At 70.6% G+C, this 57,671-nt stretch carries 52 protein-coding genes and 1 pseudogene (2 of these 53 running past the window's edge); 17 read left to right on the top strand and 36 right to left on the bottom strand.

The genetic code is table 11. The features are described 5' to 3' along the window. Positions 1–147, top strand: the final stretch of a protein-coding gene (locus JNB62_RS10040) for an NUDIX hydrolase (RefSeq protein WP_220300735.1). 327 nt of this gene lie to the left of the window's left edge; only the last 147 of its 474 coding nucleotides appear in the window; the start codon falls outside the window, past its left edge; the stop codon is at positions 145–147. A gap of 13 nt (positions 148–160) precedes the next feature. Here JNB62_RS10040 and JNB62_RS10045 read toward each other — a convergent pair whose 3' ends face one another. The 9 genes and pseudogenes from JNB62_RS10045 to murC form a co-directional block, all read right to left on the bottom strand. Beyond that, entirely contained in the window at positions 161–1,081 is a 921-nt protein-coding gene (locus JNB62_RS10045) for an RluA family pseudouridine synthase (protein WP_220300736.1), read from the bottom strand. Positions 1,082–1,319: 238 nt separating this feature from the next. Then, a pseudogene (gene lspA, locus JNB62_RS10050) lies at positions 1,320–1,889 on the bottom strand (signal peptidase II); the annotation flags it as partial. A 3-nt stretch (positions 1,890–1,892) separates the two neighbouring features. Then, a complete protein-coding gene (locus tag JNB62_RS10055) occupies positions 1,893–2,465 on the bottom strand; it encodes a DivIVA domain-containing protein (RefSeq protein ID WP_220300737.1) in 573 nt (190 codons plus the stop codon). Between the two features lie 141 nt (positions 2,466–2,606). Continuing rightward, positions 2,607–2,906, bottom strand: a complete 300-nt coding sequence (locus JNB62_RS10060; RefSeq protein WP_220300738.1) for a YggT family protein — start codon at positions 2,904–2,906, stop codon at positions 2,607–2,609. Between the two features lie 9 nt (positions 2,907–2,915). Further along, complete coding sequence (locus JNB62_RS10065) at positions 2,916–3,380, bottom strand: cell division protein SepF (protein ID WP_220300845.1); 465 nt, start codon at positions 3,378–3,380, stop codon at positions 2,916–2,918. A gap of 32 nt (positions 3,381–3,412) precedes the next feature. Further along, the gene (locus tag JNB62_RS10070; protein ID WP_220300739.1) at positions 3,413–4,096 is read right to left on the bottom strand and encodes a YggS family pyridoxal phosphate-dependent enzyme; all 684 of its coding nucleotides are present in this window, start codon (positions 4,094–4,096) and stop codon (positions 3,413–3,415) included. Continuing rightward, complete coding sequence (ftsZ, locus tag JNB62_RS10075) at positions 4,097–5,248, bottom strand: cell division protein FtsZ (protein WP_220300740.1); 1,152 nt, start codon at positions 5,246–5,248, stop codon at positions 4,097–4,099. A 160-nt stretch (positions 5,249–5,408) separates the two neighbouring features. After that, positions 5,409–6,488, bottom strand: a complete 1,080-nt coding sequence (locus JNB62_RS10080; protein ID WP_220300741.1) for an FtsQ-type POTRA domain-containing protein — start codon at positions 6,486–6,488, stop codon at positions 5,409–5,411. Between the two features lie 7 nt (positions 6,489–6,495). Continuing rightward, positions 6,496–7,902, bottom strand: a complete 1,407-nt coding sequence (gene murC / locus JNB62_RS10085) for a UDP-N-acetylmuramate--L-alanine ligase (RefSeq protein ID WP_220300742.1) — start codon at positions 7,900–7,902, stop codon at positions 6,496–6,498. Positions 7,903–8,020: 118 nt separating this feature from the next. On the opposite strand from murC, the gene JNB62_RS10090 reads away from it, so the two are divergent. Together JNB62_RS10090 and JNB62_RS10095 are read left to right on the top strand one after the other, a co-directional pair. After that, positions 8,021–8,938, top strand: coding sequence for a hypothetical protein (locus JNB62_RS10090; RefSeq protein ID WP_220300743.1), 918 nt, complete (start codon positions 8,021–8,023; stop codon positions 8,936–8,938). Continuing rightward, positions 8,935–9,312, top strand: a complete 378-nt coding sequence (locus tag JNB62_RS10095; protein WP_220300744.1) for a GntR family transcriptional regulator — start codon at positions 8,935–8,937, stop codon at positions 9,310–9,312. The genes JNB62_RS10090 and JNB62_RS10095 overlap by 4 nt, the downstream gene beginning before the upstream one ends. Before the next feature lie 20 nt (positions 9,313–9,332). Here JNB62_RS10095 and JNB62_RS10100 read toward each other — a convergent pair whose 3' ends face one another. The 10 genes from JNB62_RS10100 to JNB62_RS10145 all read right to left on the bottom strand — a co-directional run bounded on the left by JNB62_RS10100 (position 9,333) and on the right by JNB62_RS10145 (position 20,345). Further along, a complete protein-coding gene (locus tag JNB62_RS10100; protein WP_220300745.1) occupies positions 9,333–10,418 on the bottom strand; it encodes a UDP-N-acetylglucosamine--N-acetylmuramyl-(pentapeptide) pyrophosphoryl-undecaprenol N-acetylglucosamine transferase in 1,086 nt (361 codons plus the stop codon). Between the two features lie 41 nt (positions 10,419–10,459). Continuing rightward, on the bottom strand, positions 10,460–11,785 hold the full coding sequence (ftsW, locus tag JNB62_RS10105; RefSeq protein WP_220300746.1) for a putative lipid II flippase FtsW: 1,326 nt from the start codon (positions 11,783–11,785) through the stop codon (positions 10,460–10,462). Further along, the gene (gene murD / locus JNB62_RS10110) at positions 11,709–13,289 is read right to left on the bottom strand and encodes a UDP-N-acetylmuramoyl-L-alanine--D-glutamate ligase (protein WP_220300747.1); all 1,581 of its coding nucleotides are present in this window, start codon (positions 13,287–13,289) and stop codon (positions 11,709–11,711) included. The genes ftsW and murD overlap by 77 nt, the downstream gene beginning before the upstream one ends. Then, entirely contained in the window at positions 13,286–14,398 is a 1,113-nt protein-coding gene (gene mraY, locus JNB62_RS10115) for a phospho-N-acetylmuramoyl-pentapeptide-transferase (RefSeq protein ID WP_220300748.1), read from the bottom strand. Before mraY ends, murD begins: the two co-directional genes overlap by 4 nt. Then, the gene (locus JNB62_RS10120) at positions 14,395–15,807 is read right to left on the bottom strand and encodes a UDP-N-acetylmuramoyl-tripeptide--D-alanyl-D-alanine ligase (protein ID WP_220300749.1); all 1,413 of its coding nucleotides are present in this window, start codon (positions 15,805–15,807) and stop codon (positions 14,395–14,397) included. Before JNB62_RS10120 ends, mraY begins: the two co-directional genes overlap by 4 nt. A 42-nt stretch (positions 15,808–15,849) precedes the next feature. Continuing rightward, positions 15,850–17,634 carry a peptidoglycan D,D-transpeptidase FtsI family protein gene (locus JNB62_RS10125; protein ID WP_220300750.1) on the bottom strand — a complete coding sequence of 595 codons (1,785 nt, stop codon included), beginning with the start codon at positions 17,632–17,634 and terminating at the stop codon, positions 15,850–15,852. A 40-nt stretch (positions 17,635–17,674) separates the two neighbouring features. Continuing rightward, positions 17,675–18,274: a hypothetical protein gene (locus JNB62_RS10130; RefSeq protein WP_220300751.1), complete on the bottom strand. Its 600-nt coding sequence runs from the start codon at positions 18,272–18,274 to the stop codon at positions 17,675–17,677. Then, positions 18,271–19,224: a 16S rRNA (cytosine(1402)-N(4))-methyltransferase RsmH gene (gene rsmH, locus JNB62_RS10135; RefSeq protein ID WP_220300752.1), complete on the bottom strand. Its 954-nt coding sequence runs from the start codon at positions 19,222–19,224 to the stop codon at positions 18,271–18,273. The genes JNB62_RS10130 and rsmH overlap by 4 nt, the downstream gene beginning before the upstream one ends. Positions 19,225–19,336: 112 nt before the next feature. Next, positions 19,337–19,768, bottom strand: a complete 432-nt coding sequence (gene mraZ, locus JNB62_RS10140) for a division/cell wall cluster transcriptional repressor MraZ (protein ID WP_141893478.1) — start codon at positions 19,766–19,768, stop codon at positions 19,337–19,339. Between the two features lie 211 nt (positions 19,769–19,979). Beyond that, positions 19,980–20,345, bottom strand: coding sequence for a DUF3040 domain-containing protein (locus JNB62_RS10145; protein WP_220300753.1), 366 nt, complete (start codon positions 20,343–20,345; stop codon positions 19,980–19,982). 64 nt (positions 20,346–20,409) lie between these two features. Between JNB62_RS10145 and JNB62_RS10150 the strand changes: the two genes are divergently transcribed. Further along, positions 20,410–21,504 carry a polyprenyl synthetase family protein gene (locus tag JNB62_RS10150; protein WP_220300754.1) on the top strand — a complete coding sequence of 365 codons (1,095 nt, stop codon included), beginning with the start codon at positions 20,410–20,412 and terminating at the stop codon, positions 21,502–21,504. Positions 21,505–21,547: 43 nt separating this feature from the next. Here the strand turns inward: JNB62_RS10150 and JNB62_RS10155 are convergent, their stop codons facing one another. Further along, positions 21,548–21,898: an Rv2175c family DNA-binding protein gene (locus JNB62_RS10155; protein ID WP_220300755.1), complete on the bottom strand. Its 351-nt coding sequence runs from the start codon at positions 21,896–21,898 to the stop codon at positions 21,548–21,550. 201 nt (positions 21,899–22,099) lie between these two features. Here JNB62_RS10155 and JNB62_RS10160 point away from each other — a divergent pair, with 201 nt between their 5' ends. Together JNB62_RS10160 and pknB are read left to right on the top strand one after the other, a co-directional pair. After that, positions 22,100–23,287, top strand: a complete 1,188-nt coding sequence (locus JNB62_RS10160) for a LysM peptidoglycan-binding domain-containing protein (protein ID WP_220300846.1) — start codon at positions 22,100–22,102, stop codon at positions 23,285–23,287. A gap of 109 nt (positions 23,288–23,396) precedes the next feature. Further along, entirely contained in the window at positions 23,397–25,349 is a 1,953-nt protein-coding gene (gene pknB / locus JNB62_RS10165; RefSeq protein WP_220300756.1) for a Stk1 family PASTA domain-containing Ser/Thr kinase, read from the top strand. A gap of 71 nt (positions 25,350–25,420) precedes the next feature. On the opposite strand, the gene JNB62_RS10170 is transcribed toward pknB, so the two are convergent. The 3 genes from JNB62_RS10170 to JNB62_RS10180 all read right to left on the bottom strand — a co-directional run bounded on the left by JNB62_RS10170 (position 25,421) and on the right by JNB62_RS10180 (position 28,459). After that, positions 25,421–26,758 (bottom strand): class II 3-deoxy-7-phosphoheptulonate synthase, encoded by a 1,338-nt coding sequence (locus tag JNB62_RS10170; RefSeq protein ID WP_220300757.1) that lies wholly within the window; start codon positions 26,756–26,758, stop codon positions 25,421–25,423. Positions 26,759–26,826: 68 nt separating this feature from the next. Then, the gene (locus JNB62_RS10175; protein WP_220300758.1) at positions 26,827–27,516 is read right to left on the bottom strand and encodes a lysophospholipid acyltransferase family protein; all 690 of its coding nucleotides are present in this window, start codon (positions 27,514–27,516) and stop codon (positions 26,827–26,829) included. 7 nt (positions 27,517–27,523) lie between these two features. Beyond that, positions 27,524–28,459 carry an ROK family glucokinase gene (locus tag JNB62_RS10180; protein WP_220300759.1) on the bottom strand — a complete coding sequence of 312 codons (936 nt, stop codon included), beginning with the start codon at positions 28,457–28,459 and terminating at the stop codon, positions 27,524–27,526. 154 nt (positions 28,460–28,613) lie between these two features. Here JNB62_RS10180 and JNB62_RS10185 point away from each other — a divergent pair, with 154 nt between their 5' ends. Beyond that, on the top strand, positions 28,614–30,440 hold the full coding sequence (locus JNB62_RS10185) for an AMP-dependent synthetase/ligase (RefSeq protein WP_220300760.1): 1,827 nt from the start codon (positions 28,614–28,616) through the stop codon (positions 30,438–30,440). A 70-nt stretch (positions 30,441–30,510) separates the two neighbouring features. Here the strand turns inward: JNB62_RS10185 and JNB62_RS10190 are convergent, their stop codons facing one another. From JNB62_RS10190 to JNB62_RS10200, 3 genes are read right to left on the bottom strand one after another with little or no spacing between them, the layout of a single operon-like run. Then, a complete protein-coding gene (locus JNB62_RS10190) occupies positions 30,511–31,002 on the bottom strand; it encodes a peptide deformylase (protein WP_220300761.1) in 492 nt (163 codons plus the stop codon). 2 nt (positions 31,003–31,004) lie between these two features. Continuing rightward, positions 31,005–32,876 (bottom strand): MinD/ParA family ATP-binding protein, encoded by a 1,872-nt coding sequence (locus JNB62_RS10195; RefSeq protein ID WP_220300762.1) that lies wholly within the window; start codon positions 32,874–32,876, stop codon positions 31,005–31,007. A gap of 49 nt (positions 32,877–32,925) precedes the next feature. After that, entirely contained in the window at positions 32,926–36,333 is a 3,408-nt protein-coding gene (locus JNB62_RS10200; RefSeq protein ID WP_220300763.1) for a pyruvate carboxylase, read from the bottom strand. Between the two features lie 98 nt (positions 36,334–36,431). Between JNB62_RS10200 and JNB62_RS10205 the strand changes: the two genes are divergently transcribed. Together JNB62_RS10205 and JNB62_RS10210 are read left to right on the top strand one after the other, a co-directional pair. Continuing rightward, a complete protein-coding gene (locus JNB62_RS10205) occupies positions 36,432–37,241 on the top strand; it encodes a ParA family protein (RefSeq protein ID WP_220300764.1) in 810 nt (269 codons plus the stop codon). A gap of 128 nt (positions 37,242–37,369) precedes the next feature. Next, positions 37,370–38,584 (top strand): trans-sulfuration enzyme family protein, encoded by a 1,215-nt coding sequence (locus JNB62_RS10210; protein WP_220300765.1) that lies wholly within the window; start codon positions 37,370–37,372, stop codon positions 38,582–38,584. 16 nt (positions 38,585–38,600) lie between these two features. On the opposite strand, the gene JNB62_RS10215 is transcribed toward JNB62_RS10210, so the two are convergent. The 3 genes from JNB62_RS10215 to JNB62_RS10225 all read right to left on the bottom strand — a co-directional run bounded on the left by JNB62_RS10215 (position 38,601) and on the right by JNB62_RS10225 (position 40,458). After that, positions 38,601–39,131 (bottom strand): MerR family transcriptional regulator, encoded by a 531-nt coding sequence (locus JNB62_RS10215; RefSeq protein ID WP_220300766.1) that lies wholly within the window; start codon positions 39,129–39,131, stop codon positions 38,601–38,603. A 131-nt stretch (positions 39,132–39,262) separates the two neighbouring features. Beyond that, the gene (ftsR, locus tag JNB62_RS10220) at positions 39,263–39,955 is read right to left on the bottom strand and encodes a transcriptional regulator FtsR (protein ID WP_220300767.1); all 693 of its coding nucleotides are present in this window, start codon (positions 39,953–39,955) and stop codon (positions 39,263–39,265) included. Then, positions 39,955–40,458, bottom strand: a complete 504-nt coding sequence (locus tag JNB62_RS10225; protein ID WP_220300768.1) for an FHA domain-containing protein — start codon at positions 40,456–40,458, stop codon at positions 39,955–39,957. The genes ftsR and JNB62_RS10225 overlap by 1 nt, the downstream gene beginning before the upstream one ends. A gap of 201 nt (positions 40,459–40,659) precedes the next feature. Between JNB62_RS10225 and JNB62_RS10230 the strand changes: the two genes are divergently transcribed. After that, complete coding sequence (locus tag JNB62_RS10230) at positions 40,660–41,007, top strand: hypothetical protein (protein WP_308291772.1); 348 nt, start codon at positions 40,660–40,662, stop codon at positions 41,005–41,007. Positions 41,008–41,043: 36 nt separating this feature from the next. Here the strand turns inward: JNB62_RS10230 and JNB62_RS10235 are convergent, their stop codons facing one another. Further along, a complete protein-coding gene (locus JNB62_RS10235) occupies positions 41,044–41,445 on the bottom strand; it encodes a hypothetical protein (protein WP_220300769.1) in 402 nt (133 codons plus the stop codon). 154 nt (positions 41,446–41,599) lie between these two features. Between JNB62_RS10235 and JNB62_RS10240 the strand changes: the two genes are divergently transcribed. Both JNB62_RS10240 and lpdA read left to right on the top strand, forming a co-directional pair. Next, entirely contained in the window at positions 41,600–42,274 is a 675-nt protein-coding gene (locus JNB62_RS10240; protein ID WP_308291773.1) for a copper resistance CopC family protein, read from the top strand. 9 nt (positions 42,275–42,283) lie between these two features. Then, complete coding sequence (lpdA, locus tag JNB62_RS10245) at positions 42,284–43,684, top strand: dihydrolipoyl dehydrogenase (RefSeq protein ID WP_220300771.1); 1,401 nt, start codon at positions 42,284–42,286, stop codon at positions 43,682–43,684. 271 nt (positions 43,685–43,955) lie between these two features. On the opposite strand, the gene JNB62_RS10250 is transcribed toward lpdA, so the two are convergent. After that, on the bottom strand, positions 43,956–44,594 hold the full coding sequence (locus JNB62_RS10250) for a CYTH domain-containing protein (RefSeq protein WP_220300772.1): 639 nt from the start codon (positions 44,592–44,594) through the stop codon (positions 43,956–43,958). After that, the gene (locus JNB62_RS10255) at positions 44,584–44,811 is read right to left on the bottom strand and encodes a response regulator (RefSeq protein ID WP_220300773.1); all 228 of its coding nucleotides are present in this window, start codon (positions 44,809–44,811) and stop codon (positions 44,584–44,586) included. Before JNB62_RS10255 ends, JNB62_RS10250 begins: the two co-directional genes overlap by 11 nt. A gap of 66 nt (positions 44,812–44,877) precedes the next feature. Here JNB62_RS10255 and glgP point away from each other — a divergent pair, with 66 nt between their 5' ends. The 4 genes from glgP to JNB62_RS10275 all read left to right on the top strand — a co-directional run bounded on the left by glgP (position 44,878) and on the right by JNB62_RS10275 (position 51,814). Then, on the top strand, positions 44,878–47,433 hold the full coding sequence (gene glgP / locus JNB62_RS10260; protein WP_220300774.1) for an alpha-glucan family phosphorylase: 2,556 nt from the start codon (positions 44,878–44,880) through the stop codon (positions 47,431–47,433). Between the two features lie 221 nt (positions 47,434–47,654). Next, positions 47,655–50,186, top strand: coding sequence for a rhamnogalacturonan lyase (locus tag JNB62_RS10265; protein ID WP_220300775.1), 2,532 nt, complete (start codon positions 47,655–47,657; stop codon positions 50,184–50,186). 464 nt (positions 50,187–50,650) lie between these two features. After that, a complete protein-coding gene (locus tag JNB62_RS10270) occupies positions 50,651–51,382 on the top strand; it encodes a glutamine amidotransferase (protein WP_220300776.1) in 732 nt (243 codons plus the stop codon). A 75-nt stretch (positions 51,383–51,457) separates the two neighbouring features. Further along, positions 51,458–51,814: a hypothetical protein gene (locus tag JNB62_RS10275; protein WP_220300777.1), complete on the top strand. Its 357-nt coding sequence runs from the start codon at positions 51,458–51,460 to the stop codon at positions 51,812–51,814. Between the two features lie 20 nt (positions 51,815–51,834). On the opposite strand, the gene JNB62_RS10280 is transcribed toward JNB62_RS10275, so the two are convergent. Both JNB62_RS10280 and JNB62_RS10285 read right to left on the bottom strand, forming a co-directional pair. Then, positions 51,835–52,596, bottom strand: coding sequence for an NAD(P)H-hydrate epimerase (locus JNB62_RS10280; protein ID WP_220300778.1), 762 nt, complete (start codon positions 52,594–52,596; stop codon positions 51,835–51,837). Then, positions 52,593–53,618, bottom strand: coding sequence for a YihY/virulence factor BrkB family protein (locus JNB62_RS10285; protein WP_220300779.1), 1,026 nt, complete (start codon positions 53,616–53,618; stop codon positions 52,593–52,595). Before JNB62_RS10285 ends, JNB62_RS10280 begins: the two co-directional genes overlap by 4 nt. A 133-nt stretch (positions 53,619–53,751) precedes the next feature. Between JNB62_RS10285 and JNB62_RS10290 the strand changes: the two genes are divergently transcribed. Continuing rightward, complete coding sequence (locus JNB62_RS10290) at positions 53,752–55,425, top strand: GspE/PulE family protein (RefSeq protein ID WP_220300780.1); 1,674 nt, start codon at positions 53,752–53,754, stop codon at positions 55,423–55,425. Positions 55,426–55,538: 113 nt separating this feature from the next. Here the strand turns inward: JNB62_RS10290 and JNB62_RS10295 are convergent, their stop codons facing one another. Beyond that, the gene (locus JNB62_RS10295) at positions 55,539–56,777 is read right to left on the bottom strand and encodes a type II secretion system F family protein (RefSeq protein ID WP_220300781.1); all 1,239 of its coding nucleotides are present in this window, start codon (positions 56,775–56,777) and stop codon (positions 55,539–55,541) included. 1 nt (position 56,778) lies between these two features. Next, positions 56,779–57,671, bottom strand: the 3' portion of a protein-coding gene (locus JNB62_RS10300; protein WP_220300782.1) for a type IV pilus twitching motility protein PilT. 394 nt of this gene lie beyond the right edge of the window; 893 of the gene's 1,287 nt are visible here — the last part of the coding sequence; its start codon lies off the right edge, out of view — the gene reads right to left on this strand; its stop codon occupies positions 56,779–56,781.

Here is a 57,671-nt window from a genome sequence, read left to right on the forward strand (position 1 = left end):
GGCGAGCCGTATCCGGCCGACGGCGAGATGACCAAGGTCGGCTGGTACGACCTCGACGACCTGCCTCCGCTGGAGCTGCCCGACATGTACCGCCGGATCGACCACGCCTGCACCGACGGGCCGGCGCGGTTCGAAGGCGGGCACTGAGGCGCAGGAGGCCTCAGTCCGCCCGCAGGACCTCCAGCGCGTGCGCGAGGTCGGCCGGGTAGTCGGACGTGAAGGTCACCCAGTCCCCCGTCGTCGGGTGGGCGAACGACAGCTCGTGCGCGTGCAGCCACTGACGGATGAGCCCGAGCCTCGCCGACAGCGTCGGGTCGCCGCCGTAGAGCGGGTCGCCGACGCACGGGTGGCGGTGGGCGGCCATGTGGACGCGGATCTGGTGCGTGCGCCCCGTCTCGAGGTGGATCTCCAGCAGCGCCGCGCCCGGGAAGGCCTCGAGCGTCTCGTAGTGCGTCACGGAGTCCTTGCCGTCGGGAGTGACGGCGAACTTCCACGAGTGCGACGGATGCCGGCCGATCGGCGCGTCGATCGTGCCGGCGAGTGGATCGGGGTGTCCCTGCACGACCGCGTGGTAGATCTTCTCCACCTCACGCTCCTTGAAGGCGCGCTTGAGCGCGACGTACGCCCGCTCGGTCTTGGCGACGACCATGAGCCCGCTCGTGCCGACGTCGAGGCGGTGCACGACGCCCTGACGCTCGGCGGCGCCCGTCGTCGCGATGCGGTACCCGCCGGCGGCGAGGGCGCCCAGCACCGTAGGACCCTCCCAGCCGAGTGAGGGGTGCGCGGCGACGCCGGAGGGCTTGTCGACCACGACGATGTCGTCGTCGTCGTACACGATGCCCAGCTCCGGCACCTCGACCGGGATGACGCGCGGCTCCTCCTTGGGAGCCCACGTCACGTCCAGCCATGCGCCGCCGCGGAGCTTGTCGGACTTCGCCAGCGTGCGCCCGTCCATCGTCACCCCGCCGGCATCCGCCACGTCGGCCGCGAACGTGCGCGAGAACCCGAGCATCTTGGCGAGGGCCGCGTCGACGCGGGTGCCGTCGAGCCCGTCGGGTACGGGGAGGCTGCGGGTCTCCACGTCAGAGCTGGGCGCCGGAGTCCGGCCGCCCGGCCTCGCGGTCCGCATCGGCTCGTTCTGCCGCTGCCTCGGCTTCGGCCTCGACCTCGCGCTGCTCGGCGTCCGTCAGAGGCGGAAGTCCGCGCTCGGCAGCCGGGATCCCGGCATCCGGATCCGCGACCGGGAACTCGTCGCCGAATCCTTCGACGGCGCCGCCCGGCGCGAACTGGTCGCCGTCGGCGCCGAGGATCGTGTCCTCGCCCGGCACAGCGGTCTCGTCCTGGTCCTTCTTGCGGTCACGGTCTCGCGATCCGTCCATGTGCACCCCCACGAGCACGAGTATGGCGACGCCGATCATCATCGTGACGATGAACATGTCGGCGATGTTGTAGATGCCGCCCGGCATCCCCGGGATGAACCACATCCACGGCGTGTCGATGAAATCGACCACGTGGCCCACACCGAACCCCGGGTCGCGGAAGAGCCGGTCGCCGAGATTGCCCAGCACGCCGCCGAGCAGAAGGCCCAGTGCGACGGCCCACAGCCGGGAGCGCACGCGCCGGGCCGCGAGCCAGGCGATCACGACGGCGACGACCGCGAGAGCGATCGTGAAGATCCAGGTGGCGCCGGCGCCGAGCGAGAACGCAGCTCCCGAGTTGCGGGTCAGGTAGAAGATCAGGAAGTCGCCGATGACGTGCACCGGCTCCTGGTACGGCAGGTTCTCGAGAGCGAAGTGCTTCGCCAACTGGTCGGCGGCCAGCACCGTCAGCGCGAGGATCGCGATGAGGGTGCCGGCCGCCGCCGGACGAAGGGGTGCTCGGCCCGACAAGGGTTAGAGGCCCAGCGACGACACCGGCTGAGCGCCGGAGCTGGTCGCCGTGGTCTCGAGGTCGCGCAGCTTGCCCTCGATGTAGCTGCGCAGCTGCGCGCGGTAGTCGCGCTCGAAGTTGCGCAGCTCGGTGATCTTGCTCTCCAGGCCGACACGCTCGCGGTCGAGCTTGGCGAGCTCCTCGCGGCCACGGGTCTCGGCGTCCGAGACGATGCTCGCGGCCTGCGCCTTGGCGTCCGCGATGAGCTGGTCGCGCTGGGCGATGCCCTCGGCGACGTGCTCGTCATGCAGGCGCTGGGCCAGCTCGATGATGCCTGCGCTCGCGGCCGGAGCGGCACCCGTGACCGGGGCTGCCTCGACGACCGGTGCGGGGGCGGGCTCGGCCGCGCGCGCCGGCGCTGCACCCGACTCGTACGCCGCCAGCTTGGCCTTCAGCTCCTCGTTCTCGGCGAGGGCCTTGCGCCACTCGACGACGATCTCGTCGAGGAAGTCGTCCACCTCGTCGGGGTCGAAGCCCTCCTTGAAGCGGACGTGCTGGAACTGCTTGGTGACGACGTCATCGGGGGACAAAGCCATGGTGATTCCTCTTTCGAGCGTCTGGGCCGATGTCGGTAAGGTCGCCGGTCGGCGGCCGTTCGTATCAGCAAAGCATAGCCGCGGGTTCTGAGACTGTCGAAGGACGACGGCTCTCAGGCGACTCCCGGCGAAGCGATCCGATCAGCCCGCGAGCGCCCTCGTGATGCTCAGCAGCACGAAGCACAGCAGCATCGTCAGGGCGAATCCGAAGTCGATCGCGATCGCTCCGATGCGCAGCGGGGGGATGAAGCGGCGGAACATCTTGATGGGCGGATCGGTGACCGTGTAGACGATCTCGGCGGCCACGAGACCGGCCCCGTGGGGGCGCCATTCACGGTTGAAGAACGGGATCCAGTCCAGGATCAGCCGCGCGAGCAGCACGAAGACGTACAGGAGCAGCGCGAGGTTGAGGATCGCTGCGATGAGTGAGACGACTGCCACGTAGCCAGATTACGGCTGCGCGAACGGAACCGAGTCCGGGTCGGCCTGCGCGACCGCCCCGTCACCCGACACCGCGACGTTCTCGGGCGACAGCAGGAACACCTTGCTGGTGACCCGCTCGATGCGCCCGTACAGCCCGAGCGACAGGCCGCTCGCGAAGTCGATCAGACGTCGCGCGTCGGCGTCGCTCATCTGCGAGAGGTTGATGATGACGGGGATGCCGTCACGGAAGTTCTCTGCGATGACCTGGGCGTCCCGGTACTGCTTGGGGTGCACCGTCAGGATCTCGTTGATGGCCGTCGGCGCAGGCTGGCGGACGACGGTGGGGCGATGGATCGGGGTCACGGGGGCTGCCGCCTTCTCTACGACCTTCTCGGAGGTGCGGGCACGCGGCTGCGGCGCCGGCTCTTCGTAGACCTCTTCCTCGTCGGCGAGGCCCAGGTACACCATGGTCTTCTTGAGCGGGTTCGACATCGCATCCTCCGTAGTGCTCATCTGTTCCGAGGTTAACCGCGTTCTGGCCTGGGCCCGGTGATTGCCGAGCCGATGCGTAGGTGTGTCGCGCCGGCGGCGATGGCCTCGGCGAAGTCTGCTGTCATGCCGGCCGAGATCCACGACGCGTCGCCGACGACGCTGCGCAGCGCGTCAGAGCACTCGCGCAGCCGCGCGAATGCGGGTGCGGGAGGCTCGTCCAGCGGGGCGACCGCCATGACGCCGCGCAGCCGCAGCGACGGGAGCGCGGCGGTGTGCTCGGCGAGGGCGATGACACCATCCGGGTCGACGCCGCCACGCCCGGGATCGTCGGTGAGGTTCACCTGCAGCAGCACGTCCAGCGCGGAGTCCCCGGGCTCGGCGGCGGCATGCAGCGCATCGGCGAGACGGGACCGGTCGAGAGAATGGACGACGGAGGCGGCGGCGCGGATCGCGCGCGCCTTGTTGGTCTGCGCCTGCCCGATGAAGTGCCAGCGCAGATCGGCGAGCTCGCCGGCCTCGCCGACCTTGCGGCTCAGCTCCTGCTGCCGGTTCTCCCCCACATCCCGCACGCCGAGGCCGTACAGCTCCTCGACGAGCGACGCGGGATGGAACTTGGTCACCACGATGCGGGTGAGCTCGGACGGATCGCGACCGGCCGCGCGCGCGGCATCCGCGATCCGCCCGTCCACCTCCGCGAGGCGGTCTGCGAGCGTCACTTACTTCAGGAAGTCGGGGATGTCGAGGTCGTCGTCGCTGAACGCCGAGTCGTACGACGACTCGGTGACGGCCCCGACGGTCACCGGCACCGACGGCGGCTCGACGACATCGCGGTCCTTCGCGGCCTCTTCGGCAGGCGTCACCGGCAGCGCGGGCGTCGAGACGACGCGCGCGGCCGTGATCGGCTCGATGCGGGCCTGCGGCTCCCCGCCGTCGAATCCCGCCGCGATCACCGTGACGCGCACCTCGTCGCCGAGGGTGTCGTCGATGACCGTGCCGAAGATGATGTTCGCCTCGGGGTGCGCGGCCTCCTTGACCAGCTGAGCGGCATCGTTGATCTCGAAGATGCCGAGGTTCGACCCGCCCTGGATCGACAGCAGCACGCCGTGCGCACCCTCGATCGACGCCTCGAGCAGCGGCGACTCGACGGCGAGCTCGGCGGCCTTGATGGCGCGATCCGCCCCCCGTGCCGAGCCGATGCCCATGAGGGCGGACCCCGCTCCCTGCATGACCGACTTCACGTCGGCGAAGTCGAGGTTGATGAGACCCGGCGTCGTGATGAGGTCGGTGATGCCCTGCACACCGGCGAGGAGCACCTGGTCGGCCGTCGCGAACGCCTCGATCATCGAGATGCCGCGGTCGCTGATCTCGAGCAGCCGGTCGTTGGGCACCACGATGAGGGTGTCGACCTCTTCCTTGAGGCGGGCGACCCCGGATTCGGCCTGCTGCTGGCGACGACGACCCTCGAACGAGAAGGGCTTCGTCACGACACCGATCGTGAGAGCTCCTATCGACTTCGCGATCTTGGCCACGACCGGAGCACCGCCGGTGCCGGTGCCGCCGCCTTCGCCCGCCGTGACGAAGACCATGTCGGCGCCGCGCAGCGCCTCCTCGATCTCTTCGGCGTGATCCTCGGCCGCGCGCCTGCCCACCTCGGGATCGGCGCCGGCGCCGAGTCCGCGGGTGAGCTCACGCCCGACGTCGAGCTTGACGTCGGCATCGCTCATGAGCAGCGCCTGGGCATCGGTGTTGATCGCGATGAACTCGACGCCGCGCAGGCCGAGCTCGATCATGCGGTTCACCGCGTTGACGCCGCCGCCGCCGACGCCGACGACCTTGATCACGGCGAGGTAGTTCTGGTTCTGGCTCATGCCGGCCCCCTGGCTTGTAAACCTTCAACCTCTAGTAGAGGTATAAAGAATTGCCCGGTATGCAATTCCGCTGTGTCGAAAGTAAGCGGATGCTGCGCGTCAGCCAGGAACGAGTCGGCGTGTCGCGCCAACCTGTGAGAGAAATCGACGGCTGCGTCGATCAGCGGACGACGACGGCCTCGGGCGACGACACGTCGTACGTCGAGACGTCGGCCGGCGGCCGGGCCGCCATGATCTTCTGCAGGCGAAGCGCCTTGTCGGCGGAGCGCTCGGCGTTGCCCCACACGACCTGCGTGTTCGTCCCGCCGAGCGTGAGAGTCACATCGTCGGGCGTGGATGCCGACACCCCCGTCACCTGTGCACGGATGTCATCCGGCAGCGACCTCATGACCTGTCCCGCCGCGGCGAAGGCATCGGACTTCACACCGCCCGTGATCGTGAGGAGCGGGACCCCCGCGCTCGGCGTCGCCGTCGTCGACAGGGCGACGCCCGCTGCGTCGACGAGCGTGTAGCCGGCGCGCGTCTCGATGATCCCGACCGGCGTCCGTTCGACGAGCCGGACGACGAGCTCGTGCGGCGGTCGCGCCTCGAGTGCGTACGTCTCGATCAGCGGGAATGCCACGAGCGCCTTCTTCACGGCGCTCTCGTCGACGAGAGGCAGCGGCGTGCCGAGCTGGCCCGACAGCGCGTCGGCCACCTCGCCGGCATCGAGCTGCTGCGCTCCGACGACCGAGATCTTCTCGACGCCGAACAGGGGGCTGTACGCGGCGCCGACGGTCCCCAGCGCCAGCAGGACGAGGGATGCCGCCGCCCCGAGCCACACCGCGCGCCGCCGACGCTGGCGCACCGTGAACCGGCGCACCTCCGCGCGCAGCGCCTTGCGGCGCGCCCGCGAGGCCTTCCAGACCTCGCGGAAGCCGACCTCCGGGTCCATCCCCGTGTCGGCGTCGGCGCCGTCGGAAGACGCGTCGAGTCGCGCCGCGCGCGTCTCCGCCGACAGCGGGATCACCGTCCCCAGGTCTCCTCCACGCGCCGGCGCGTCGCGCGGAGCCTCCGGTCGCGTGGGCCCAGCGGTCGGATGCTCGTCGGCGCCGGACGCCGCCGCCCGGGGCTTCGGGCCGGCCGGGGCGACGGCATCCTGCACCACATCGTCGACCGCGGCACGCGACACCGGCTCGCCGGCGGTCGTCGCGCCGCGAGGAGCGACGGGCGACTGCGGCAGCGGCGAGGGGCGGCGCATATGGCCGCTACTCCCCCGCGTCCGTCCGCGCGAGCGCCTCGAGCACCTGCGGGATGATCAGGTACACGTTGCCGCAGCCGAGCGTGATGACGTAGTCGCCCTCACGCGCGACCGTCGCGGTGTAGTCGGCGGCCTGCTGCCAGTCCGGCACGAAGCGCACGTGCGAGGGATCCGCGAAGGCGCCGCTGACGAGCTCGCCGGTGACGCCGGGAACCGGGTCCTCGCGGGCACCGTAGACGTCGAGCATGACGGTGTGGTCCGCGTACCGCTCGAGCACCTCGGCGAATTCGCGGTACATCTCCTGCGTCCGCGAGTACGTGTGCGGCTGCTGGATGGCGATGATGCGGCCGTCGCCGACGACGGTGCGCGCGGCCGCGAGGGCCGCCGCGACCTCGGTCGGGTGGTGCGCGTAGTCGTCGAAGACGCTGACCCCGCGCTCGACGCCGTGCAGCTCGAACCGGCGGACGGTGCCGGCGAAGCCCTCGACAGCCCGGACGGCGGCCTCGAGGTCATGGCCGAGCGTCAGCAGGACGGCGATCACGCCGGTTGCGTTGACCGCGTTGTGCGCGCCCGGGATCGGAAGCCGGGCGTCCACCGTGACGCCCTGGTACGTCACCGAGAACGAGACGGGCCCGTCGGTGACGATGTCGCCCACGCGGACCACGGCGTCGGCCGCCTCGCCGAACGTCACCACGTGCGGGTGGCTGATCTGCGCGGTCACGCGCTGCGCGCCGGGATCGTCCGACGAGATGACGACGGCCTCGCGGGCCTCGTTCGCGAAGCGGGCGAACGCGGCATAGAACGCGTCGCGCGTGCCCCAGTGGTCGAGATGGTCCGGGTCGACGTTCGTGATGAGCGCGATCGAGGTGTCGTACAGCAGGAACGTGCCGTCGGATTCGTCGGCCTCGATCACGAAGACGTCGTCCGACCCTGTGCCGCTGGAGACGCCGAGCTGCGCGATGACGCCGCCGTTGACGAACGTGGGCTCCACGCCGAGGTCGCGCAACGCGGTGACGAGCATGCCGGTGGACGTCGTCTTGCCGTGCGCGCCGGCCACCGAGACGAGCCGCCGCCCGCCGATGAGCCAGTACAGCGCCTGGGAGCGGTGGATGACGTGCAGTCCGCGCTCCTTCGCCAGGACGAACTCGGGGTTCTCGGGCCAGATCGCGCCCGTGTGGACGACGGTGTCGACATCGTCGGCGAGGTTCGCCGCGTCATGGCCGACGTACACGGTCGCGCCGAGCTCGGCCAGCTCGCGCAGCGCGCTGCTGTCGGCGCGGTCCGAACCGGACACGCGGATACCGCGCTGCAGGAACATGCGGGCGAGCCCCGACATGCCGGATCCGCCGATCCCGATGAAGTGGGCGGCGGTGATGTCGTCGGGAATGGGAAGACTGAGATCGGGTCTGATCATGACCCGTCAATCCTAAGTTGGCGGGGGGATGCCGCGGCCCCGGCGCGCCCGGCGACCCCGGGAGGCCGGCATCCATTCTGTATTGACACATTGATACAGAACCTTGTACAAAGAAGGCGTGGACCGTACGACGCTCTCCTTCAACATCGCATTCATGGCGATCTTCGCGGTCGTGCTGCTCGTCCTGCTGGTGGTGATGACGCGGCCCGCGTCGTGCTATCGACGAGCCGACGCGATGTCCGTCCGCCTGAGGCTCCCCTACGGCACGGCGGCCACCCGCGATGTGGTGGCCGCGCGCAGCCGACGGGGCACGACGTGGGCGCTCACCGCGGCGCTGATCGGTCTGTGCGCCGCCGTGCCCTTCCTGGCCACGCCCCTCGCCCGAGAGCCCTACTTCCTCCTCATCGCGGTGCTGCCGTGCATCGTGCTGCCCACGGCGACGGCGAATGTCGTGATCAACCTGCGCGAGCGCCTCTTCCACCCCGCTCCGGACGTTCCGCGCATCGCCCGGCTCACGCGGATGCGCTCCCGCGACTACCTCGGGTCGGCAGGCGCCCGCGTCCCGTGGGTGCTGGCCGGCGTCCTCGCCTTCGCGCTCGTGGCGATCATCGCCGTGTCGACGGCGGCGCCCGGCCGGCTCGCCCCGTCCGCCGTCTCCGCCTTCGTCGCCGCCGCAGCGCTCACCCTGTGCCTGCACGCGGCGCGTCCCTTCCTCGATCGGCTGGTGCTCGACCGCCCGCAGCCGGCCGCCGACACGCTGGAGCTCGCGTGGGACGACGCCTTCCGGACCGAGACGCTGAGGAGCCTGGCACTCGCCGCCTGCCAGCTCAGTGGAATCGCCATCGGCATGGGAGCGATCGCCATCGCGCCGACGGCGACGCTCTGGGCGGCCGTGGCCATGCAGCTTCCCACGTGGGGAGCGATCGTCCCCCAGTTCGTCTACGTCGGCTGGAACGGGCGCCCCCTGCAGCCCGCGCTCTATCCCGACTGGCTGCGGGCGCCGGCCGGGAGCGCGGTCGAAGGGAGCGCCGCATGATCGTCATCGACCCCGGCTCGCCCGTCCCGCCGTTCGAACAGCTGCGGGCGGGGCTTGTGGATGCCGTCGCGTCGGGCGAGCTCGCCGCCGGCGCGCGGCTGCCCACGGTCCGTCGCCTCGCGGAGGACCTCGGCATCGCGCCGGGGACCGTGGCGCGCGCGTATCGCGAGCTGGAGGCATCCGGAATCATCGAGACCCGCGGCCGCAACGGGACCTTCGTCGCGTTCGACGCCGACCCCGCGCGCCAGCAGCTGCAGCGCGCGGCTGCGGCCTTCGCGGCCCAGGTGCGCGAGCTGCACCTCGACACCGACGAGGCCCTGGCGATCGTCGCGGCAGCGCTCCGTTCGAGTCCAGCGGCGGCTGCAGGTTCCTGAGGTCAGACGTACTCGCGAGCTCAGCCGCGCAGCGCCTCGTCGATCATCGCGACGACGTTCGCGGTGCCGTTCTTGATGCCGACGGATGCCGCGGCCTCCGCCATTGCGGCGCGGCGGGACTCGTCGGCCAGGAGCGGGACGATCTCGGTGCGCACCGTGTCGCCCGTGAAGCCGGCATCCGGGAGCAGCATCGCCGCCCCCGCCCGCACGGCGGACGAGGCGTTCAGCGCCTGCTCGCCGTTGCCCACCGCGTACGGCACGTAGACCGTGGGGATGCCCAGGGCGCTGATCTCGCTCACGGTCGCGGCGCCCGCGCGTGAGACCACCAGGTCGGCGAGGGCGAATGCCAGGTCCATGCGGTCGAGGTAGCGCACCACGGCGTAGCCCGCTGCCCCGAGGTCGGGCAGGTCGGAGCGCTCCCCCGTCGCGTGCAGCAGCTGCCACCCGGCATCGACCACGTCGCGCCATGCGGCACCGTGGCCCTCGCCGAACGCCTCGTTGAGGCGCTGCGCACCGAGTGATCCGCCGAACACCAGCAGGACGGGCTTCGACGCGTCCAGTCCGAAGTACTCGGCCGCCTCGGCGCGGAGCGCCGCACGGTCGAGCGTGACGATCTCGTCGCGCAGCGGCATCCCCACGACGCGCGAACGCTTGAGCGGCGTGCCGTCGAAGGCGACCCCGACGGCAGCCGCGCGGCGTGCGCCGAGCACGTTGGCGAGCCCGGGCCTGGCGTTCGCCTCGTGCACGACGAACGGCACGCGCTCGCGGCGCGCGGCGACGTAGGCCGGCGCCGAGGCGTACCCGCCGAACCCCACGACGACGTCGACGCCGCGCTCCGCGATGTGACGGCGGACCTGTGCGATCGCCCGGCGGAACCGCGCGGGGAACGCCGCGGCCGCGCCGTTCGGGCGGCGCGGGAACGGCACCTTGTCGACGATCAGCAGCTCGTAGCCGCGCTCGGGCACGAGGCGCGCCTCGAGGCCCTCGCGCGTGCCGAGCACGAGCACCTCGGCCTTGGGCTCGCGGGCGCGCAGTGCGTCGGCCACGGCGAGCAGCGGGTTGACGTGCCCGGCGGTGCCACCGCCGGCGAGAAGATACGTCGTCACTCCCCGAGCCTACCGGGCGAGGCAGTGCGGGTTCGGGGCGTTCAGCGGACGGCGCGCAGCTTCGCCCGCTCGCGGGCCGCGCGCGCCTCGGCGATCGCCGCTTCGCGTCGGGCGATGGATGCCGGCAGCGACCGCGCGAAGGCGAGCAGCACGCCGCACGCGACGAGCACCGACAGCAGCGACGTGCCGCCCTGCGACATGAACGGCAGCGGCACGCCGAGCACCGGGAAGACGCGCAGCACGACGCCGATGTTGATGAGCGCCTGCCCGACGATCCAGATCGTGATGCCGCCCGCGGCGATGCGGACGAAGGGGTCGTCGGTCTTGCGGATGATGTGGAAGGCACCGACGGCGAACAGCGCGAAGAGCGCGAGCACCACAGCGCAGCCGATCAGACCCATCTCTTCGCCGACGATCGCGAAGATGTAGTCGTTCGCGGCGGCCGGCAGCCAGTCGTACTTCTCGCGCGAATTGCCCAGACCGAGACCGAAGACGCCACCGCTCGCAAGCCCCCAGATTCCGTGCAGAGGCTGGTAGCAGTCGTTGAAGTAGTCGTCGAGGCAGTTCGGGTTGAGGAAGCTGAGGAACCGGCGCATGCGGTCGGGGCTCGTGATGGCGAAGAACGCGACCGCGCCCGCCGCAGCGATCGCAGGAAGCAGGAAGATGCGCAGCTTGACGCCCGAGAAGAACAGAGCCCCGAGCACGATGAGCACGAGGATCATGGCGGTGCCGAGGTCGTGCCCTGCGATGACCGTGCCGATCGCGAGGATCGTGACCGGGACGAGCGGGATGTAGACGTGCCGCCAGTCGGCCAGCAGCGTGCGCTTGCGGAACAGCACGAACGCCACCCACAACGCGAGTCCGAGCTTCAGGAACTCGGACGGCTGCGCCTGCACGCCTGCGATGTTGATCCAGTTGCGGTTGCCGTCTGCGGCGACACCGAGGCCGGGGATGAACACCAGCATCTGGAAGGCGACGCCGAAGATCAGGGCCGGCCACGCCATCTTCTTGTAGAACGACACCGGCAGGCGGCTGGCGATGAACATGAGCGGGATGCTCACCGCGGCGAACATCACCTGCTTGAGCACCATCTCCCACGGCGCCTCGCCCTTCGCCGTGGCGGTGGCGGACGTCGCCGACAGCACCATCACGAGGCCGAAGGCGGTGAGCAGCAGCGCCGTCGAGGCGATGAGCAGGAACTCGCTCGGCACCGGTGCGAACACGCGGCCGAGCGACACGCGCGCGGCGAGCCCGCGCCGAGAGGGCTTCTCGGCGGCGGGCGCGACGGGCTCAGGCGTCGTCGGCGTCGTTCGGCGCGGCGGGGTCGGACGGCTGGCCCGGGCCCGAGGCGGCTCTGTCGTCGTCACCGGGTGCCTCCGTTCCGATCCGTTCCCTCACGGCCGCCGCGAATCGGCGGCCGCGGTCGGCGTACGATGCGAACTGGTCGAAGGATGCCGCAGCGGGAGCGAGCAGAACCACGTCCCCGTCACGCGCCACCCCTGCCGCCAGCTCGACGACACGCGCCATGACACCTTCAGTCTCAACGGCGTCCACCTCGAACACGGGCACCGCGGGCGCGTGTCGCTCGAACGCGGCGACCACCGCGGCACGGTCCGTGCCGATCACGATCGCCGCCTTCGAGGCCGCTCCGCGTGCGGCGACGAGCTCCGAGATGTCGACGCCCTTGAGCAGTCCGCCGAGAACCCACACCGCGCCCGGGTAGGCCGCCAGCGACGAGGCGGCGGCGTGCGGGTTCGTGGCCTTGGAGTCGTCGACCCACGTGATGCCCTCGTGGCGCGCGACGATCTCGATGCGGTGCGGGTCGAGGCGGAACCGGCGCAGCGAGTCGCGGATCGCCGCGGGCGGCACATCGAGCGACCGCGCGAGGGCGGCTGCGGCGAGGATGTTGGCGACGATGTGGGGCGCCGCGAGTCCGAGCGACGACAGTTCGTCGACAGTGGTGAGCTCCAGCGCGCTCCTGTGCCGGTCGTCGAGGAACGCGCGGTCGACGAGGATGCCCTCGACGACCCCGAGGTCGCTCGGCCCGGGGGTTCCGAGATCGAAGCCGATGGCGCGGGCGCCCTCGACGACCTCGGCGTCCTCGACCATGGCCTGGGTGGCGGCATCCGCCTTGTTGTACACGCATGCGACGCGCGTGTTGTCGTACACGTGCGCCTTCGCGGCCCGGTACTCCTCGAACGACCCGTGCCACTCGAGGTGGTCGTCGGCGAGGTTCAGGCACACCGCCGCGTGCGGCGACAGCGGATCGGGCGAGTCCTGCAGGCCCAGGTACCAGAGCTGGTGGCTGGAGAGCTCGACGACGAGCGCGTCGAAGCCGGCGGGGTCTCGCACCGCGTCGAGCACGGGAGTGCCGATGTTGCCGACGGGCGCCGCCCGCAGGCCGCCGGCGACGAGCATCGTCGCGGTCAGGCGCGTGGTGGTGGTCTTGCCGTTGGTGCCGGTGATCAGGATCCAGTCGGCGGGCGTGCCGTCGTCGCGCACGACCTTGTCGCGCACCCGCCACGCGAGCTCGACGTCGCCCCACAGCGCGATGCCGCTGTCACGCGCCCAGACGACGAGTGGATGCCGCGGTGCGAAGCCGGGCGACGCCACGACGACCTCGGGGTCGAACTCGACGAGCTCGACCGGGACGGCGTCGAGAGGCCCCGTCCACAGCCGCGCGCCGATGACAGGCAGCAGGCGCGCGTACTCCTCGTCGGCGTTCTCGGTCACGACGAGCACGTCGGCGCCCAGCTCGGTGAGCGTGTCGGCGACCGAGAAGCCGGTGACCGAGAGGCCGAGCACGGCGACGCGGAGGCCCTTCCAGTCGGCGTTCCAGCTGGTGAGGGTGCGCAGGCGGTCGGCGGTCATGTGCGGGAGAGCCATTCGACGTAGAAGAATCCGATGCCCGACACCGCGAGCAGGCCCGCGATGATCCACATACGCACCACGATCGTCACCTCGGACCAGCCGCGCATCTCGAGGTGGTGGTGGAACGGGCTCATCAGGAACAGGCGCTTGCCACGCGTGATCTTGAAGTACAGGCGCTGCAGGATGACCGAGCCCGGGCCGATGATGAAGACGCCGGCGACGAGCACAGCCAGCAGCTCGGTGCGGGTGAGGATCGCCATCGCGGCGATCACGCCGCCGATCGCCATCGAGCCCACATCGCCCATGAAGACCTTCGCCTTGGGGGCGTTCCACCACAGGAACCCGACCAGCGCGCCGACGAACGACGCCGAGATGATCGCGAGGTCGAACGGGTCGCGTGTCGGGTAGCAGGCCATCTGCGCGCCGGACGACAGGTCGCTGCCGCCCCAGCAGGCCTGGTTGAACTGCCAGAACGCGATGAGGCTGTACGCGCCCGTCACGAAGATCCCCGAGCCGGCGGCCAGGCCGTCGAGGCCGTCGGTCACGTTGGTGCTGTTCGAGAAGGCCACGCCGATGAACGACACCCACGCGAGGTACAGCAGCCAGCCGAGGACGGCGCCGAGCGCCATGAACCACAGCGGCTGGATGTCGCGGAACATCGAGATGTACGGCGACGCCGGCGTCTGCCCGTAGAGGTTGGGGAAGTTCAGGGCCACGATGCCGAAGGGCACCGTCACGATGACCTGGCCGACGATCTTGCGCCACCCGCTCAGGCCCATGAAGCGCTGCTGGCGCACCTTCATGTAGTCGTCGATGAACCCGACGACGCCGAGGCCGACCATCATCCAGATGACGAGCAGACCCGAGATCGTGGGCGGGTTGTTGCCGCTGTAGCAGCCGACCAGGTATCCGACGATGGTGCCGACGATGAAGATCGTGCCGCCCATCGTGGGCGTGCCGCGCTTGGTCTGGTGATTGGGGTTGCGGATGTCTTCGGGCGTGCGGATGACCTGCGCCCACCCCCACTTGCGGAACAGCCGCAGGAAGACGGGGGTGAGGAAGAGCGTGAAGGCCAGCGAGATCGCTGCCGCAGTCAGGAGGGATCTCACGAGAACGATTCTCCCAGACGATCGCCCAGGAACCGGAGCCCGGCCGAGTTCGAGGACTTGACGAGCACGCGGTCGCCGTCGCGCAGCTCGCCCTGCAGGTAGTCGAACGCCTCGTCGGCGGTCGAGAAGAACACCGCCTCGTTGTCCCACGAGCCCTGCGCGACCGCCTCCAGGTACATGCGCCGTGCGCCGTCGCCGACCACGACGATGCGCTGGATGCCCAGCCGCACCGCGAGGAGGCCGACGCGGTCGTGCTCCTCCTCCGAGTACTCGCCGAGCTCGCTCATGGCACCGAGCACGGCGACGGTCCGCTCGTCGGGCCCGGTGATCTGGGCGAGCGTGCGCAGCGCTGCGGCCATCGAGTCGGGGCTCGCGTTGTAGGCGTCGTTGATGATCCGCACGCGGTCGGAGCCGAGCGGCTGCATGCGCCAGCGCTCGGCGATCTCGACGGTCTCCAGACGCGCGACCGCGTCCGCGAGGCTCACCCCCAGCGTGGTGGCCGCGGCGATCGCGGCGAGGGCGTTCATGACGTGGTGCTCACCGAGCACCTTCAGGTGCAGCGGAACGGATTCGCCGTCGGCGGTGACCGTGAAGGACGTGCCGGATGCCGTCACGACGACGTCGTCCGCCCGCACCTCGGCCTCCGGCCCGCGGCCGAACCAGCGCACCCTGGCGCCGTGCTCCGCGGCGATGGGGGCCATCGCGGCCACGCGGGCGTCGTCGGCGTTGAGCACCGCCACTCCCCCGGGTCGCAGCGCCTTGACCAGCTCGGACTTGGCGTGGAAGGTCCCCTCGATCCCGCCGAACCCGCCCGCGTGCGCCATGCCCACCATGAGCACGACGGCGACGTCGGGGTCGACGAGGCCGGCGAGGCGGGCGATGGCACCGGGGCCGCTCGCACCGAACTCGCTCACCAGGAACCGGGTGGTGTCGGTGACGCGCAGCATCGTGAGCGGGGCTCCGACCTCGTTGTTGAACGACGCCTTCGGCGCGACGGTCTCGCCCGCGCCTTCGAGGATCCGCGCGAGGAGGTTCTTCGTCGTCGTCTTGCCGTTGGACCCGGTGATGCCCACGACGCGCAGGTCTCCGGCATCCCTCACCGTCTTCACGACCGTGCGCGCGAGGTCCGCGAGGGCCGTCACGGCGTCGGCGACGACGATCTGGGTGACGGACTCCGCGACCCGGTGCTCCACGATCGCCACGGCCGCACCGGCCGCGCGTGCGGCGTCGACGAACAGGTGGCCGTCCGTCTCTTCGCCCGGCTTGGCGACGAAGATGCCGCCGTCGGCGATGAGCCGGGAATCGGTGTCGACAGCGCCGGAGACGACGGTGTCGAGCTTGTCGTCGCCGGCGAGGAAGGCCTCGCCCGAGACGGCATGCGCAAGCTGTGCGATGGTGAGCGCGATCATGTGCAGGTACTCCGGCCTGAGGCAGCTATCCAGTACGGGGGACTACCCGAACTTGGGCAGCAGCACCGGCGACGTCGTCGAGGGCATGACGCGATAGGTCTTGAGGACCTGGGTCATGGCCTTCTGGAACGCGGTCGCGTTGGCCGCAGACGATGTTACCTTCGTCGGCTCGTCGAGCGTGACGACGACCACGTACTCGGGGTCGTCGGCGGGCGCGAAGCCGACCATCGTCGTGTAGTACACGCCCTGCTTGTAGTGGCCGTTGCCGTCGCTCTTCTCACCCGTACCGGTCTTGCCGCCGATGCGGTAGCCGGGGATCTCGACAGCCTTCGCGTAGTTCGCCTGCAGGAAGACGTTCTCGAGCATCTCGCGCATCTGCGCGGACGTGCTCTCACTGATGACGCGTTCGGGCTCGGCCACCTCGGGCTTGACGACGGTGCCGTCGGGCTTCGTGCACGACTCGATGATCTGCAGCGGCATCTTGACGCCGCCGTCGACGATCGCCCCGTACGCGCGCGCGAGCTCGGGCATGGTCGTCGTGACACCCTGTCCGAACGCGGTGTTGTACGTCGTCTGCGCGCCCCACTCGTCCGCGGGGTAGATGAGCCCGTTGGCCTCCTGCGGGTACCCGGTGTCGGTGCCTTCTCCGATGCCGAAGCGCTTGAAGTAGTCGTAGCGCGTCTGCTTGTCGACCTTCTCGCTGAACTTCGAGATGCCGGCGTTCGACGAGTCGATCAGCACGCCCGTCAGGGTGTAGTCGTACGCCGGGTGCTGGAACGAGTCGCGCACCCGCACGCCGCCCGGGAAGTTCTCCAGGCCGGAGGCCGTGACCGTCGACTCCGGCGTCTGGCCGCCGGCATCGATCACGGTCGCGGCCGTGAGGCCCTTGAACGTCGATCCGGGTTCGAACGTGCCACGCATGATCTGGCTGGTGCGATCGTCCTCGTCCGTCGCGTCGACGTCGTTGGGGTCCACGGTGGGGTACTCGGCAGCCGCGCGCACCTTGCCCGTCTTCACCTCGTACACGAGGATCGCTCCGTGCTGGGCGGCCATGTTCTGCGTCTGCTCGGCGATGAGCTGCTGCAGGTACCACTGGAGGTCGCGGTCGATCGTCAGCTGCAGCGTTCCGCCATCGGTGGCCGGGTCCTCCTTCTCGGTGCCCGGGATGATGACGCCGTCCTTGCCCTGCTCGTACGTCAGTTCGCCGTTCTCGGCCGCGAGGCAGGAGTCCTGGGACTGCTCCAGCCCTTCGAGCGCCTGGCCGTCCGTCCCCATGAACCCGAGCAGATTGCCCGCCACCGCCCCGTCCGGGTAGGTGCGGGCAGGGTGCTCCTGGCAGTGCAGGTACGGCACTTTGAGGTCGGCGAGGGCACGGAACTGCTCCGTCGAGAGGCCGTTCTTCAGCTTGGCGTACTGCGTCGCGGAGTCCGCTGCCAGTGCGTCCCCGACGATCTGACGCACCTCTTCGGGCGTCTGACCCGTGATGGCCGCGACGTCGTCCGACACATCGGCCCACAGTCGGTACTTCGACTTCTTCTCCAGGACGGCTGTGTCGATCTGGGTGATGAGGAGCGGATCGAGCTGGCAGTCGTACTGCAGAATGCTGCCGGCCAGGACCTGGCCGTTCGTGTCGACGATCGCGCCGCGCGTGCCGTAGAGCTTCTCTTTGCCGGCGAACGCGACGTTGAGCGAGTCCTTCACGTGCTCATCGGCGTTGACGACCTGGATGTCCACGAGGCGGACGACGAACCCCGCGAGCACCGCCAGCACGACTCCGAGGGCCACGACGGTACGGCGGCGGGGACTTCTCGTGCTTCGTGTCGTCATCTGCTTCTCGTGCTTCGCGTCGTCTCAGTGTGTGCTGGGCCTAGTGTGTGCTCGGGGTCGGCAGTCCGTCGGTCATCGGCGGCGGAGTGTTGCCGACCCCGCCGTCGACCGGATCCGCCACCTCCACAGGCAGTCCTCCGATCGTGGCGTCGGGGACGGTGACCAGCGGCGTGTCGGTGATCAGCGCGTTGGCGACGGACCCGCGGCCGATCGCGTCGACCGACGACGACCCCATGGCCACCTCCGACGGCCCGAGGATCGCGCCGTCGCTGAGGCGCAGGTAGCTGGGAGCCTCGTTGATCACCATGCCGAGCGCCGCCGCGTTCGCGGCGAGGTACTGCGGCGAGCTGAGCCCCGCGACATCGTCGTACAGGATCTGCTTCTGGTACGTCAGGTCGCGCTGCTGCTGCGAGAGCGTCGACAGCTCGTACGTCCCCTGGGTCGTCATGAGCGAGAGCGACATCTGGGCGGCGGCGATGAGGAAGGCCCCGGCCACCGCGACGATGCCGTACAGCAGCTTCGGGCGGCGACGGCGGGCGGGTGCCTCGACGATCCGCAGGCGGCGGCGCGGGGAATCCGCGCGATCCGGCGCCGCGGTGCGACGGGGCAGTCCCTGCGCGCTGAGGGCGGTGGTGCTCATACGTCCTCCCTCACCCGCTCCGCGGCGCGCAGCCGCACGGGCGTCGCGCGCGGGTTGACGGCGCGCTCCTCGTCGGTGGCGAGCTCGGCTCCCTTGACGAGCAGTCGGAATCGCGGGGCGTGTTCGGGCAGCTCGACCGGGAGGCCGGCAGGAGCCGTCGAGGCGGAGGCCTCTGCCAGCGCGCGCTTGACGAGCCGGTCTTCGAGCGACTGGTACGACAGCACGACGATGCGACCGCCGACCGGAAGGATGCCGAGGGCCGAGGGCACCGCGCGGTCGAGGACCGACAGCTCGCGGTTGACCTCGATGCGCAGCGCCTGGAACACGCGCTTCGCGGGGTGGCCGGTGCGCTGAGCGGCGGCGGGCGTCGCCGCCTGCAGGATCTCGACCAGGCGCCCGGAGCGCTCGATCGGCGCTTCTGCGCGCGCGGCGATGATGGCGCGCGCGTAGCGCCCGGCGAGCTTCTCTTCGCCGTAGCGCTCGAAGATGCGGCGCAGGTCGCCCTCGCCGTAGGTGGCGAGGACGTCGGCGGCGGTCGTACCGGCGGACTGGTCCATCCGCATGTCGAGGGGCGCGTCCTGCGCGTATGCGAAGCCGCGGTCCGCGACGTCGAGCTGCAGGGACGAGACCCCCAGATCGAACAGGATGCCGTCGGCGTGCGCGAAACCGGCCGACGTGACGGCATCCGCGATCCCGTCGTAGACGGTGTGGACGAGCGTGACGCGATCCTCGAAGCGGGCCAGGCGCTCCCCCGCGATGCGCAGCGCGTCGGTGTCGCGGTCGAGGCCGACCAGGCGCAGGCCGGGGAAGCGCTCCAGGAACGCCTCGGAGTGGCCGCCCATGCCCAGCGTCGCGTCGACGAAGACGGCGCCGTCGCGTTGCAGCGCGGGAGCGAGCAGCTCGATGCAGCGCTCGAGCATGACCGGGGTGTGGATGTCGCGAAGGTTCATGATGTGCCGGTTCTGCTGTCCGTCCTCCCCCGGTCCTGATCCCCATCCGCTCTGACCTGGCACCGGGGAAGTGTGTCAGGGCGGGAGCGGCTGGGAGTCGGGGCCTGGGGCGTCAGAACAGTCCCGGGATCACCTCCTGCTCCAGCTCGGCGTAGCTCTCTTCGTTGGCCTCGGCGTAGGAGTTCCACGCGTCGGCATTCCAGATCTCGGCGTGGGCGCCCACGCCGGTGACGACGAGTTCGCGTTCCAGGCCGGCGTAGGCGCGCAGCGGAGGGGGGATGGTGATGCGGTTCTGACTGTCGGGCTTCTCGGCGCTCGCGCCCGAGAGGAACATGCGCAGGAAGTCCCGCGCCTGCTTGTTCGCGAGCGGCGCCTCGCGGATGCGCTCGTGCACCCGCTCGAACTCCGCCTCGCTGAAGACGTACAGGCAGCGATCCTGCCCGCGCGTCACGACGACACCCCCACCCAGGTCGTCGCGGAACTTGGCCGGGAGGATGACGCGGCCTTTGTCGTCGAGCTTGGGAGTGTGCGTGCCCAACAGCATCGGTACATCACACCCCCTTCGTCCGGCCCCCCGGGTGCTCGCCACTTTACTCCACTCTCCTCCACTTCACCATCGATTCGATGCTGAACGCTCCCTGTGAGCTCCCTGGGGGCGTCGCGGGACCGTGCGCGGGCAACAAAAAAGCACCGACCCGAAGGTCGGTGCTTCTGTGCCGTCTCAGACGGCGATGCTGGTCAGAGGGCGGGGACGCTCAGCGCTCCTCCTGCCGCTTGTCCCAGCGGTCGTTCATGCGGTCCATGAACGAAGAGCCGTTGCCCTGCGGCTTGGCAGGCCGCTCGGGTTCGACGCGCGCCTTGGCGCCGCGTCCGGGGGTGATGGCGAGGATGACCCCGCCGAGCATCACGACGAAGCCGATGACCCCGACGGCGATGATCTGCAGCGAAACGCCCATGATCAGTCCGCCGATGCCCAGCAGCACGAGGATGGTGCCGTAGACGATATTGCGATAGCTCAGGGTGCGCCCGCCCCGGGGCGCGCTCACGACGTCCGCGTCGTTGCGCATGAGATGGCGTTCCATCTCGTCCAGCAGGCGCTGCTCCTGTTCGGAGAGTGGCATGCATCCCCCTCTGTACTTCCGGTGGCTCGATTGTACGCGTGCCCTTCGTCACTAGGCTAGGCCCGTGTCCGCACCCGTAGAGCCGATCGAAGCCATTTCTCAGCGAGTCGACACATTCGTCACAGCGCAGCGGGCGGGTGCGGTGGATGCCGGCGCCGACGCCGCCCTGTTCGTCGAGGCCGCCGCCGACGCGGCGACCGGCGGCAAACGTCTTCGCGGCCGCTTCTGCCTCGCCGGGTGGAGGGCGGTGGAGGAGGCCACGGGCACCGCGGTCGATGCGCCCGGGCCGGTCATCTCCGCCGCCGCCGCGCTCGAGGTCTTCCACGCCGCCGCGCTCGTGCACGACGATCTCATCGACAACTCCGACACCCGCCGCGGACGGCCCGCCACGCACCGCGCACTGGAGGCCCGCCACCGCAGCGCACGGTGGCACGGCGACGCCGAGGCGTTCGGCCGGTCCGGCGCCATCCTGGTCGGCGACCTGCTCGTGGCGTGGAGCGACGACATCCTCGAGCAGGGTCTCGTCGACGCACCGCCGGAGCGCGCCGCGGCGGCGCGGTGGCAGTACGCGCTGATGCGGCGCGAGGTGACGCTCGGCCAGTTTCTCGACGTCGCCGAGGAGTCCGCCTTCGTGACCGAGCCCGACGATCGCCACGCCGATCGTGCGCTGCGCGTCGCCTCCTACAAGTCGGCGCGCTACAGCGTGCAGCAGCCGCTCGCCATCGGCGCCGCGCTCGCGGGCGCCGACGACGCGCAGGCGGCGGCCCTCGCGGCATTCGGGCACCCCCTCGGCATGGCCTTCCAGCTGCGCGACGACGTGCTCGGCGTCTTCGGCGACGAGCAGGCCACCGGCAAGCCGTCGGGCGACGATCTGCGCGAGGGCAAGCGCACGGTGCTCATCGCATATGCGCGCGAGGCCCTCGCGCCATCCGCTCGACGCCTCGTGGACGAGCTCATCGGCGACCCGCAGCTCGACGCCGGACAGGTGGCGTCGCTGCAGCAGACCATCGTCGAGTCGGGCGCGCTCGACCGCGTGGAGCGGCTCATCGCGGACTATGCCCACGAGGCCGACCGGGCCCTGTCGGGCGCCCGCCTGGGGAACGCCGCCGTCGGCGAGCTGCGCGATCTGGCGCGCGCCGCCACGGTCCGCACCACCTGAGCCGGACCGCCGGCCGCGGGTGCCGCCCGCGAGGACGCGGGGCTCAGGCGAGGGCGCGCGCGACCCGGCGGACCTCGCTCTTGCGTCCCGCCAGGAGCGCCTCGATGGGCGCCACGCCGATCGTGTCCTCGGGAGCGAGCAGCCAGTCGATCGCCTCGTCGTCCGAGAATCCGGCGTCGTGCAGCGCGAACACCGTGCCGCGCAGCGACGGGAGCGGGTGCCCGTCGACGATGAAGACCGACGGAACCTTGAGAGCACCGTCGCGGCGCGTGCCCACCAGGTGGAACTCGTCCAGCAGGCGTCGCACGCGCCCGAGAGGCTCGCCGAGCACCTCCACCAGTTCCGGCAGGGTGAGCCATTCGGTCTCGTACAGCGAAACGTCGTCAGAGGTCACGCAAGCAACTATCTCAGATCATCGACGGAGGCGGACGCGCGCGTCTTTCGTCACATGGACCACACCAGCCACGTCTTATAACAGGCGTTGACACCTCTCATCATCCGTGACACGGTTTTCGGAGTCGACTGAGGGGGGAAACTCGTGCGACAGACCAGCAGCACCCGCATTCCGAACGGGTCCCGGGCGATCTTCGCGGGCGTGCCCGTGGCCGTCGCCGGATCCATCGCCCTGACGCTCACTGCGGCGCCCGCGCACGCCGCCACGGCGGATGCGCCCCGCAGCGTGGGTCCGCTCGCAGTCGTCCCGCAGCCCGTCCACGCGACGGCCGCGACGGTCACCGCCGCGCACGCCGCCACGGCCGTACCCGCCGTGACCGTCGTCGCAACGCAGGCGGCGCCGGCGACCTACACCGTCGTGCGCGGCGACACCGTGAGCCGCATCGCCGCGCGCTTCGGCCTGCGCACGGCGGATGTGCTCGCCCTCAACGGCCTCGGGTGGTCGTCGGTCATCTACCCCGGCCAGGTGCTGAAGCTCACGGCGGCCGGGGCGGCCGCACCTGCGGCACCCACGGCCCCTGCCGCTCCTTCGGCCGGCGCGGGCTCGTACACGGTCCAGCGCGGCGACACCATCAGCTCCATCGCCAGGCGTCTCGGCGTGACGACGAACGCGGTGCTGTCGGCCAACGGCCTGGGCTGGTCGTCGATCATCTACCCCGGCCAGCGGATCTCGATCCCCGGCGCAGCAGCGCCCGCGGCATCCGCCCCCGCTGCGCCGGCGACGCCCGCTCCCCCGCCTGCTGCCGCGCCGTCGGCAGGCGGCGCCGCCTACACGATCGTCGCCGGCGACACCATCAGCGCGATCGCGAAGCGCCACGGCGTCACCGTCAGCGCGGTGCTCGCCGCGAACGGCCTCAGCATGTCGTCGATCATCTGCCCCGGCCAGACGATCACGGTGCCGGCCACGCAGCCCTCCATCCCCGGCCTCACCGCGGAACAGGTCGCCAACGCGCAGCTGATCGTCCGCATCGGGCGCGAGCTCGGTGTGCCCGATCGCGGGATCGCGATCGCCCTGGGCACCGCGATGCAGGAGTCCTCGCTGCGCAACGTCACGTGGGGCGACCGCGACTCTCTGGGCCTCTTCCAGCAGCGGCCGAGCTACGGCTGGGGCACCGAGGCGGAGGTTCAGGATGCCGCACGCGCGACCCGCGCGTTCTTCGGGGGTGCGGGCGATCCCAACGGCGCGCGCACGCGCGGCCTGCTCGACATCCCGGGGTGGCAGAACCTGACGTTCACGCAGGCGGCGCAGGCGGTGCAGATCTCGGCCTATCCCGACGCGTACGCCAAGTGGGAGGCGCCGGCCGCGTCGTGGCTCGCCGCGATCGGCTGAGTCCGCGCAGCAGCACGCGCATCCGTACGGCGCGTCGGAGCGTCACATTACGGTCTCGCGGGGTGAGGCGCTCCGCGGGCTCGCAGGTCCGGATCCGTAGACTCTCAGCGTGAGCACGAGTCAGCAGACCGACCCGCTGATCGGCCGTCTCGTCGACGGCCGGTACCGGGTGCGTGCTCGCATCGCCCGAGGCGGCATGGCGACGGTGTACGTCGCGACGGATCTGCGGCTGGAGCGTCGCGTCGCGCTCAAGGTCATGCACTCGCACCTGAGCGACGACTCCGTGTTCCAGAGCCGGTTCATCCAGGAGGCCCGCGCAGCCGCGCGGCTGGCCGATCCGCACGTCGTGAACGTGTTCGATCAGGGTCAGGACGGCGACATGGCGTACCTCGTCATGGAGTATCTGCCGGGCATCACGCTGCGCGAGCTGCTGCGCGAGCAGCGCCGGCTCACGGTGCCGCAGGCGATCTCGATCCTGGACGCCGTGCTGTCTGGCCTGGCCGCGGCGCACAAGGCGGGCATCGTGCACCGCGACGTCAAGCCCGAGAACGTGCTGCTCGCCGAGGACGGCCGCATCAAGATCGGCGACTTCGGCCTCGCGCGCGCCACCACGGCGAACACGGCCTCGGGTGCGCAGCTGCTCGGCACGATCGCGTACCTCGCCCCCGAGCTCGTGACGCGCGGCACGGCCGACGCGCGCAGCGACATCTACGCCATCGGCATCATGCTGTACGAGATGCTCACCGGCGAGCAGCCGTACAAGGGCGAGCAGCCCATGCAGATCGCGTTCCAGCACGCCACGGACTCGGTGCCGCGCCCGAGCGTGAAGAACCCGGGAGTGCCCGAGCCCCTGGACGAGCTGGTGCTGTGGGCGACCGAGAAGTCGCCCGACGAGCGCCCCGTCGACGCCCGCGAGATGCTGACCCGGCTGCGCGAGATCGAGCGCGAGCTCGGCGTCTCGCCGGTGGTCGCCCGCACCGGGCCGATCGGGGTGGTCGGCGACGCGACGACCCCGACCGGCGAGCTCACCGCGGTGCTGCCGAGCACCGCGACCGGACCGGTCGCGACGCTGGAAGAGGCCGACAACGCCGCCCGGCTGCGCACTGCGACGCAGCGGCGGCGCACCCGCGGAGCGTGGCTCATCGTGCTGGTGCTGCTGCTGGCCGCTGTGGCGGGCGGCGTCGGATGGTGGTTCGGCTCCGGGCCCGGGTCGATGGTGGTCGTCGCAGACGTGACCGGACAGACCTATGACGATGCGGCGGCGCGGCTGAAGCACGACACCCTGATCGCCGTCCGCGCCGAGGAGAGCAGTCTCGACGTCGCCGCCGGCAATGTCATCCGCACCAAGCCCGAGCACGGCACCCGCGTCGACCGCGATACCGAGGTCACCGTGGTCGTCTCGACGGGCCCCGCCGAGGCGACGTTCCCGTCGTTCTCGGGTATGACCGACGCCGACGCGCGCTCGGCCCTGACCGCGCAGTCGGTCGATGTGCCCGGCGAGAGCGCGCCGTTCTACACGGATGCCCCGGCCGGCACGGTCATCGGCGTCTACATCCGGCCCGCGGGCGCACCCGACGACGGCTCGCAGGACGTCGCCTGCCTCGACGGCTGCACCGTGCACCAGGGCGACACCGCGCGCATCCAGGTCTCGCTCGGACCGCTGCCGGATGTGTCCGGGCAGAGCGAAGGCAAGGCGCGCAGCACGCTGGAGGGGCTGAACCTCGTCGTCGCCGACTCGACCACCGAGGCGAGCGACAGCATCGCCGAGGGCAAGGTGATCCGGGTCGACGGCATTCCCGAGAGCGGCTGGCTCGCCCCGGGCGACACGGTCACGCTCGTGGTCTCGACCGGTCCCCCGCTCTTCCCGGTGCCGGATGTTGTCGGCGACACGCGCGACCAGGCGATCAAGAAGCTTGAGGATGCCGGCTTCCAGGTGGACTACGCGCCGTTCTTCGCCGTGGTGCCCGACGACATCACCGAGGTGAAGGCGTCCGACCCCGAGGCCGACTCGATGCACCCCAAGGGCACGCGCGTCTACATCCAGTTGAGCGTCACGGGCTGACAACCCAACGCAGAGATCCCGGATGCCTCGGGTCGAGGCATCCGGGATCTCCGACGTTCAGGAGGGGCGCGTCAGCGCTTCTCGAGCTCCTCGGCCACGAGGAACGCGAGCTCCAGCGACTGCATGTGGTTCAGGCGCGGGTCGCACAGCGACTCGTAGCGCGTCGCGAGGGTGGCCTCGTCGATCTGCTCGGAGCCGCCGAGGCACTCGGTGACGTCGTCGCCGGTCAGCTCGACGTGGATGCCGCCCGGGAAGGTGCCGACGGCGCGGTGCGCCTCGAAGAAGCCGCGCACCTCGTCGACGACGTCGTCGAAGCGGCGCGTCTTGTAGCCGGTCGGCGTCGTGATGCCGTTGCCGTGCATCGGGTCGGTGACCCACAGCGGGGTCGCACCGGAGTCCTTGACGGCCTCCAGCAGCGGGGGCAGCGCATCGCGGATCTTGCCCGCCCCCATGCGCGTGATGAAGGTGAGGCGGCCGGGCTCGCGCTCGGGGTCGAGCTTGTCGATGAGCGCGAGGGCCGTTTCGGGGGTCGTCGAGGGACCGAGCTTGACGCCGATGGGGTTGCGGATCTTCGAGAAGTAGTCGACGTGCGCGCCGTCGAGGTCGCGCGTGCGCTCGCCGATCCACAGGAAGTGCGCCGAGGTGTTGTACGGCGTGTTGGTGCGCGAGTCGATGCGCGTCAGGGGCCGCTCGTAGTCCATGAGCAGGCCCTCATGACCGGTGTAGAACTCGACGCGCTTGAGCTCGTCGAAGTCGGCGCCGGCGGCCTCCATGAACTTGATGGCGCGGTCGATCTCGGTCGCGAGGCGCTCGTACTGCTGGTTGGCGGGGTTCTGCGCGAAGCCCTTGTTCCAGGAGTGCACCTCGCGCAGGTCGGCGAAGCCGCCGGTCGTGAAGGCGCGGATGAGATTGATCGTCGATGCGGCCGTGTGGTAGCCCTTCAGGAGCCGCTGCGGGTCCGCCTGCCGCGAGCCCTCGGTGAAGTCGTAGCCGTTGACGATGTCGCCGCGGTAGGCCGGCAGGGTCACGTCGCCGCGCGTCTCGGTGTCGCTGGAGCGGGGCTTGGCGAACTGGCCCGCCATGCGACCCATCTTGACGACCGGCATCGAGGCGCCGTACGTCAGCACGACGGCCATCTGCAGCACCGTCTTGATGCGGTTGCGGATCTGCTCCGCGGTGGCTCCCGCGAACGTCTCGGCGCAGTCCCCGCCCTGCAGCAGGAAGGCACGGCCGGACGCGGCGCGCGCCAGCCGGTCGCGCAGATTGTCGACCTCGCCGGCGAACACCAGCGGGGGCAGCGTGGCGAGCTCTGCGGATGCCGCGGCCACCGCCTCGTCGTCATACCACTGCGGCTGCTGCTTGATCGGCAGGGTCCGCCAGTGGTCGAGTGCGTCGAGGTGCTGGAGCATCCCCCGATTCTAGCCGCGGCAGGTCGGGGCCCGGCGCCGCGTGACGCCGCCTCGGGCGGGGCGGGGAGTCAGGCCACCGGCTTCTTCAGGCGATCCTTGACGGTGGACGCGTACACGTCCTCGTATTCCTGTTCGCCCAGCCGCTGCAGCGCGACCATGATCTCGTCGGTGACCGAGCGCAGGATGTACCGGTCGCCCTCCATGCCCTCGAAGCGCGAGAAGTCGAGCGGCTCGCCGATCACGATGCCGACGCGCACGATGCGCGGGATCGTGGTGCCGATCGGGAGCATGGTGTCGGTATCGACCATCACCACCGGCACGACGGGCACATGCGCCTCCAGTGCCATGCGGGCGAGGCCCGTCCTGCCGCGGTAGAGCTTGCCGTCGGGGCTGCGGGTGCCTTCGGGATAGATGCCGAGCAGGTCTCCCCGGCCGAGCACCTGCAGGCCCGTGTTGAGCGAGGCCTCGGAGGCCTTGCCGCCCGAGCGGTCGATGGGGATCTGCCCGGTGGCCTTCATGAACATCCGGGTCGCCCAGCCCTTGAGTCCCTTGCCGGTGAAGTAGTCGCTCTTGGCGAGGAACGACACGGGCCGGTCGATCATGAGGGGCAGGAAGATGGAGTCCATCACCGACAGGTGATTGCTCGCGAGGATGGCCGCACCCTCGGCGGGGACGTTGCGCCGGCCGACGATCCACGGGCGCCAGATCGCCTTGACGATCGGTCCGATCACCACGTACTTCATCAGCCAGTAGAACATCGGGCGTCTACCCCTCCGCCGAGGCCAGGTCCGCGGCGCCGATGAGCCCCGCGTCGTTGACGAGCTGCGCGATTGCGAACTGCGCGACCGGACGATCGCCGTAGCCGGGCAGCGACGTCTCGTACGCCAGGCGGACGGGCGCGAGGAGGTCCTCGCCGAGCTGGGCGACGCCGCCCCCGATGACGAACAGCTCCGGATCGAGCACGGCCTGGAACCCGCCGCACGCCTCGCCCAGGGCGGTCGCGACGCGACGCAGCGCCTCCGTGGCGCCGGGGTCGCCGGCCAGCACGAGGCGCGACACGGCAGGACCCGAGATCGTGCCGGTCTCGGCGCGAAGGGCAGCGAGGGCCTCGCCGATGCCGCCGGCGTCGGCGATGTCGTGGGCCTCCCGCTGCAGCGCGCGGCCGGACGCGTACTGCTCGAGGCATCCGCTCTGCCCGCACCCGCACAGCAGGCCGCCGCGGATGAAGCGCAGGTGGCCGAGCTCGGCGGCGATGCCATGGCCGCCGCGGAACAGCTCGCCGTCGAGGATGATGGCTCCGCCGACGCCGGTGCCCATGGTGAGCATGACCATGTGCCCGACGCCCTTCCCGGCGCCGAACCGGTACTCGGCCCAGCCGGCGGCGTTCGCGTCGTTCTCGATCGCGACGGGGAGCTGGATGCCGTCCTCCAGGCGCGCCTTGAGCGGCTCGTTGCGCCACGCGATGTTGGGCGCGTGGATCACGATCGCGCGGTCGCGGTCGATGAAGCCGGCGGCGGCGACACCCACGGCGGCGACGTCGTGACCGGAGCGGAAGTGGCGCGCCATGTCGATGACCGCCTGGGCGAGCGCCCCGGTGTCGGTGGGCGTGTCGACGCGGACCTTCTCGATGATGCGGCCCTCGGCGTCGACGACGCCTCCTGCGATCTTCGTCCCGCCGATGTCGATGCCGACCTTGAGCACTGCTCTTCCTTCCCGGCCGCCGCACGCGCGGACAGCGTCTTGAAGTCTAGCCAGGGCGTCCTCGTCCACAGCCCCTGCAGCGCGCATGTGACGGCCGATTAGACTCGAGCCATCTACCCGAGATAGTCCGTCGTCCGGTACCGAAGGAGCTGCCGTGGTCCAGTTCGAAGTCCCTGCGATCGTCCCCGCCGATCCGCAGGCCAACATCTCCGACCTTCTGGTCGAACGCGTCAAGGCGACGCCCGACAGGGCGCTGTTCGCCGTCCCCGCGGGCGACGGGTGGCGCGACATCAGCGCCGCCGAGTTCCAAAAGCAGGTCATCGCGCTCGCCAAGGGCTTCGCCGCCGCCGGCATCGAGCCGGGCGACAAGGTGGGCTTCGTCGCCCGCACGACGTACGAGTGGTCGCTCGTCGACTTCGCGCTGTTCTACGCCGGCGCCGTCATGGTCCCGATCTACGAGACCAGCTCGGCGGCGCAGATCGCCTGGAACCTGTCGGACTCCGGCGCGATCGCCATCATCACCGAGCAGCCCGACCACACCGCGCGGTTCGAAGAGGCGCGGGCAGAGCTGCCGCTGGTCCGCTCGTCGTGGCAGATGCACGCCGGCGACCTCGACGCGCTCGTCGAGCAGGGCAAGGGCGTCGCCGACGAAGAGATCGAGCGCCGCCGCAGCCTCGCCGTCGGCGGCGACATCGCGACCCTCATCTACACGTCGGGCTCGACCGGCAGGCCGAAGGGGTGCGTGCTGACGCACAGCAACTTCGTCGAGCTCGCCCGCAACTCGGCCAAGTCCCTGCACGAGGTCGTCGAGACGCCGGGCGCGTCCACGCTGCTGTTCATCACGACGGCGCACGTCTTCGCCCGCTTCATCTCCATCCTCGCGGTGCACTCCGGCGTGAAGGTCGGCCACCAGCCCGACACCAAGCAGCTGCTGCCGGCGCTCGGCTCGTTCAAGCCGACGTTCCTGCTCGCGGTCCCCCGCGTCTTCGAGAAGGTCTACAACTCCGCCGAGCAGAAGGCCGAGTCCGGCGGCAAGGGCAGGATCTTCCGCGCCGCGGCCAAGACCGCCGTCGAGCACTCGACGCTGCTGCAGGAGGGCAAGAAGATCCCCTTCGGCACGAAGATCAAGTTCGCGCTGTTCGACAAGCTCGTCTACTCGAAGCTGCGCGAGGCCATGGGCGGCCGCGTGACCTACGCCGTGTCGGGCTCCGCGCCGCTCGGTCCGCGTCTCGGCCACTTCTTCCACAGCCTCGGCGTCACGATCCTCGAGGGCTACGGCCTGACCGAGACCACGGCGCCGGCGACGGTCAACATCCCGTCCAAGTCGAAGATCGGCACCGTCGGCCCCGTCCTGCCGGGCGTCGGCATCCGTCTCGCCGACGACGGCGAGATCCAGGTGCGCGGCATCAACGTCTTCAAGGAGTACTGGCGCAACGACGAGGCCACGGCGGCCGCGTTCGACGGCGACTGGTTCAAGACCGGCGACGTCGGGTCGTTCGACGACGAGGGCTTCCTCACGATCACGGGCCGCAAGAAAGAGATCATCGTGACCGCGGGAGGCAAGAACGTCTCGCCCGCCGCGCTCGAGGATCCCATCCGCGCCAACCCGATCGTCGGCCAGGTGGTCGTCGTCGGCGACCAGAAGCCGTTCATCTCGGCGCTGATCACCCTCGACCCCGAGATGCTGCCGACGTGGCTCGCGAACAACGACCTTCCCAAGGATCTGTCGCTGGCCGATGCCGCGGCCAACCCCGCGGTGCGCGCCGAGGTGCAGCGCGCGATCGACGAGGCGAACAAGTACGTCTCGCGCGCCGAGTCGATCCGCAAGTTCACGATCCTCCCGACGGAGTGGACCGAAGACAGCGGACACCTCACGCCGAAGATGAGCATCAAGCGCAACGTCATCCTCGCGGACTTCGCAGGCGACATCGAAGAGATCTACGCGGTGCCGGTGAGCACCACGAACGTCTCGCTCTCGTAGGCGATACAGAAAGGGATGCCGGCGGCCACGGCCGCCGGCATCCCTTTCGCGTTCTCTTGACGGGGTTTCGTCAGAACCAGTCGGACTCGCGGATCTCGCGCATGGCGATGCGGCGCTCCTCGGGCGTGAGCCGCTCGAGGTAGAGCATGCCGTCGAGGTGGTCGGTCTCGTGCTGCAGCGCCTGGGCCAGCAGCCCCTCGCCCTCGAGCACGAGCTCGTTGCCGTCCAGGTCGATGCCGACGACCTTGGCGTACGGGTAGCGGACGGCGTCGTGCCACAGGCCGGGCACAGAGAGGCAGCCTTCGCCGATGGCCTCGGGCTCGCCCGACACCTCGACGAGCACGGGGTTGATCACGTACCCGATGTCCCCGTCGATGTTGTAGCTGAACGCGCGCAGGCCGACGCCGATCTGGTTGGCCGCGACGCCGGCGCGTCCGGGCAGCTCGACGGTGTCGACGAGGTCGCGCACGAGCGCGCGCACGCCGTCGTCGATGGTGGCGATCGGCGCGCAGACGGACTTCAGGACAGGGTCGCCGAAGAGGCGGATCGGACGGACCGCCATGCTCAGGCGGCCACGGCGGGCGTGCGCAGGCCCTCGACGACGGTGGCGGCCAGTTCGCGGGCGGCCTCGCGGGTCGCCGGCTGCAGTTCGCGGAACACGATGGCGCTGCCGGCGGCGATGTGCGCGTCGTACGGCACGCGCACCACGGCCCGCACGCGCGTGCGGAAGTGCGCCTCGAGCTCGTCGAGCTGGACGAGCGGATGCCCCGGCTTGGCGTTGTTGAGCACGACGATGGCGCTGCGCACCTTGTCGGAGTAGCCGTTGGTCTCGAGCCACGTCAGCGTCTCGGACGCGAGACGCGCCTCGTCGACGCTGAGGCCTGCGACGATGACGAGCTGGTCGGCCAGGTCGAGCGTCGCCCCCATGACCGAGTGCACGATCCCCGTGCCGGTGTCGGTCAGGACGACCGAGTAGTAGTGCGCGGCCAGGGCGGCGACATCCCGGTAGTCGGCGTCGTTGAACGCCTCCGACACGCGGGGGTCGGTGTCGGACGCGACGACGTCCAGGCGCGTCTCGTCGCGCGCGACGATGTTCGACAGGTCGTTGAAGCCGACCACCTCGGGGCTGATGCGGACGAGGTCGCGGACGGTCTTGCCGCTGTCGCGCGAGATGCGCTCGGCGAGCGTGCCGCGGTCGGGGTTGGCGTCGACGGCGATCACGCGGTCGTCGCGGGCGTCGGCGAGTGCCATGCCCAGCAGCGTCGTCACGGTCGTCTTGCCGACGCCGCCCTTGCGCGAGAGCACCGGCACGAAACGGGCGCCGCCGGCGAGCGGAGCGGCGATGCGGCGGTCCATCTCTTTGCGGGCCCGGGCGCGCTTGCTGTCGCCGAGGTTGATGCGCCTGCCCGAGATCGAGTACAGGAAGTGCTGCCACGTGCCCTCGGGTTCGGGGCGCACCACCTGGTGCGGGTCGAGCAGGCGGTCGGCGGTGAGCAGGTCGGAGGTCTCGCGACCGGCCTCGAACTCGCCGAGGCGCTTGGAGGTCAGCGTGACACCGGGCCGGGGCGCGATGCGGTCCACGGCGCGCTCCACCACCGGGACGGCACCGGTGTGCTGCGCCTCCCGCCGGGTGGCGGGGGCCGGCGCGGTGGCTGCCGCCGCTGCGGCCGCCGCGGGGACGACCGGAGGCGCGGGAGCATCGGCCGCTGCGGATCGGGATGCCGCGGCATCCGTCTCTTCGGGTTCCGGGGCGTGCGCAGTCATGGGATCCTCCGCGATCTCATCGGTCAGCTCGAGGTCGAACTCGGTGCCGTCGAACTCGAAGTCGGACGTGTCGAAGTCGACGCCGGCGAACTCGTCGGCCTCGGACTCGGCGGCAGGCTCGTCGGCCGTCTCGGGAGCGACCTCGGCGGACTCCTCCCCCGTGGCGGACTCGGCGGCGTCGGCGACGTCGGCCACCGGCTCGGCCTCGAGCGCCTCGTCGGGGACCTCGACGGCGACGTCCTCTGCGTCGACCGGCTCGAGCGGCTCGACCGGCTCGGCGTCCTCCGGCGCAGGCAGCGGCCCGTCCGCGACGTCGGCGGACTCCTCGTCCACGATCACGGCGTCCTCGATGACCTCGACCTCGGCCTCGTCCTCGCCGTCGGCGACGGGCACCTCGTCGGCCTCGATCACGTCCTCGACGGGCTCGGTGGGAACGAACGCCTCGACGACGGGCAGGTCGGCGTCGGCGGGGATCTCGATGACGAACGGGACCTCGTCGTCGATCACGCCGTCGTCGTCGCGGTCGTCATCCGACTCCGTCGGCAGCTCGACGCTCACCTGCGCGGTCGCACCTCCGAGGATGCCGATGCCTGCGGTGTCGAGGCTTCCGGTGTCGGAGAGCACGCCGTTCACGGGCTCGTCGGGCGTGTGGTCGGTGCGATCGGGCGTCACTGCGGAGTTCTCCTGGGCAGTCGTATTCGGGCGGATGCCACCCTCCAGGCTACTGGGCCGGACGGATCACGACCAAAAGGTCACCGGCATCCACCTGCGCGGTCTCGGCGATGGCGAGACGCTCGACCACTCCGTCGACGGGCGCGGTGATGGCCGCCTCCATCTTCATCGCCTCGATCGAGGCGACCGGCTGGCCGGCGGTGACGGTGTCTCCGACGAGCGTCTTGAGCGTCACGACACCGGAGAAGGGCGCCGCGACCTGCCCCGGCCTGGTGGTGTCGGCCTTCTCGGCCTGTCGCGCCTCGACGGTGATGCTGCGGTCGCGCACGAACACGGGACGCAGCTGGCCGTTGAGCGTGGTCATGACGGTCCGGATGCCCTTGTCATCGGCCTCGCCGATCGCTTCGAGTCCGACGAACAGCTGCACGCCGCGCTCGATCTCGACCACGTGCTCGGCGCCCGCGGTGAGTCCGTACAGGTAGTCGGCGGTGTCGAGCACGCTGAGGTCGCCGAACACCTCGCGCGTCTGCTGGAACGCACGGGTTGGCCCGGGGAACAGCAGCTTGTTCAGCATCTCGCGCCGCGACGCCGGATCGGCGTCGAGCGCCGCGGACTCCGCGTCCGTCAACGGAGTGAGGTCGATGCTCACCTGGCGGCCCTGCAGCACCTTCGTGCGGAACGGCTCGGGCCACCCGCCCGGCAGGTCCCCCAGCTCCCCCGCCATGAATCCCACGACCGAATCGGGGATGTCGTAGTTCTGCGGGTTCTCGGCGAAGTCCTTCGGGTCGGCCTTGACCGCCGCGAGGTGCAGGGCGAGGTCGCCGACCACCTTGGACGACGGCGTGACCTTCGGCACGCGCCCGAGGATCTCGTTCGCGGCGGCGTACATGTCCTCGATGAGCTCGAAGTCCTCGGCGAGGCCGAGCGCGATCGCCTGCTGACGCAGGTTCGACAGCTGGCCGCCGGGGATCTCGTGGTGGTAGACGCGGCCGGTGGGGCCCGGCAGTCCCGACTCGAACGGGCGGTACAGGTGGCGCACGGCCTCCCAGTAGGGCTCGAGGTCGCTCACGGCGTCGAGCGAGAGGCCGGTGTCGCGGTCGGTGTGCGACAGCGCGGCCACGAGGGCCGACAGCGACGGTTGGCTCGTCGTGCCCGACATCGGCGCGGCAGCGGCGTCCACGGCATCGGCCCCGGCCGCGCTGGCGGCGAGCAGCGTCGCGAGCTGGCCTCCGGCGGTGTCGTGCGTGTGCACGTGCACCGGCACGTCGAAGTTCTCGCGCAGTGCGCTGACGAGGCGGGATGCCGCGGCCGGGCGAAGCAGGCCCGCCATGTCTTTGATCGCCAGGACGTGGGCTCCGGCATCCACGATCTGCTCTGCGAGCTTCAGGTAGTAGTCCAGCGTGTAGAGGTCTTCGGCCGGGTTGAGCAGGTCGCCCGTGTAGCAGACGGCGACCTCCGCGATGGAGATGCCCGTGGCCAGCACGGCGTCGATCGCCGGGCGCATCTGCGTCACGTCGTTGAGCGCGTCGAAGATGCGGAAGATGTCGATGCCCGACGCCGCCGCCTCACGCACGAAGGCGTCGGTGACCTCGGTGGGGTACGGCGTATACCCCACCGTGTTGCGCCCGCGCAGCAGCATCTGGATCGCCACGTTGGGCAGCGCGGTGCGCAGTCGGTCCAGGCGCTCCCACGGGTCCTCGCCGAGGAAGCGCAGCGCGACATCGTACGTCGCACCGCCCCACGCCTCGACCGACAACAGCTGCGGGGTCAGCCGGGCGACGTACGGCGCGACGGTGACGAGGTCCTTCGTGCGCACACGGGTGGCCAGCAGCGACTGGTGGGCGTCGCGGAACGTGGTCTCGGTGACCGCCAGCGCCTTCTGGTCGCGCAGCGCCTTCGCGAAGCCGGCAGGCCCGAGCTCCAGCAGCCGCTGGCGCGATCCGGCGGGCGGCTCCGCCGTCAGATCGAGGGCCGGGAGCTTCAGCCGCGGGTCGACGGTGACCGGATTGTCGCCGTTCGGCTTGTTGACCGTCGTGTCGGTCAGCCAGTTGAGGATCTTCGTGCCGCGGTCCTTGGACTCGCGGCCCTTGAGCAGCCCGGGTCGCTCGTCGATGAACGACGTGCTGATGTCGCCGGCGACGAACGACGGGTCGTCGAGCACCGCCTGCAGGAACGGGATGTTCGTCGAGACCCCGCGGATGCGGAACTCGGCGAGGGCGCGGCGGGCGCGCACGACGGCGGCGCCGAAGTCGCGTCCGCGGCACGTGAGCTTGGCCAGCATCGAGTCGAAGTGGGGGCTGATCTGCGCGCCTGCGGCCGTCGTGCCGCCGTCGAGGCGGATGCCCGCGCCGCCCGGCGACCGGTAGGTCGTGATCTTCCCGGTGTCGGGACGGAATCCCTGCGTGGGGTCCTCCGTCGTGATGCGGCACTGCAGCGCCGCGCCGCGCAGATGGATCTGATCCTGCGTGAGCCCCAGGTCGGCGAGGCTCTGTCCGGCCGCGATGCGCATCTGCGACTGCACGAGGTCGACGTCGGTGACCTCTTCGGTGACGGTGTGCTCGACCTGGATGCGCGGGTTCATCTCGATGAAGACGACCTCGCCCGTGCGGGGGCCTGCGGTCTCGAGCAGGAACTCGACCGTGCCGGCGTTCTCGTAGCCGATCGATCGCGCGAACGCGACGGCGTAGCCGTGCAGGGCGTCGCGCACCGCGGGGTCGAGATTGGGCGCCGGGGCGATCTCGATCACCTTCTGGTGGCGCCGCTGCACCGAGCAGTCGCGCTCGAACAGGTGCACCGTCTCGCCTGAGCGATCGGCGAGGATCTGCACCTCGACGTGACGCGGGCGCAGGACGGCCTGCTCGAGGAACACGCGCGCGTCGCCGAACGCGCTGCCCGCCTCGCGCATCGCCTCGGCGAGGGCGGGCGCCAGTTCCTCCGCGCGCTCGACGCGCCGCATCCCTCGTCCTCCGCCGCCGGCGACCGCCTTGACGAAGATGGGGAACCCGATCGCGTCGGCCTGCGCCAGCAGTTCGTCGACGTCCTCGGACGCCTCCGTCGAGCGCAGCACCGGCACACCGGCCGAGACGGCGTGCTGCTTGGCGGTGACCTTGTTGCCCGCCATCTCGAGCACGTTCGCGGGCGGGCCGATGAACGCGATGCCGTTGGCGGCTGCCTTCTCGGCCAGGTCGGGGTTCTCCGAGAGGAAGCCGTACCCCGGGTAGATGGCGTCGGCTCCGGCCTCCTTCGCGACGCGCACGATCTCGTCGACATCGAGATACGCGCGGACGGGATGCCCCACCTCGCCGATCTGGTAGGCCTCGTCGGCCTTCAGCCGGTGCAGCGAGTTCCGGTCCTCGTAAGGGAACACCGCGACGGTGCGCGCCCCCAGCTCGTACGCGGCGCGGAAGGCGCGGATGGCGATCTCTCCGCGATTGGCGACCAGGATCTTGCGGAACATTCGACCTCCGTCAGCGGCGGTGCGCGCGGCTGCGGGATCGACGCCCCGCCAGCCGGCTGAGTGTGCTCTCAGCCTAGGGGACGGTAACGTGGTCGCTTGTGCACGTCCTATCCGTCAGCTCGCTCAAGGGTGGCGTCGGCAAGACGACCGTGACTCTCGGACTCGCGTCGGCGGCTTTCGCCCGCGGTGTCCGCACGCTCGTCGTCGACCTCGACCCGCAGTCCGACGTCTCGACGGGAATGGACATCCAAGTCGCCGGCCGACTCAATGTCGCCGACGTCCTGGCCAATCCCAAGGAGAAGACGGTCCGCCAGGCCATCACCTCCAGCGGCTGGGCGAAGGTGCACCCCGGCACGATCGACGTCATGATCGGCAGCCCCTCCGCGATCAACTTCGACGGTCCGCACCCGAGCGTGCGCGATGTCTGGAAGATGGAAGAGGCGCTCGCGACGATCGAGGCCGACTACGACCTCGTGCTCATCGACTGCGCGCCGTCGCTGAACGCTCTCACGCGCACTGCGTGGGCGGCTTCGGACCGCGTGGTCGTGGTGACCGAGCCGGGCCTGTTCTCGGTGGCGGCGGCGGACCGCGCGCTGCGCGCGATCGAAGAGATCCGCCGCGGCCTCTCGCCCCGCCTGCAGCCCCTCGGGATCGTCGTCAACCGCGTGCGCCCGCAGTCGATCGAGCACCAGTTCCGCATCAAAGAGCTGCGCGACATGTTCGGTCCGCTCGTGCTGTCGCCGCAGCTGCCCGAGCGCACGTCACTGCAGCAGGCGCAGGGCGCTGCCAAGCCGCTGCACATCTGGCCCGGCGACTCGGCCCAGGAGCTCGCGGCCGACTTCGACTCCCTGCTCGACCGCATCATGCGCACGGGCCGCATCCCCTCGCCCGACGAGCCGCGCCCTTGACGGCGAGGGATGCCGGGCGCCCGGCATCCACTGAACACATTGCTCACGGCATGAGCATTCTGCGCACTTAGTGCACGGCGGTCTGTGCACGACTTGCCATTCCCCGCGAACTCGCTGACCATATCGCTATGGCACCGATGACGTTGCACCCCGACAGCATTGCCGTGCACGCCGGCCGCGAAGACCTCGCGAGCCTGGGCGTCCACGCTCTTCCCCTCGACCTCTCGTCGACGAACCCGCTCCCCGACCTGGAGCTCGGCGGGATGTCGTACGAGGTGCTCGCGACCGGCGGCCACCCGTTCGAGGGCGGTTCGAACGTCTACGCGCGCCTGTGGAACCCCACGGTCGCCCGGTTCGAGGAGGCGCTCGCACATCTGGAGCACGCGGAAGAGGCCGTCGCCTTCTCGTCGGGCATGGCGGCCATCACGGCGGTGCTGCTCGGGGTGTCGCACGAGGCGGGCAGGCGGCACGTCGTCGCGGTGCGCCCTCTGTACGGCGGCACGGACCACCTGCTCGCGTCGGGCCTGCTGGGCCTGGACACCACGTTCTGCTCCCCCGACGGCGTCGCCGCCGCGCTGCGCGACGACACGGCGCTGGTCGTGCTGGAGACCCCCGCCAACCCGACGCTCGAGCTCGTGGACCTGCGGGCCGTGGTCGCCGCGGCGGGCGACGTGCCGGTGCTCGTCGACAACACGTTCGCGACGCCCGTGCTGCAGCAGCCGCTCGAGCTCGGCGCAGCCATGTCGCTGCACAGCGCGACGAAGTACCTCGGCGGTCACGGCGACGTCGTGGGCGGCGTCGTGGCGTGCGATGCCCGACTCGCCGCCGCGCTGCGGCGCACGCGCGCCATCACCGGCGCGATCATGCATCCGCTCGCGGCCTATCTGCTGCACCGTGGCCTCGCGACGCTTCCCGTGCGCGTGCGGGCTCAGCAGCGGTCCGCCCAGACCCTCGCGGAATGGCTGCTGACCCGCCCGGAGGTCGCCCGCGTGCATTTCCCCGGTCTGCCCGGCTGCGACCCCCAGGGTCTCGTGGGCACCCAGCAGGCGGGGCCCGGAGCGATGATCGCGATCGAGCTCGCAGGAGGCTTCGAGGCCGCCGCCGCGCTCACCTCCGCCGTCGAGCTCTTCACCCACGCGGTCTCGCTCGGGAGCGTCGACTCGCTCATCCAGCACCCTGCCGCGCTCACGCACCGCCCGGTCGCGTCCGAGGCGAAGCCGTCGGATGCGCTGGTGCGCCTCTCGATCGGCCTGGAGGACCCGCAGGACCTCATCGCCGACCTGGATCGGGCGCTCACCGCCACGTCGCGCACGAACGCGCCCGCGATGTCGAACGCGGGGTGAGCAGGACGGCGGGCGGTCAGGCGGTGCGGGCCGCGCGCCGCGCGGCGAGCTCGTCCAGCGGGTCGGGCTTCTCGACCTCGAACTCGACGAGCTCGGACTCGACCTCGCGCAGCACCTTGCCGACGGCGATGCCGAACACGCCCTGGCCGCGGCTCACGAGATCGATGACCTCGTCGTTGGATGTGCACAGGTACACCGATGCGCCGTCGCTCATGAGCGTGGTCCCGGCGAGGTCGCGGATGCCTGAGGCGCGCAGCTGCTCGACGGCCGTGCGGATCTGCTGCAGCGAGATGCCGGTGTCGAGCAGGCGCTTGACGAGCTTGAGCACGAGGATGTCGCGGAAGCCGTACAGGCGCTGCGACCCGGAGCCGGTCGCGCCGCGGACGGTCGGGACGACGAGCTCGGTACGGGCCCAGTAGTCCAGCTGGCGGTAGGTGATGCCTGCGGCGCGGGCCGCCACGGCGCCCCGGTAGCCCACCTCGTCGTCCATCGCCGGAAGCCCGTCGGTGAAGAGGAGTTCGGCGGAGAAAGGCTCGTTGTCAGCCATGTCTCGGGTCATGCCCGTCCCCCCTCCGAATCGGTATCTTCCACGCTAGATCAGCCAGGTGCCTGCGGCAACGACATCCGCCGTTCGGGCCTCGGCGTGTCGCGCGGAGGACCGGATGGGATGCCGGCGGCTCAGGCCAGAAGGCGGTCCAGCGCCGCCCGCACGAAGATCGCGCGCACCTCGTCCAGGCGCTTGGCGAGCTCCGGGGCGACCTCGCCGGCCCGTCCCCGGGAGGCGGCGTCGGTGCGCCGCAGCAGCGGCGCGAGCGCGGATTCCACGAGTGCGACATCGCGTTCGGCGTTCTGCCGGAGCGCGCGCACGTGGCGCGGCTCGATGCCGTGGCGGTCGAGGGCGACCAGCGCCCGCAGCAGCGCGACCTGCTGCTCGGTGTACGACTCGGCGCCGGTCATGACGCCCGTGCTGATGGCGTCGTTCAGCAGCTGCGGCGCGGCCCCGGCGGCGGCCAGCAGCTCGTCGCGGCGGTAGCGGCGCGGCGCGGGCACGATCGAGGGCGGCGGCACCGCCGTCGGCGTGGCGGGGTCGCGGCCGGCGTCGACATCTTCGAGGTAGTCGCGGATGACCGACAGCGGCAGATAGTGGTCGCGCTGCAGCGTCAGCGCGAGACGCAGGCGCTCGAGGTCGGCCTGCGAGAACTTGCGGTACCCCGATTCGGTGCGCAGCGGGGTGACGATGCCCTGCACCTCGAGGAACCGCAGCTTGCTCGACGTGAGTGCGGGGAACTCCGGCGACAGTCGCGCCAGAACCTGACCGATGCTGAGAAGACCCGCGGACGTCGCGTTTTCACGGACGGAGGCCGCGGGCATCAGGCGTCCGCCGCCCGCGCGAGATCTGCCGGCGAGACGAAGAAGTTGAGGCGGAACTTGCCGATCCGCACCTCGGCGCCGTTGCTGAGCGTGGCGCGGTCGACGCGTTCACCGTTGACGTAGGTGCCGTTGAGCGACCGCTGGTCGACGAGGTCGAACGTCGTGCCCGACCGCGTGATCTCGGCGTGACGGCGCGACACGGTCACGTCGTCGAAGAAGATGTCGGCCTCGGGATGCCGCCCCACCGTCGTGACGTCGGAGTCCAGGAGGTAGCGCGCGCCCGCTGTCGGGCCCGAGCGGACCAGCAGCAGCGCGGCGCCCGAAGGCAGCGCGTCGATCGCGTCGAGCTCGGCCTCACCGAGTTCGCTGCCAAACGGCACGAACGACAGGTCGGAATCGTGACCGAAGGTCTGCGTCGTATCGGCCGCACGGTGGGAATCGTGCGCGTCGGCCCCGGCTGCGCGGCGGATGTCGCCCTCATCGGGTCGGCGGTCGTGCTCCACGGTGTCCTCCTCTGTCTGTTCAGACTATCCGATGCACCGGCCGCCGGAGGAGTCCGAATCCCCGGGGCGGTCACGATCCGTCCATCTCGCGGACCTGATCCCGCAATGTTTCGTCCCATGTCGCGCGGGATGCCGCCGATCGCGCGGCCGCTTTAGCCTGGCTGCACCGATCCGCACGGATCCGCAGAGAAGGAGCATCCCGTGACCAGCCCGTACAGCCGCATTCCCGCCCTCGAGGTGCGTGAGCGTGCGGTCTGCATGTGCGACCACGGCGACGCCTGCTCGTCCTTCGCCCCCGGGCACGCGCTGCACCTCATCCAGGCGCGCCTCGCTTCGGCGACGCCGTCGGACTGGGCCGATGCGATCGTCGCCGAGGCCGATACGCGATCGGGCTTCGTCATCGTCCGCACGCTGACGGGCGAAGAGATCGCGCTGTGGAACGGCACCGGTGCGGCGCAGGCCGCGACACCGGGAACGCCGGTCGCCCTGCACGAGCGGTACCACGTGCTCGCCGTGGGCGCGCAGCGTTTCAACGTGCTGCGCGGCTGACGCCTTCGAGAGGCTCAGCCCCGCCGCGCAAGAGCCTCAGCTCATCGCCATCATCATGTCCTTGACGGCCATGCACGCGTCCATGCAGGCCTTGCACGACTGAGCGCACATCTTGCAGACCTCGCTGTGGTCGGCGTGCTCCATGCACTCGTCCATGCACAGCTGGCACATCGCGATGCACGCGTCGAGCATCGACATCATGACGGCCGGGGTCATCCCCTGCATCCGCATCATCGAGCGCATCATGGTGTTGCACATGTCGGCGCAGTTCATGCAGGCCGGCGCGCACGACATCATCTGCGTGGAGCACACCGTGCACGCCTGCTCGCAGGCCGAGCAGGCGTCCATACACGCCTGCAGCACGGCCATGTCCATGCTCTGCATTCCGGGCATCGACGTCATGTCCTTCGACATGGCGCCCATCATCATCGCGTCCATCCGCCGCTTCCTTCCGTCGCCGGGTCGGCGGGCAGATCTCCCGCCTTGCGGCCATGCTAGACCTCGCCCGTCCGGGATCGAAGGGCCGATTAGGCTCGATCGCGTGATGTCACAAACTCTTCACAAAAACCGTCCGGCACGAGTGTCCGCCCTCGTGGCCGCCCTGACCCTGGCGTTCGCCGCGGTCGTGGCGACGGCATCCCCTGCCGCCGCGCACGACGCGCTCATCGGCGCCGACCCCGCCGACGGCAGCACGGTCGCCGCCCTGCCTGCACAGATCACGCTGACCTTCAGCGCCGACATCGCGGGCGACCCCGGTGCTTCGGAGGTGCAGGTGACCGACGCCTCGGGCGCCGACCTCGCGGACGGCACGCCGACCGTGAGCGACAACGTGCTCACCCAGCCGGTCGCGGGCGACGCCTCGGGTGTCGTGACGGTGCTGTGGAAGGTCGTGTCGAGCGACGGCCACCCCACCTCCGGCCAGCTGACGTTCACGGTGGAGGGTGCGCCCGCGCCCGCCCCGACCGAGTCCGCCACCGCGGCGCCGACTCCGACCACGTCGGCCGAGCCCACCGAAGCACCCACCCCCACGCAGAGCGGGACGCCGGCGACGACCGACGAGGACTCGACCTTCGCCGACGTGTGGCCCTGGGTGGTCATCGGCATCCTCCTCGCCGGCGCCGCGGGCGCAGTGATCTACCTGCTGGTGTCGCGCGCACGGCGCGAGAACGCCCTCGGCGGCTCCGCCGAAGAGGGGGCTCAGGATGCCGCCGGCCAGGGTCCCTCGGCGGGCGCCGCACCCGGCTCCGGCCCTGATTCCGACCACTAGGCTGGAACCATGCCTCACTACGACGTCGCCATCCTCGGCGCGGGGCCCGGCGGGTACGTCGCGGCCGTCCGTGCTGCTCAGCTCGGCCTCACGGTCGCGATCATCGAAGAGAAGTACTGGGGCGGTGTGTGCCTCAACGTCGGCTGCATCCCCTCGAAGGCTCTGCTCAAGAACGCCGACCTCGCCCACACGTTCCACGACAAGGCCGAGCTGTTCGGCATCTCGGGCGACGTGCACTTCGACTTCGGCGTGGCGTGGGACCGCAGCCGCAAGGTGTCCGAGACGCACGTCAAGGGCATCCACTTCCTCATGAAGAAGAACAAGGTCGACGAGTACGACGGGCGCGGCACGTTCACCGGCCCGAACTCGATCACGGTCGCCAAGAACGACGGCACGACCGCCGAGGTCACCTTCGACAACGCCATCATCTCGACCGGCTCGCGCGTGCGCCTGCTGCCGGGCGTGCAGCTGAGCGAGAACGTCGTCACGTACGAGGAGCAGATCCTCAGCCGCGAGCTGCCGAAGTCGATCGTCATCGTCGGCGCCGGCGCCATCGGCATGGAGTTCGCCTTCGTCCTCACCCACTACGGCGTGAAGGTCACGATCATCGAGTTCCTCGACCGCGCGCTGCCGAACGAGGACGCCGACGTCTCGAAGGAGATCACGCGTCAGTACAAGAAGTACGGCGTCGACATCCTCACCTCGACGAAGGTCGAGACCGTGGTCGACCACGGCGACAAGGTCACCGTCACCTACACCCCGAACGCCGGCGGCGATGCGCAGTCCATCGACGCCGACAAGGTGCTCATGTCGATCGGCTTCGCGCCGAACGTCGAGGGCTTCGGCCTCGAGACCACGGGTGTGAAGCTCACCGAGCGCGGCGCCATCGACATCGACGACCACATGCGCACCAACGTGCCGCACATCTACGCGATCGGCGACGTGACCGCCAAGCTGCAGCTCGCCCACGTGGCCGAGGCGCAGGGCGTCGTCGCCGCCGAGACCATCGGCAAGGCCGAGACCATGACGCTCGGCGACTACCGCATGATGCCGCGCGCGACGTTCTGCTCGCCGCAGGTCGCCTCGTTCGGCCTCACCGAGCAGCAGGCGCGCGACGCCGGCTACGACGTCAAGGTCGCGAAGTTCCCCTTCTCGGCGAACGGCAAGGCCAACGGCCTGGGCGAGCCGGTCGGCTTCGTGAAGGTCATCGCCGACGGCGAGCACCTGGAGCTCCTCGGCGCCCACATGATCGGCCCGGACGTGTCGGAGCTGCTGCCCGAGCTGACCCTCGCGCAGAAGTGGGACCTCACGGCCCTCGAGGCGGCGCGCAACGTCCACACGCACCCGACGCTGTCGGAGGCCGTGCAGGAGGCGTTCCACGGCCTCGCCGGCCACATGATCAACCTCTGATCACGCGTACGCAGAACGCCCCGGACTTCCACGGAAGTCCGGGGCGTTTCGTCTCCGGGCGCCAGAGCGCCCTCCGCTCAACGACCGCGAGCCCGGCCGTCGAGCGCATCGAGACACAACCGCGAGCCGGTCGTTGAGCGGAGCGAGGAACGAGCGAAGACGAAACGCCCCGACCGACGGGCTGCTCAGGCGCATCGAGAAACAACCGCGAGCCGGTCGTTGAGCGGAGCGAGGAACGAGCGAAGACGAAACGCCCCCACCGACGGGCTGCTCAGGCGCCGAGCGCCCGGGCGAGTTTCGAAGCGGATGCCGCCTCCCGGCCGCCTGCGGCGCTCACGGCCTGCGCCGCCGCCGTGAACAGCGCCGAGCGCTCATCCGCGGACGCGGGGGCCGCCGGGCCGAGCTCGAACTCCCACTCGCGCCACGTCCGCTGCGTGCCGTCGCGCTCGTCCGTCGCGACGACGTGGTCGTCGACGAACTCCGCCACCAGTCCCCCGTCGGCGTCCTGCAGCGCATATGCCGTCCGGTGATTGCGGATGCGCGCGATCAGGGCATAGTCCGCCGGCGCCGCGACCTGCGGGAGGGCGGCGGCGACGGCATCCGGGATCCCGTTCCCCGAGTCGAGCGGCCACTGCAGCTCCACGCGCCCGCCCTGGGCGTCGCGCGGGCCCTTGATGTGCCATCCCTCGTCGGGCCCCCCGGTGCGCCGCCGCACGGCGTAGCCCGCGCGGGCGAGCGCGAGCTCGGGCGTGTCGAGGTACGACGCGTCGAGGTCGCGCACCTCGGGGGTGCCCACCGACGCGACGCCGGGGAGGCCCGACCAGTCGGGCAGCGGCGTGTCGTCGTCGACGTCGAATTTCAGCTCGACCTCGACGGAGTGCGCGCCGGGCGCGCTGGAGTCAGTCGTCACGACCGTCCGGGTTGGGGTCGATGTCTTCCGTCGCCTCGACGTACACGAAGCGCGTCTCGGTCGGCCCGTCGGACTCGCCGGTGTTCGCGTCCTCGCCCTCGCGGCGATAGACGAGCTGCCCCTCGCCGTAGGGGACGATGTACGAGTCGTCGATGGTCGGGTCGAGGGGGATGATCTGCCCGTCGAGGGGTCCGCCGTGAAGTCGCGCGATGGCCATGACGCCAGCGTAGACCCCCACCCGCCCATGCAAGCGCTTCCAGCTTGTGCCCCTAGAATCGCGGACGTGAAGGCCATCCGAACGTTCACCGTCCGTCCCGTCCTCGCTCCACCGCTCGCTCCCCTCGACCGCCTCGCATCCAACTGGCGCTGGTCCTGGAGCCGGGCCACCCATTCCCTGTTCGCCTCGATGGATCCCGCCCTGTGGGACGAGATCGGAGCGAATCCCGCCCGCATGCTCGGCGCCCTCGGGCAGGAGCGCCTCGACCAGCTGGCGCACGACGAGGCGTTCGTCGCCCGCGTGCGCGAGGAGGACGAGCGCCTGACCGCGTACCTCGACGGCGACCGCTGGTTCCAGCGGCTCGAGGGCGACAAGCCCGTGCACATCGCCTACTTCTCCCCCGAGTTCGGCGTCGACGGATCGCTGCCGCAGTACTCCGGCGGCCTCGGCATCCTCGCCGGCGATCACCTCAAGAGCGCCTCGGACCTCGGCGTGCCGCTGACCGGTGTCGGGCTCTTCTACCGCGCCGGCTACTTCCGTCAGTCGATCGGCGACGACGGCTGGCAGCGCGAGAGCTATCCGCTGCTCGACCCGTACGGGCTCGGCCTCACGCTGCTGCGCGACCGCCAGGGCGCACCGGTCGAGATCGCGCTGCAGCTGCCGGGCGACCGGCGGCTGCACGCGCGCGTGTGGGTGGCCGACATCGGCCGTGTGCCGCTGCTGCTGCTCGACTCCGAGACGCCGTCGAACACCGACGACATGCGCCGTGTCACCGACCGGCTGTACGGCGGGGGCGGCGAGCACCGGCTGCTGCAGGAGCTGCTGCTCGGCGTCGGCGGCGTGCGGGCCGTCCGCGCCTTCAGCGAGCTGACCGGGCGCCCGGCGCCGGACGTCTACCACACGAACGAGGGCCACGCCGGCTTCCAGGGCCTGGAGCGGATGTCGGAGCTCATCACGCACGACGGGCTCACGTTCGACGAGGCGCTGGCCCAGGTGCGTGCCGGCACCGTCTTCACGACGCACACGCCGGTGCCCGCCGGCATCGACCGGTTCCCCCGCGACCTCATCGCCGACTTCCTGACGAGCGGGCTCTTCGATGGGCTCGACGCCGGCCGGGCGATCTCGCTCGGCCTGGAGACATGGGAGGGCGGCGACCAGGGCGTCTTCAACATGGCCGTCCTGGGTCTTCACCTCGGCCAGCACGCCAACGGCGTCTCGCTCCTCCACGGCGAGGTCAGCCGAGGGATGTTCGGGATGCTGTGGCCCGGCGTCGACACCGACGAGGTGCCGATCACGTCCATCACGAACGGCGTGCACGCGCCGACCTGGGTGCATCCGGCGCTCAAGTCCGTGAGCGAGCGTGCGTGGGGCGACGCCTACACCGACACCCACGACTGGACCGACCGCGCCGTCGTGAGCGACGCCGAGCTGTGGGGCGTGCGTCAGCAGATGAAGGGCGAGCTCGTGGCCGAGGCGCGGCGGCGGGTGGCGGCATCCCTCGCCAACGGATCGGGCCACGCGCCCGCATGGGTCGACGAGCTGCTCGATCCCGACGTGCTCACGATCGGATTCGCGCGCCGCGTGCCGACCTACAAGCGCCTCACGCTCATGCTGCGCGACCCCGAGCGGCTGACGCGGCTGCTCACCGACCCCGAGCGGCCGGTGCAGATCGTGATCGGCGGCAAGTCCCACCCGGCCGACGACTCGGGCAAGATCCTCATCCAGGAGCTCGTGCGATTCAGCCGTGACCCGAAGGTGCGGAACCGCATCGTGTTCCTTCCCGACTACGACATCACGCTCGCCAAGGACCTCTACCCCGGCTGCGACGTGTGGCTCAACAACCCGTTGCGTCCCCTGGAGGCGTGCGGCACGAGCGGCATGAAGGCTGCCCTCAACGGCGCCCTCAACCTGTCGATCCTCGACGGCTGGTGGGACGAGTGGTACGACGGCCGGAACGGCTGGGCGATCCCGACGGCCGACACCGCGTCGAACGACGAGGAGCGCGACGACGCCGAGGCGGCGGCCCTGTACGACCTCATCGAGCACCAGCTGGTTCCGAAGTTCTACGAGCGCGAGGGCGGCATCCCGCTCGCGTGGCTGGGCATGGTGCGCCACACCATGACCGACCTCGGCACGAAGGCGACGAGCGATCGCATGGTGCGGGACTACGTGCAGCGCCTGTACGTCCCGGCGGCGGCGCACGACGTCGCGCTGCGGGCCGGCGGCTTCGCGCAGGCGCGCGAGCTGGCGGCCTTCACCGGCCGCGTGCGCGACGCGTGGAGCCGCGTGTCGATCGCGAGCGTCGAGGGCTCCGGCATCCCGCAGCAGGCGCAGGCGGGCGACACGCTCGACGTGCGCGCCGACGTGCGGCTGGACGGCCTGTCGCCCGACGACGTCGCCGTCGAGCTGCTGTACGGCCGGACGAACGAGGACGACGCCCTCGACCGCGACCACTCGGTGCACCGTCTGTCGCCGGGCGAGCCGATCGACGGCGTGACGCCGTTCCACGCCGCGCTGCCCCTGTCGGTCACCGGCACCTTCGGCTACACCGTCCGCGTGCGCCCGGAGCACCCGCAGCTCGTGTCGCCGGTCGAGCTGGGCCTCGTCACGTACGCGTCCTGAACCTCTCGCTCGTTGAGCGAGCGAAGCGAGACGAAACGCCTCGGACCTTGCGCAAGGTCCGAGGCGTTTCGTCTGCGCGCGCGAGAGCGCGCTCCGCTCGACGACCGGGGGGCGAACGTTAAATCGTTCCAATCTGAGCGCGGAAACGCTTGACCCCCGTCGCGAAGCGCGGCTACGGTCGAGCTGGAAAACGCATTCCGATCTACCGGGACGGTTCGATGATGAATCCACGCAAGACACCTGTTCGCCTGCTCGTGGCCGGTACGGCCGCGTGCGCACTGACACTCGGGCTGGCGCAGCCCGCGCTGGCCGGGGCGCCGGAGGCCCCGGCATCCACCGGTCCCCAGCTCGAGGCGCTCGACCGCGGGCTCGTCGCCGTCGCGACGGGCGAGGGCGTGTTCCTCAGCTGGCGCCTGCTCGGCACCGAGGCCGGCGCTGCGACCGCCACCGGCGTGAGCGGTCCGTCGTTCGCGGTGTTCCGCGACGGCGAGCGCATCGCCACGGTCGACGACAGCACGAACTACGCCGACGCCCACGGCACGGCCGCATCCGTCTACAGGGTCGCGCCCGTGTGGCACGACGTCACCGGCGAGCAGTCTGCACCCGTCGCGGTGTGGGTCGACGGGTTCTACGACCTGCCGCTGCAGAAGCCCGCAGACGGCGTGACGCCGGTCGGCGAGGCGTACACCTACTCGGCGAACGACGCGTCGGTCGCCGATGTCGACGGCGACGGCGCGTACGAGTTCGTGGTCAAGTGGGACCCGTCCAACTCGAAGGACGTGTCGCAGAAGGGCTATACCGGTCCGGTCTACATCGACACCTACGAGCTCGACGGCACGCTGCTCAACCGCATCGACCTGGGCGTCAACATCCGCGCCGGTGCGCACTACACGCAGTTCATGGTGTACGACTTCGACGGCGACGGGCGCGCCGAGACGATGCTCAAGACGGCGCCGGGCACGAAGTCGATCCGCTACGACGACGGCTCCGTCGCGGCGGAGTCGTACATCACGATGCCCGCCGACGACGTCGCCGCCGGGTACTCCAACGACGACGACTACCGCCTGAGCGCGGCGGACTACCGGCAGCACCTGATCGAGATGTTCGAGGGCTGGTCGTCGCACCCTGAGGTGGTGGCCGGTCACTGGCCGGCGACGCTGGAAGAGGCGTTCGGCATCCCGGTGACGCACGAGTACCCGCTGTCGGAGGCCTCCGCCACGGAGCTCGTGGACTACTTCATCTCGACGTACGCACCCTCGCGCAGTGCGCGCAACGACCTCACGACGTTCGAGGGCTTCATCCTCGACGGGCCCGAGTACCTCACGGTGTTCGACTCCGCGACCGGCGAGGAGCTCGAGACCGTGCGCTACGAGCCGGGCCGCGACGATGACGGCCTGCTGTGGGGCGACTACGCCATGGCGCGCATCGAGCCCGGGAACCGCGTCGACCGCTTCCTCGCGGGGGTCGCATACCTCGACGGGCAGCACCCGTCGGCGATCTTCGCGCGCGGCTACTACACGCGCACGACGCTGCGCGCCTACGACTGGGACGGCGAGCATCTCTCGACGCGCTGGGCGGTCGACAGCGGTCACGTCCCCATGGCCAACCCGTTCAACGACGGCCCGCACGGCCGTGACGGCACCGACCCGGTCTACGGCACGATCACGACGCAGGGCTTCCACTCGCTGAGCGCCGCCGACGTCGACGGCGACGGCAAGCACGAGATCGTGTACGGCTCGGCGACCATCGACGACGACGGCGGGCTGCTGTACAGCTCGTTCGACGTGCTGCCCGAGGGCAGCGCCGACCCGGGCGAGAACGTGCGCCTCGGCCACGGCGACGCGATGCACGTGACCGACATCGACCCGAATCGTCCAGGCCTGGAGATCTGGACCTCGCACGAAGGCGCGACGTTCGCCCCCTACGGCTCCGACCTGCGCGACGCGGCGACCGGCGAGGTCATCTTCGGCGCATACTCCGGCCGCGACACCGGCCGCGCGATGATCGGCGACGTGCGCCCGGACGTGCCCGGCCTGGAGACGTGGGCGAGCATGCCCGGCGGCACGGAGGCGTCGGGACTGATGAGCGCGACGGGACAGATCCTGGGCTCGGCGATCCCCGGCACGAACCAGTCCATCCACTGGGCAGCCGACATGACCACCCAGATCGTCAACGGCAGCGGCGACCAGAACGTGACGATCGACGACTGGACGCGCGGCACCGTGCTCACCGCGACCGGCACGCGTGCCAACAACGGCACGAAGGGCAACCCCTCGCTCGTCGCCGATGTGTTCGGCGACTGGCGCGAGGAGCTGCTCGTGCGCACCGCCGACTCGCACGCGCTGCGCATCTTCACGAGCACCGAGGTGACCACGCACAAGCTGCCGACGCTCATGAGCGACGTGCAGTACCGGGCCGAGGTGGCGCGTCAGAACACGACGTACAACCAGCCGTCGTACACGAGCTACTACTTCGCGAGCGACATGGACTTCGCGAAGGTGCCCGTGCGCACGACGGCCGCGACGCCGGGTGAGCCGAAGTTCGTCGACCCGAAGGGATCGGGCTCGGACCACGTCGTCGTGACCCCCGATCCGTCGTTCGACTACTACGTCAACGGGGTGAAGGCCGAGAAGCCCCTGGTGAAGGTCCCCGCCGGATCGGCGGTGCAGGTGACGGCGGTGCCGAAGTCCGGCGTCGCGGTCGCAGCCGGCGCGACCTCGACCTGGACCCACCAGTTCGGCACCGACCGCTGAGACGAGTGGATGCCTCGGCCCGGCGATCCCCGTCGGGCCGAGGCGTTTCGTCTGCGCGCGCCAGAGCGCGCTCCGCTCAACGACCGACACCCCCGGCCCTTGAGCGAGCGAGGACGCTTCGTCTCGTCGCTGGCGCTCCTCGCTCAGCGACCGACTCCCGAGACGAAACGCCCCGACCGCACGGACAACCTCGTGCCAGACCGCGTTTCGTCTGCGCGCGCCAGAGCGCGCTCCGCTCAACGACCGACACCCCCGGCCGTTGAGCGAGCGAGACGAAACGCCTCGACCGCACGAGCAACCCCGCGCCAGACCGCGTTTCGTCTGCGCGCGCCAGAGCGCGCTCCGCTCAACGACCGACACACCCCCGGCCGTTGAGCGAGCGAGGAACGAGCGAGACGAAACGCCCCGCGGGACGGACGGCGCAGGCCGCCGGCATCCACGCTCCCGCCCGTACGCTGGATCCCGTGAAGCCCTTCGTGCTGCTCGCGACGCGGGCCGAGGACCTGCCCGCCGACGAGGAGTACGCGCTGTTCCTGCGGTACGCGGGGCTGCAGCCCGAGCAGCTGATCCGCGTGCGGCTGGAGGCCGGGCCCATGCCACGGCTCGACCTCGGCGCACTGTCGGGCATCTTCGTGGGCGGCGGCCCGTTCAACGCCTCGGATCCCGTCGATAAGAAGTCGGCCGTGCAGCGGCGGGTCGAGGCGGAGTTCGCGGCACTGCTCGATGAGGTCGTGGCTCGCGACTTCCCCTTCCTCGGCGCCTGCTACGGCATCGGCACCCTCGGCGCGCATCAGGGCGCCGTCATCGACCGCCGGCATCCCGAGCCGATCAGCGTCGTCCCGGTCACCGTGACCGACGCGGGAGCGACCGACCCGCTGCTGGCCCGCATGCCCCAGACGTTCGACGCGTTCGTCGGACACAAGGAGGCGATCTCGCAGCTGCCCGCGTCGGCGACGCTGCTGGCGTCGTCGCCGGACTGTCCGGTGCAGATGTTCCGCGTCGGCCAGAACGTGTACGCGACGCAGTTCCATCCCGAGCTCGACGTCGAGGGCATCACGACGCGCATCCACGCATACGCCGACCACGGCTACTTCGCCTCGGACGAGCTCGAGCTCACCCTTGCCGCCGTGCGGCGGGCCGCGGTGTCGCACCCGAGCCGCATCCTGCGCGCCTTCGTCGAGCGCTACGCACGCTGACACCTCTTCGCACGGGGTCGCGGCGGTGGTACGCTCCCCGCACACGCGCATCCGTCACCCGAATCGAGGTGCGTCATGAGCCCGAACAAGCTCCTCCTCGCCGCCGCCGTCATCGCCGTCGTCGCGGGCGCCGCGCTCCTGGCGCCGGGCGTCGCATCGGGCGTCGGAGGACCGCTGCTGCTGCCCGCGACCTCGCGCGTCGCGCCGGGCGTCGACGACACCGGCCCGGGGAACGGCAACGGCGAGGGCAAGGCGTGGGGGCACCACAAGGACGACCCCGGGTTCCCCGGCGGCAACGGCCGAGGACACGAGAAGGACTCCCCGGGCGACGGCAAGGCCTGGGGACACCACAAGGACGACCCCGGGTTCCCGGGCGGCAACGGCCGCGGGCACGAGAAGCCCACGCCCGGCGACGACGCGCCCGGCGGCTGACCCGCGGAGCCGCGCCCTCCTCAGCCGCGCGCGTCGATGACGCGCGCCACCTCGGCCTCACCCTCGGGCCGCTCGGGCTCCAGGCCCGCGCCGAGCCCGATGTCCACCAGCACGAGCTCGCCGGTGAGCTCGGGTCCGCGTCCGACGGCGAGCCCGGCCTTGACAGCGCCGAACGTGACGGTGAGGGATGCCGCCAGCACAGCGTCATCGGCGGCTCCGGTGTCGGGGTTCAGACCGCTCGGCAGGTCGACGGCGATGACGCGCGGCATCCCGCGGCGCGTCCCGGCCAGCGACTGCAGGATCGCGACCGCTTCGCGCGCCGTTCCGCGGAGCGCGCTGTCGCGCGAGGCGCCGATGCCGAGGATGCCGTCGAGCACGAGGGCGTACCGCGCGTCGCGCAGCTCGGTGAGCTCGACCCGGCGCGCACCGGCGGCCGTCGCGGCGGCGAACGCCCGCTCGTGGAAGCGGCTGCCCACGAGCAGCACGTCGACGTCGGCAAGGCCACCGAGCTGCGCGGCGGCGTACAGCGCATCGCCGCCGTTGTCGCCGGAGCCGGCCAGAACCAGCACGCGAGGGCGTCGGATGTCGGGGGCGTCCTGCAGCAGCGGCTCGAGCGCGATCGACGACGTGATGGGTGCGGCGGGAACGCCACCGAGCTCGGCGCGCACGACCTCGGCCAGCGCACCGGCCGCGCGCTGCATGAGCGGCGCTCCGGCATCGAGCAGCGGCCGCTCCGCGGAACGCACCTGCTCCGCCGTGTAGGTCGGCACGCGGACGCTCATGATGCCGCTTCGTCCCGGTGCTTCTCGATGCGGTCGCGGCGTTCCTCGTCGGCCTGGGCGCGGGCGTGCTCGAGCTCTTCGGTCGCCACCCGGACGGCATCCTCCGCCTGCCGCACCCGCCGCATCGCGAAGGTGGGTGAGCCGTGACGCTCACGCACCCGGTCGACCTGCTCGCGCTCGCTCACGATCACCCACGTCGAGGCCAGCAGGATCACCTGCGCCGACAGGTTGAGCCACAGCAGCAGCGCGATCAGCGCGGCGAACGAGGCGAGGAGCGGATTGGAGCCGGCGCCGCTGACGAAGAGCCCCGACAGCTGCTGCAGCACGGTGAGGCCGACCGCGCCGAGGAACGCGCCCGACCACAGGGAGCGCGGTCGCGCGCGCACACCGCTGAGCGTGACGAACGCGAGGGCGATGATCGCCATGTCGAGCGCGAACACGACGACGAGCGAGACGCCGCGCGTCGCGAGCCGGGCGAGGTCGCCGCCGATCCCCAGCCAGTCGAGCACGGCCCCGACGAACGACGTGCCGACGAAGGTGGCCCCGGCCGAGAGCACGAAGCCGCCGCCGATCGCGGCGGCCAGCAGCAGGTTGCGCAGCAGCACCCAGAGGAAGAAGACGTCGTCGTGCACCTTGTCGGCGAGGGTGCGGATCGCCGCCCGCAGCGAGCCCACGGCGCCGATCGCGGCGCCGACCAGACCGACGAGGGCGATGATGCCCGCGACGGTGAACCCTGCGGGCGCATCGATCTCGGAGACGTCGACGACGCCGCCCTTGCCGACGAGCCCGGGGATGGCGGCATCCACGGCAGAGACGAGCGATCGCAGCGCCTCGGGGTTCCCGGCCAGCCAGATCGCGGCGATCGAGAAGCCGAGCAGCACGCCGGCGAAGACCGAGAACAGGGCCCGGTAGGTCACGCTGTCGGACAGCATGGGTCCGCGGCGCTCGGAGTAGTGCAGCCACACGCGCACGAGCCGGAGAGAGAGCGCCCAGGCCGTGACCTTCTTGATCCACTCCGCCATGAGCGCCACCCTACCCAGCGACGCGCGCGACGCGGTGAGGGTTGACGCCGAGGCCTCCGGACCCTAGGACCGGCGGCACCCGCCCGGATCGAGACGCGCGCCGTAGTATGTCCCTGGGGATTGGGGAATCACTATGCGGGGTCTTGCACAGACGCTCGTGCTCACCGGAGCCGTACGCGCCGCCGACATGTCAGCCGCCATCGCGCAGGCGGGCGGGGCCGACGGCCCCGAGCTGCAGCAGCTGCTGGTGAGCCAGAAGCTCGTGACCGAGGGCCAGGTGGCCGAGGCGATCGCCCTGCACACGGGGCACCGCTACGTCGATCTGGCGAACATCCCGCTCGATCCGAACGTCGTCGCGCTCGTGCCGGGCACGCTGTGCCGCAGGTACGGCCTCATCCCGGTCGACCGCCGCGGCGACCGCCTGACGGTGGGGGTGCTCGACCCGACCGACATCGTGGCGCTCGACGATGTGGCGAGCATCACCGACCTGTTCGTCGAGCCCGTGGTGGTGGCGCAGGATGCGCTGGCGCAGATGTTCGAGCGGTTCCTCCGGTCGGACGAAGAGCTCAGCGAGCTGTCGATGACGATCGAGGATCAGGCCGAGGCGAACCAGGCGGCGTTCACCGAGACGCTCGAAGAGCAGGACAACGACGCCCCGATCGTGCGGTTCGTGAACCTGCTCATCGCGCAGGCGATCAACGACCGGGCCAGCGACATCCACGTCGAGCCCGGCGAGAAGCAGCTGACGGTGCGGTTCCGCATCGACGGCGTGCTGCACGAGATGCAGAAGGCCGACCGCGCGATCCAGGACGGGATCATCTCGCGCCTGAAGATCATGTCGTCGATCGACATCGCCGAGAAGCGCAAGCCGCAGGACGGGCGGCTGTCGGTCGCTCACGAGGGTCGCCAGGTCGATCTGCGCGTGGCGACGCTGCCGACGGTGTGGGGCGAGAAGATCGTCATGCGCATCCTCGACAACACCGGTCAGGTCATGACGATGCGCGACCTGCTGTTCTCGAGCACGAACGAGAAGCGGTTCCTCGAGGCGATCTCGAAGCCCCACGGGATGATCCTCGCGACGGGCCCGACCGGGTCGGGCAAGTCCACGAGCCTCTATACGGCGCTGCGCGCGATCGCAAACCCGAAGATCAACGTCATCACCGTCGAGGACCCGGTGGAGTACCGCATCCCCGGCATCAACCAGGTGCAGGTCAACAACCGCGCCGGCCTGACGTTCTCGACGGCGCTGCGCTCGATCCTGCGGTCGGACCCCGACGTCGTGCTCGTGGGCGAGATCCGCGACTTCGAGACCGCGAACATCTCGATCGAGGCGGCGCTGACCGGCCACCTCGTGCTCTCGACGCTGCACACCAACGACGCGCCGTCGGCGCTCACGCGCCTCACCGAGATCGGCTGTGAGCCGTTTCTGGTGGCCACGGCGCTCAGCGCGGTGATCGCGCAGCGCCTGGCGCGCCGGCTGTGCATGCGCTGCCGGGAGCCGCTCGTCGAGACCTCGGAGGTGCTGTCGTCGCTCGGGTTCCCCCACGACCCCGACGACGTGCCCCAGCTGTTCCAGGCGGTGGGGTGCCCCGCCTGCAGCGGCACGGGCTACCGCGGCCGCGTCGCGCTGCACGAGATCATGACGCTCAACGACGACATCGAGACGCTCGTCGTGACGCGCGCGACGGGCAGCGAGATCCGGCAGGCCGCGCTGCGCGACGGCATGGTGTCGCTCCGCGACGACGGCTGGTCCAAGGTCGCGCAGGGGCTCACGACGATCGAAGAGGTGCTCCGCGTCTCGGTGTAGCGCGCGGGTGCGGCGCGTTTCGTCTGCGGGCGCCAGAGCGCCCTCCGCTCAACGACCGAGGACCCGGTCGTTGAGCGGAGCGACGAAGGAGCGAAGACGAAACGCCCAGGAGGTCAGGCCTGCTTGGCGAGCTCGCCGTACAGGGTGAAGATCGGCAGGTACAGCGAGATGACCATGCCGCCGATGACGATGCCGAGTCCCACGATGAGGATCGGCTCGATCGTCGACGACAGCTGCGCGGTGGCGGTCTCGACCTCGTCCTCGTAGAAGTCGGCGATCGACGACAGCATCTCGACGAGGGTGCCGGACTCCTCGCCCACCGACACCATCTGCGGCACCATCGCCGGGAACACGTCGGCCTTGGCGAGCGGCGCGGCGAACGACCGCCCCTGGCGGATCGACTCCTGCACGTCCCGGACGGCCTGCTCGATCTTCCAGTTGTTCGAGGCCTGTCCGACGATCGCGAGCGCCTGGATGATCGGCACGCCGGCGTTCAGCATCATCGACAGGTTGCGGGCGAACCGGGCGACGGCGATCTTGGTCGTCAGCTTGCCGAAGACCGGCATCTTGAGCTTGATCGGGTCGACGAAGCGCCGATACTGCTCGGTGTGCCGGTTGGCCCGCCACCAGATGACCGCGACGATGACGACGAGCACGATGGTGGGGATGATCCACCACATGTTCTTCGAGATCGTCACGAGGATCTGCGTCGGCAGCGGCAGCTCCGACCCGAGTCCCTTGAACATGCCCTCGAAGATCGGCACCACGAAGGTGACCATCACGAGCACGCCGATGATGGCGATGACGAGCACGATCGCCGGGTACGTGACGGCGGCGCGGATCTTGTTATGCAGCTCGGCTTCGCGCTGGTAGTTGTCGGCGATCGAGCCGAGCGCGCTGCCCAGGAAGCCGCCCGCCTCGCCCACCTTCACGATCGAGAGCATGAGCGGCGGGAACGTCTGCGGATGCCGCGCGAGAGCTGCCGAGAACGACGAGCCGGACTCGACGTCCGCCTGCACCTGGACGAGGGCGGGCTGCAGGCGCTTGTCGTCGGTCTGCTCGATGAGGATCGCGAGGGTCCGCATGAGCGGCAGGCCGGCATTGATGAGGCCCGCCATCTGCCGCGAGAACACCGCGAGTGTGCGCGCCGACACATGCTTGGTCGACCCGGGCAGCTTGATGTCGCGGTTGAGGCCCGTGTTGGACTTGAGCGTCACCTCCAGCGGCGTGAGGCCCTGTGCCTTGAGCTTGCCGGTGACGGCGGATTCGCTCGCCGCCTCGATGGTGCCCTTGACGACGGATCCGCCGCGCGGGTCGACCGCGCGGTACACGAATTCCTGCACGACGGCCATGTCAGATCCTCTCCGGCCAGCCGGTGGCGTCATCGGCCCAGTCGATGTCGCGCGCGGTGGGATCGACGCGCCCGCCGACGGTGGGGGTGCCGAAGCGTGAGCCCATGCCGATGCCGGTTCCGGCGGCGGCATCGGCCGGGGTGGATGCCGCCACCCCGCCCTGCCGCCACTCCCCGGCGTGATGCGCCCAGTCCTCGGCATCGAGGTCTCGGGGCTTGATGTAGACGCCGTCGAGGCTCTTCGGATCGACCGCGAAGTCCATCGCGACGTTGCGCGCGATGGTGCCCTCGGCGACGAGGCGGCGCAGGTCCTGGTCGAGGGTGTGCATGCCGACCTCGGATCCTGCCTGCATGGCGGAGTAGATCTGGGCGACCTGGCCCTCGCGGATCATGTTCGCCACGGCCGGGGTGTTGATGAGCACCTCGGTGGCGATCGTGCGCCCGTCGGTCTGCGCGAGCGGCAGCAGCGTCTGGCTGATGATGCCCTGCAGCGTGTCGCCCAGCTGGGTGCGGATCTGGTGCTGCTGGTCGGCCGGGAACACGTCGATGATGCGGTTGATGCTCTTCGCGGCACCCTGCGTGTGCAGGGTCGACAGCACGAGGTGGCCGGTCTCGGCGGCAGAGAGGGCGGTCGAGATCGACTCGGGGTCGCGCAGCTCGCCGATGAGGATGACGTCGGGGTCCTGCCGCAGCACCCGGCGCAGGGCTTCTGCGAACGAGTTCGTGTCGCGTCCGACCTCGCGCTGGTGGATGAGCGCGCGCTTGGACTCGTGGTGGAACTCGATCGGGTCCTCGATCGTGATGATGTGCGCGGGCACGAGCTGGTTCACGATGTCGACCATGGCGGTGAGCGTCGTCGACTTGCCCGAGCCGGTGGGGCCGGTCAGCAGCACGA

Source organism: Microbacterium jejuense (genome assembly GCF_019511665.1).
GTDB lineage: Bacteria > Actinomycetota > Actinomycetes > Actinomycetales > Microbacteriaceae > Microbacterium > Microbacterium jejuense_A.

Excerpts from the sequence above, each read along its gene's own strand:
- JNB62_RS10280 (WP_220300778.1), bottom strand. The coding sequence starts at position 52,596 with ATGAGCGTCCGCGTGCCGACCTACACGGCGGAGCAGGTGCGTTCCGCG.
- JNB62_RS10175 (WP_220300758.1), bottom strand. The coding sequence starts at position 27,516 with ATGTTCTACTGGCTGATGAAGTACGTGGTGATCGGACCGATCGTCAAG.
- murD (WP_220300747.1), bottom strand. The coding sequence starts at position 13,289 with ATGACCGCCGACCGCCTGCGCACCCTCACCAGCTGGAACGCCGACTGG.
- ftsZ (WP_220300740.1), bottom strand. The coding sequence starts at position 5,248 with ATGAGCCAGAACCAGAACTACCTCGCCGTGATCAAGGTCGTCGGCGTC.
- JNB62_RS10265 (WP_220300775.1), top strand. The coding sequence starts at position 47,655 with ATGAATCCACGCAAGACACCTGTTCGCCTGCTCGTGGCCGGTACGGCC.
- JNB62_RS10055 (WP_220300737.1), bottom strand. The coding sequence starts at position 2,465 with ATGGCTTTGTCCCCCGATGACGTCGTCACCAAGCAGTTCCAGCACGTC.
- mraZ (WP_141893478.1), bottom strand. The coding sequence starts at position 19,768 with ATGCTGTTGGGCACGCACACTCCCAAGCTCGACGACAAAGGCCGCGTC.
- JNB62_RS10210 (WP_220300765.1), top strand. The coding sequence starts at position 37,370 with ATGGCACCGATGACGTTGCACCCCGACAGCATTGCCGTGCACGCCGGC.
- JNB62_RS10215 (WP_220300766.1), bottom strand. The coding sequence starts at position 39,131 with ATGGCTGACAACGAGCCTTTCTCCGCCGAACTCCTCTTCACCGACGGG.
- JNB62_RS10275 (WP_220300777.1), top strand. The coding sequence starts at position 51,458 with ATGAGCCCGAACAAGCTCCTCCTCGCCGCCGCCGTCATCGCCGTCGTC.
- JNB62_RS10285 (WP_220300779.1), bottom strand. The coding sequence starts at position 53,618 with ATGGCGGAGTGGATCAAGAAGGTCACGGCCTGGGCGCTCTCTCTCCGG.
- murC (WP_220300742.1), bottom strand. The coding sequence starts at position 7,902 with ATGATCAGACCCGATCTCAGTCTTCCCATTCCCGACGACATCACCGCC.
- JNB62_RS10235 (WP_220300769.1), bottom strand. The coding sequence starts at position 41,445 with ATGGACGCGATGATGATGGGCGCCATGTCGAAGGACATGACGTCGATG.
- JNB62_RS10125 (WP_220300750.1), bottom strand. The coding sequence starts at position 17,634 with ATGACGACACGAAGCACGAGAAGTCCCCGCCGCCGTACCGTCGTGGCC.
- JNB62_RS10255 (WP_220300773.1), bottom strand. The coding sequence starts at position 44,811 with ATGGCCATCGCGCGACTTCACGGCGGACCCCTCGACGGGCAGATCATC.
- JNB62_RS10080 (WP_220300741.1), bottom strand. The coding sequence starts at position 6,488 with ATGCGCCGCCCCTCGCCGCTGCCGCAGTCGCCCGTCGCTCCTCGCGGC.
- JNB62_RS10065 (WP_220300845.1), bottom strand. The coding sequence starts at position 3,380 with ATGTCGAACCCGCTCAAGAAGACCATGGTGTACCTGGGCCTCGCCGAC.
- JNB62_RS10120 (WP_220300749.1), bottom strand. The coding sequence starts at position 15,807 with ATGATCGCGCTCACCATCGCACAGCTTGCGCATGCCGTCTCGGGCGAG.
- rsmH (WP_220300752.1), bottom strand. The coding sequence starts at position 19,224 with ATGAACCTTCGCGACATCCACACCCCGGTCATGCTCGAGCGCTGCATC.
- JNB62_RS10295 (WP_220300781.1), bottom strand. The coding sequence starts at position 56,777 with ATGGCCGTCGTGCAGGAATTCGTGTACCGCGCGGTCGACCCGCGCGGC.
- JNB62_RS10170 (WP_220300757.1), bottom strand. The coding sequence starts at position 26,758 with ATGCTCCAGCACCTCGACGCACTCGACCACTGGCGGACCCTGCCGATC.
- lpdA (WP_220300771.1), top strand. The coding sequence starts at position 42,284 with ATGCCTCACTACGACGTCGCCATCCTCGGCGCGGGGCCCGGCGGGTAC.
- JNB62_RS10200 (WP_220300763.1), bottom strand. The coding sequence starts at position 36,333 with ATGTTCCGCAAGATCCTGGTCGCCAATCGCGGAGAGATCGCCATCCGC.
- JNB62_RS10095 (WP_220300744.1), top strand. The coding sequence starts at position 8,935 with ATGATCGTCATCGACCCCGGCTCGCCCGTCCCGCCGTTCGAACAGCTG.
- ftsR (WP_220300767.1), bottom strand. The coding sequence starts at position 39,955 with ATGCCCGCGGCCTCCGTCCGTGAAAACGCGACGTCCGCGGGTCTTCTC.
- JNB62_RS10130 (WP_220300751.1), bottom strand. The coding sequence starts at position 18,274 with ATGAGCACCACCGCCCTCAGCGCGCAGGGACTGCCCCGTCGCACCGCG.
- JNB62_RS10290 (WP_220300780.1), top strand. The coding sequence starts at position 53,752 with ATGCGGGGTCTTGCACAGACGCTCGTGCTCACCGGAGCCGTACGCGCC.
- JNB62_RS10145 (WP_220300753.1), bottom strand. The coding sequence starts at position 20,345 with ATGCCACTCTCCGAACAGGAGCAGCGCCTGCTGGACGAGATGGAACGC.
- JNB62_RS10190 (WP_220300761.1), bottom strand. The coding sequence starts at position 31,002 with ATGGCGGTCCGTCCGATCCGCCTCTTCGGCGACCCTGTCCTGAAGTCC.